Here is a 57,671-nt window from a genome sequence, read left to right as displayed (position 1 = left end):
AGACTTAACCATTGTGGGTTTAGGCGGAGGAAAATTTGAGTACAATATGAATGGATTACCCTTTGGTGTAAGTATGACAAATCCGTATTGGGGTTCAAGAACAGAGCTAATGGAAGTTATAGGATTGGCAATACAAAAGAAAATTCATATTGAAATTGAGAAATACAATCTGGATCAGGCACTCGAAGTATACGATAAATTGAGACAGGGAAAAATAAAAGGCCGTGCAGTTTTAATTCCTTAAACCTAAAATAAAAATAAAACAGTTGTAAAGGAAAAACCTGAATGTGAAAAAATAGATTAATTTCTATTTTTCACATTCAGGTTTTTTTAATTCAATTAATCTTGTTTTTTAATTGTTTTTACTATTTTTTTTCCCTTCAATATTTGGTAAAAAAGTAGTCAGAATTCCTATCAAAGGTAAAAAAGCACAAACCTTAAATACATATTCGATACTTGTTGTATCAGCCAGTTTTCCTAATACTGCTGAACCTAGTCCGCCCATACCAAATGCTAATCCGAAGAAAAGTCCCGCTATTAAGCCCACTTTTCCGGGAACAAGTTCAGTTGCATACACTAAAATCGCAGAAAAAGCAGATGATATAATTAAACCAATGAGTACCGATAAAATTCCTGTCCAGAAAAGTGACGCATAAGGCAATAATAAAGTAAAAGGAGCAACGCCTAAAATAGAAATCCAAATGATATATTTTCTTCCAAAACGATCTCCCAAAGCTCCGCCAAATAATGTTCCGGCAGCAACTGCACCAAGAAAAGCAAATAGATAAATTTGAGATTCCTGCACAGAAACGTGAAATTTCTCTATCAGATAAAAGGTATAATAACTAGTCATGCTTGCCATATAAAAGTATTTCGAAAATATCAGGACCAGCAAAATGCCCAATGAAAAAATCACTTTTTTTCTTGAAAGCGAATGATGAATTTCCTCCGTAACAATAGATTTGTTTTTTGCTTTTAAAGCTAAATGTTCCTGATACCATTTTGCAATTCCTGAAAGAATTACAATTCCTAAAACTGCTGCAATACAAAACCAGATAATATTAAATTGACCGTAAGGAACTACAATAATCGCTGCTAGCAAAGGACCAATCGCGCTTCCTGCGTTGCCGCCTAACTGAAAAATAGACTGAGCTAAACCTTTTTTTCCGCCCGAAGCCATATGTGCTACCCTTGAAGCTTCGGGATGAAATATCGATGAACCAATACCTATTAAACTAACGGCAAGTAAGATATTCGTAAAACTGGAAGCCACGGCAACCGCAGCCAAACCTGCCATTGTAAAAACCATTGCAATTGCTAACGAATATGGGCGGGGTTTTCTATCCGTATAAAATCCAATAAAAGGCTGAAGAATCGATGCTGTAAGCTGGTACGTTAACGTAATCAAACCAATTTCTGTAAAAGTTAAATGAAATTTATCTTTTATAATAGGATATACCGCAGGAACCACAGCTTGCAACAAGTCATTTATAAAATGCGTAAAGCTGATGGTGAATAAAATTGAAAAAACAGTTTGCTGGGCTAAATGTTTAGCATCAATTGTGGAGTTTGTTAAACTTGAACTTGTCTTCATAATTTAAATCAGATCATCTGATGAGTTTTAGTAAAAATTAGTAATTAATATGACCTATTATTTTAGCTACAGTATTCCAGGCTTTTTTAGAATCTTTTGCAATTATACTTTCTAAAAGTTGTTCGTGGATTACATACGTATTTTGAAATACATGAGTATCAGGATAAAGTTCCAGAAATCCTTTTTTGAGGTGTATCGCAACAGATTGATATAAATCAGCCAGAATTTCATTTTTAGAAGCTTGGGCAATCGCAATATGAAATTGAACATCAGCCTCAATACATTCTTCCAGTAAACCATCGTTTGCTGCTTTTAGTCGGTTGGCTAAATGCTGTTTCATCGCTATTATGTCGTCTTCAGTTCTGTTAAGAGCCGCTTTTTCAGCAATTTTGAGTTCTAATAATTGTCGGACTTCATCAATATCCTGAACTTTTGCCCGCATTAATTTGTCATTCATAGGTTCACGCGTACTGTTGATTTCCTGTACAAATGTTCCAAGACCTTGTTTAATTTTGAGTAATCCGGAATTTGACAACAATTTCATTGCTTCCCTGATCGAAGATCGGCCTACGCCAAAACTCGTCATCAGTTCCGTTTCAATAGGCAATTTCTCATTGATTTTATAATAGCCCTCAGCTATTTGCTCCTGTATTTTTGAAGCAACTTCTTCGGCCAGCGATTTTTTTTGTATAATTGTTTTCATTTGTCATATCATCTGATGATTGCAAAAATAGAAAAATATTTAAATAGAAAGTATGTTTTTAACCGTAAAGTTTACCAGATATTCGCAATGCACAACAATAGAGATCTTTATGGGCTTAGCGATTTCTGAGATTTTATTCGCTCCTCTAATGAATCAATATTAAAATCGTATAACTTTTCTCATAAATTATATAACGCGATTTTAATTTTAATTGATCATTTTTGCTTTGTTCTAAAATTAGAATGAATACAAATCGTAACTATTTTTAATACATAAATCCCAAATCTATGAGAAATATTAATCAAATTGCTATTGTTTCGAGTGTCTTAATAACATTATTTAGCTGCTCGAGTGACGATAAAGTCGAAGTAAATCTAGGTACAACTACAAATCCTGTCGAAGGAACTGCGCCAAACACAGCTTATAAGCCTGCTTTTCAGGGACAAACCAGAATCAACGGAGTTCAAACCAATACACCTTATGAAGGAGTAGTTCTGGCAACAACATTAACAAGTCCATGGGGAATAAAAAGTCTTCCTGATGGCAGATTGTTAATCACAGAAAAAACAGGAACAATGCGTATTGCTACCACAGCGGGAGTTTTAAGCGCGCCAATTACCGGAATTCCAGCTGTAAATTCTGCTAGTCAGGGTGGTTTATTAGGTTTGACTATTGATCCTGATTTTGCGACAAACCGTATGATTTACTGGGTTTTTGCCGAAGCTACAACAGGCGGAAATAATACCGCTGTAGCGAAAGGAAAACTTTCGGCTGACGAAAAAACGATAGAAGGAGCAACAGTAATTTACAGGGCAAAACCTGCAAATCCTAGCACGCTTCACTATGGCGGACGTATACTTTTTGATAAATCAGGTTTCCTTGTTGTTAGTACCGGAGAACGTTCAGTACTTGAAACAAGACCATTAGCACAATCTGTTTCATCGGCTTTGGGTAAAGTCGTGAGAATTACAAAAGACGGTCAGCCTGCAACCGGAAACCCTACATTTACCGGAACTGGAGCTTTGCCTGAGTTATATACTATTGGACACAGAAATCCGCAAGGTTTAGCACTTAATCCTGTTACAAATGAAATCTGGTTGTCTGAGCACGGACCACGTGGAGGTGACGAAATCAACCGTTTAAAAGCAGGTTCAAATTACGGATGGCCAACAATAACTTACGGAATTGAATATAGCGGAGAAAAAATTGGTGCAGGAATTCAGCAACAAGAAGGTTTAGAGCAACCAGTGTACTATTGGGATCCCGTAGTTTCACCAAGTGGTATGACTTTTTACACAGGAAATCGTGTTCCGGAATGGCAAAACAATCTTTTCATTGGTTCATTAAGTGCGACGCACATTATTCGTCTTGCGATTAAAGATAATAAAGTAATTGGTGAAGAAAGACTTCTTGCTTCAGAAGGTCAACGTTTTAGAGATGTTACTCAAGGAACTGACGGAGCTCTATATGCCGTTACAGATGGCGGAAGACTTTATAAAATTGACAAAAAATAAGATAGTATTCTTAGACATATATTGGTAACACAATAAAATTAATGGCGCTATCTGGCGCCATTTTTTGTTATACATTATACGGTTTACTATATTTGAATAGGTATTAAACCAAAAAGTATTGAAGAATAAAATAACAACATACTCGCTCGCACATCATAAAAGTTTGTTTACTGATGCTGATAATAATAAAGATTATTTTTATATTCAGGTACAAGATCATCCGTATATCAGTGAACCTTATCGCGCAGAAAGTTATGCGATAGAGTTTCTCAGAAAGGGAAGTATTGTAATGCAGACTAAACTGAAAAGAGTTGTTGTTCATGCTCCGGCTATCCTAACTTTAGGACCTTCGGTAATTAGAAGTTTTATAAAAGACAGTGACGAAATTTTAATTGATATTATCTTTTTCAAACCACAATTTTTTCTTCATAATCAGGCAAATGTATTTTTTCTGTCACAATATCAATTTTTCGATAATAGCGAAATGCATGTTTTTAATTTGGAGAAAACCAACAAAGAAAAGTTCCAGAAAATTTTCTCCTTAATCAAACAATCGATTGATAATGAATCGAATCATCAGCCATCAATTCTTCGTAGTTATTTGTACATTTTGATTTATGAGCTTGATTCCATTAAACAGACAATTGATGACGAGATTGTACAAAATCCAATCTTTGAAAAGTTCAAACAAACCCTTTTTAAAGATTTTATAAGCCAAAGATCTGTTCAATATTATGCTGATGCTTTGAATGTTACGCGCAAATATTTATCAGAAGTAATTAAAAATAATAGTGGTAAAACAGCCAGCAACTGGATCGAAGATATTGTTGTTCTTGAAGCTAAAGTATTACTTCAAAATAAAGAACTTACAATAAGCCAAATCAGCGACATATTAAATTTCCCAAATCAATCCATTTTTGGAAGATTCTTTAAAAATTCACAGGGAATTTCTCCTTTGGAATATCGGAGAAGTATTTAACCGCAAGATGTTATTTTAAAAGCTTTGATATTAAAACATCTAAATATTTATTTAATAATTGACCACAGGAAATGTCATTAAATTAATATTCTTCAAAATATATTTTTCAGGCAAAGTTTGTTTTTGAATTGCCTGCAGCTTTAGCTGGAGTTTATATAAAATCAATCTGAATGGCTTTAGCCAAAAATGTAAGATTTGGCTATAGCCAATCTTATTGTACATATTAAACACCTCCAGCTGAAGCTGGAGGCTAGTTAAAGCTTAACTTAATGATATTGGCCTGCGTGACATTTTTTTCAACCAACATTTAATTCCTAACGGAATATTGTGTTGTATTTTATCCAATATTTCACGGTTCAAATTATATCTCGCAGAGATTTTACATATTGATAGTTTTTACCTTGTATTTTATCCAATATTTAACGGCTTAAATTATATCTCGTAGAGATTCCATATTGGTAGAAAAAAAAGAGCGTAATAAAATTTGTCCCGTAGGGACTACACATAATTTTATTAAGAATTTCGTTAATGTATTTTATCGCAAAGTTTGTAATTAAGTTAAGAAAAAAGGATAAAAATATTAAAGATTTTAGATGTGCGAAACAGCATAAAATCGACAATCATACTATATCATGACAATCACGATTTGAAAACTTACTATTTGTGCCGTTAGGCACTAAATATTGGTAATTAATATGAAATGGAATAAATATAGCGTGCCGTAGGTACGCAATAGTTATCATTTGTTGCGTACCTACGGCACGCCAACATACTTCTAATCTATATTAACTACCAATATTTAGTGCCTAACGGCACATTTCAACTCTTGGTTTACATTACTCACAACTATCAAACAAAGCTTAAACTAATGACATTGGGAGAGATCGCAAGCGCAACTTTACAAAGATTGGTTATTTTCTTTGCGGAATTCCTGGTGTGATCTGTCCTATGTCGAGATGACAAAAAGTAATGATAAGTGTAATACTATTTTGATTTATTCAAAGTGAAACGTCTTGCTTGTGCGATTCAAAAAGCTATGTCTCTATATGTTTAAAAATACGTCCCAATTAATTTAACCGCCTTTTTGAACAAAACACAAGACATTTCGCTCTTTCCTAATACCGTAATTCACTGCAACTTTGCGTTTGAGATAATTTACAATTCATCATTCACAATTAAAATTAAAGCATATGTCTAAAATCGCAAAGTTTGTAGTTATAATTAATGATAATGTCATTTGGATGGAAGAAAAAGCCCTTCAGTTTTATGCTGATTTATTCGTTAATTCAAAAGAAACGGGGGAGAAGTACGCGAGAGAGAACCTTTCCAGCCAGCAATTATTCAAAATACAGAATGACTTTTCGGTCGAAATGCTGATGGCATACGATGGCGAAAATCCGTTATCGTTCATGAAATTAAATTCGTCCCGACTTTCCAATCAAAATCTCGATGCCAATAAACCCATTGGTATAAATCACATCGTTTACTTCAATCGAGAAGATATTGCGGTACTTTTTAAACGTGCCGAAGAAGTCGCTTTACAGCGTAAACACGATTTTATCTGGGCTAAAGCTTTTGAAATTGATATTACTTTGACAGAAGAGTTAAAGTCATTAGGCTATGAAGAATTCTATTATGAAAATGATGTGAATCAGGACACCAATGAAAAACAGCTTTACTTTAAAAAATCAGTCTAGTTTTATCTGGATAACCTCATCATTTGCAATCGCGTAAACAATATCATTTTGTTGCGGTTTCAAAACGTGTTTTCCTGTAAATTCTCCAAAAGCAGCCAGGATCATTTGATTTTCTTTCCTGAAAAAACAAGGTAATTTTAAAGATTGCGCACCAAAACCACGCAGCATAATTCCGGGATGAATATGTCCTGAAAAATTATAATAACCTTCCTGAATTGTAGGATGATGTGTTAATAAAAAGTCATCAATTTCAAGAGATTCCACCACATCAATATCAAGATCGATGTAATGCTTTTTGTCAATAATGTCGTGATTTCCTGCAACAAGCACAATTTTATTGGTACAGCAATCTACCCATTGTTCAAATAAATCCCATTCGGTATTTTTAGAACTATGAAATAAATCCCCCAGGAAAATTATTTTTTCGGGTTTAAAATTTTCAACAACTTCAGTCAAACGTTTAAAGTTTTCTGAAACCACATTATTCGGAATCGCGACGCCGTGTTTTCTAAAATGGGAAACTTTCCCCAAATGCACATCAGAAATGAGCAGTAAATTTCGGGTTTCCCAAAATAAAGCACCACTTGGATGCAAAATAAAAGTTTGATTTTGTATGGTAATAGTCATATATTTTTACTTCATGTACGAAGCTGTCATTTTTTTAATTCGTTCAGCTAAACTCTCGCTCGACAATTTTTCGCGCAATCTGTCCGTGATAACCGGAAAACTAAAAGGCGTCGGTTTAAGACATTTCTTCCAGACAATTTCCTGTTTCTCAATTCGTTCCAAAGCCATAATCAAACGACCTTCTTCAAGCTGATGCTCAAAGGTTTCGCGATATGCCTGTTGAAATAATAAATTATCCGGTTCATAATCCCTGAATACCTCAAACAATAATTGAGATCCGCTCTGCAAATGTTTTGTCTTTATCATTTTACCAGGAAAACCAGTAAAAACCAAACCTGCAATTACGGCAATATCCCTGAATTTACGTCTTGCCATTTCGGTAGCATTCAGACTATTTTGCAAATCGTGATGGACATATTCTGTAGAGAAAAGATTATTATCTAAAACATTTTGCATATCAATTTCCTGATCTGATAATAATTCGAATCCGTAATCGTTATAGGCGAGCGAAAAACTAATAGGCAATAATAGACTGATTCTGTACGCCAGTAAACTAGCCAATGCTTCATGAACAAACCTGCCTTCAAAAGGATAAAAAAGTGCATGATAACCTTCTCTGGTTTTAAAAGTTTCAATCAAAAACTGATCGTCGCCCGGTACAATAGATTCCTTGCGTTGTCTGGTAAACAATGGTTTTAAAGCTTTTAATTCCGGCGATAAATCATCAGTATTCGCACGATACAATTCATGACGCAGCAATTCACTCATTTGTGCCGAAAGCGCCATTCGTCCGCCCATCCAGCTCACTACTTTTGATTTCTTTTTTGGATCGGCTTTTCGTACCAAAACCTGCATATTTCTAATCCGAAACAATTCCAGTTGTTTACCTGCAAAAATAAAAGTATCACCCGGTTTTAATTTCGAAACAAACCATTCCTCGATAGTCCCGATATAACCGCCACTCATAAATTTTACATTCACAACCGCATCACCCACAATAGTCCCAATTTGCATGCGGTGATGCATGGCAATTAATCTGCTGTTGATTTTAAAGCGTCCATCTTCTTCAATTTCTACTTTTTTATATTCGTCGTAAGCCTGTAAACTTTGGCTTCCGTTAGTGATAAAATTCAGGATCCAGTTCCAGTTTTCCTCCGTCATTGCCTGATAACAAAACGTTCCTTTAACTTCCTTAAAAATTTCATCAGGAATAAATCCGTCAGAAACCGCCAAAGTATTTAAGTACTGGACCAAAACGTCCCAACTGTTCAAATACGGAACCCGATCTTCGATTACATTTTCTTCAACCGCTTTTTTCAATGCCGAAGCTTCAATTAATTCGATAGCGTGCGTCGCCAGAAAATAAATCACACTTTCTTTCCCCGGTTGGTGTCCGCTTCGTCCTGCTCTTTGCAAAAAGCGCGCAACGCCTTTAGGTCCGCCAACCTGAATAATGGTTTCTACAGGCGCAAAATCAACACCTAAATCCAGACTCGAAGTACAAACCACGACCTTTAATTCCTCGTCTCTAATTGCCTGTTCAACCCAAAGTCGCGTTTCTCTGTTAATGCTTCCGTGATGCATGGCCATTTCTCCCGCAAACTCAGGATATTTTTCGAGCAATCGCTGAAACCAGATTTCGCAAGCCGACCGAACATTGGTAAAAATCAAAGTCGTTTTACTGGCTTTTACAATTTTAGCCACCTCATCAATAAGATGCAAACCCATATGTCCGCGCCACGGGTAGGTTTCCATTTTATCCGGAATAATCGAAATTACTTTTATCTTTTTATGAATCTGAGCCTTAATTAAAACCGAATTATTATAAGCTTCAGAATCAACACCCAATAAAACTTCCTGTGCTTGCTGAAGATTTCCAATTGTTGCAGAGATTCCCCAAATACGCATTTTAGGAGCAATCGCTTTTAATCTCGACAAGCCAAGTTCTGTTTGTACGCCTCGTTTTGTACCTAATAATTCGTGCCATTCGTCAATTACAATTGCAGTACAATTGGCAAATATTTTATCGTATCCTTTTGTCGCGAGAAGCAATTGTAAACTTTCCGGAGTGGTGACTAATAAATCGGGCATTTTTCCTTTTTGCTTGGCTCTTTCACTTGCCGATGTATCTCCGGAACGAATCCCAACCGTCATTTTAGTTCCTAAATCATTGACAACTCTTTCAGCAGCTTGTTTAATTTCTACAGAAAGTGAACGCAAAGGCGTAATCCAGATAGCTTTAAGTCCGGGAGTATGTTTGGTTTTATAATTAGGATTGTCTTTGATGTAGTTCAAAACAATAGGCAACCAGAGCGCATAGGTTTTTCCGCTTCCCGTAGGAGCATTTAGTAACCCATTTTTACCCTGCAAAAAAGCAGTCCAGGTCTGGGTCTGAAACGGAAATGGTTTCCATCCCTGATGTTGAAACCATTCATTTGCTACCGCAAAAAGTTGCTCTCTGTTCATTGTTTTTGCTATTATTTTTTTACCATTAAGATATCGTAATTTCTATAAATATTACGCTCCTCCGGAGCTTTAAAACAAGAGATAAAAATCCGCGCTCATCCGTGTTTTCGCTTTAGCGAATCCGCGTCACCCGTGTGCCATTTAACCACAATCTTGTCATTTCGACAAAAGAGAAATCTCCGTAAGTAACTCTTTCCTCTAAATGACAAAAAAATAAAAAAATCTGCTTTTAATCCGTGTTTTCGCTTTAGCGAATCCGCGTCATCCGCGTGCCATTTACGCACAATCCCAATCCTATAAAATCATATCTTTCAAATCATCAATAGAATTTGCTTCATCAATTTTTTTATCATGTCTCCATCTTAAAATCCTCGGAAACCGGGTCGCGATTCCGCTTTTATGTCTTTTTGAAAGTGCAATACCTTCAAAACCAATTTCAAAAACGAGTTGTGGCGTTACGCTTCGAACGGGACCAAATCTTTCCAGTGTATTTTTCTTAATCCAATCGTCTACCATTCTGAATTCTGCATCGGTTAAACCGGAATATGCTTTGGCAAAAGTCACCAGTTCACGTTCGTTATTTTCGTTATTCTGCCATAAGGCAAAAGTATAATCGGTAAATAAATTTGAGCGTCTTCCGTGTCCGCGCATGGCGTAGGTGAGGACCGCATCAATTACCAGAGGTTCAATTTTCCATTTCCACCAATCTCCTTTTTTTCTTCCTACCAGATAAGGAGAATCTTTTCGTTTGATCATCAAACCTTCACTCTTCATTTCGCGGGAACGCAATCTTTCCTCCGTCAATTCTTCCCAGGTTGAAAATTTCACCCTTTCGGAAAGTTGCAGCGGAATATCATGGTGTTTAATATCTTCAAACAATTGTTCTAATAATCTACGTCTTTCTTCAAAAGGAAGATTACGGATATCAGTGCCTTTCCATTCTAAAAGATCGTATGCTTTTATAATTACAGGAGATTTTTTAAGGATTGCAGCCGAAACTGTTTTTCGTCCAATTCTGGTTTGGAGATCATTAAAAGTCCCTATTTCATTGTCTATATACGGCAGAATTTCACCGTCAATGACAGTTCCGTCCGGGATGATGCCAATGAACGAAGCAAATTCAGGATATTTATCGGTAACTAATTCTTCACCGCGGCTCCATATAAAAATTTCATTATCACGGATTATTGTTTGCGAGCGAATTCCGTCCCATTTATGTTCAGCGCTCCATTCTTCGGCATTTCCCAGATTTGATGGTTCGCCTTCGATAGGGTAGGCGAGATAAAACGGAAATGGCTTAGATAAATAATCACTGTTTTTTTCGTCCAGAATTAATTCCTGAAATGTGATTGTATTCGGATTCCAATCGCCCATTAATTTATGTGCTAAAGCATCTTCATCAATATTTTCGGCTTTAGAAAGGGCACGCGTCATTAATTTTTGGCTTACGCCGATTCTGAAACTTCCGGTGATTAATTTGGTAAAAACAAAACGTTCGTAATAATTTAAAGCCAGCCAGTTCTCCTGCAGATATTCTTTTTTCTCGAAATCTGTTTTCTTTTTCAAGGCAATAATTTCCTGAAGATATTCGGTTAAACTTTTATCAGAATGTTCTTCAGTAGTTGGAATCACTAATGCAATTGTCTCGGCAAGATCGCCTACAATATGATAACTTTCCTCAAATAACCATAGCGGAATATTTGCCAGTTCATTTGCCCATAATCGTAACAATGTAGTATTAACAGGTCTTGGCGGTCTACGATGCGAAAGTATGGCAATCGTCCAGACTTTATCTTCATTACTGGCGTTGATGAAATAATTGGTCAAAGCATCTACTTTTACCGACGTTTTATTAGAACTGTCAAGCGCTTTTATAAGTTCGGCAAAGTTTTTCATCTGTTTGTTTTTTAATTTAGAAGAAAGATGCAAGAAAAGAAGAAAGAGGCAAGATTTGTAGGTATTTTTTATCCTGGATTTATTACGGTCTTTTTACTTTGTATTTCTTTTCTTATAGATATTTTCTAGAGTCTATCGCTTTTGTAATTCTATCTTGCATCTTTCCTCTTGCATCTTCCTCATGCATCTTTCTTCTTGCATCTTTCTTCTATTCTCTTTCCTCTACACTATTAACTCTATTTTCTTCCTCATCAACATCTTTCTTGCTGTCCATTTCCCCGGATTCTCCTTCATATTGAGTGTTAGCAGTACGTGCATCATAACCCAATTCCTGAAGGTACTTTGAAAATATATCCGAATATCCGTGGGTGCATATTACTTTTTCGGCACCGGTTGCTTTAATGCTTTCCAGTAAACCCGTCCAGTCGCAATGGTCGCTTAAAACAAAACCTCTGTCAACAGCGCGACGACGTCTCGCACCTCTAAAAGTCATCCAGCCACTTGCTGAACCTGTGACAAACGGAGTCATTTTACGAATCCATGTACTACCGTGTGCACTTGGCGGTGCAAGAACAATGCTTCCCAGTAAATCTTCTTTTTTAGTTTCAGATGTTACTCTTGTTGTGGGCGGAAAATCGACTATTGGCCGTAAAACTTCGGTCATATTTTCGATTGCTCCATGCGTGTATATTTTTCCGATATCGGTATCAAGATATTTCAATATACGCTGGGCTTTTCCTAATGAATATCCAAATAAAACAGATGTCTTACCTTCAGCGCGATTTTCTGCCCACCAATTGTTGATATCGGTCATAACTTCGGCTTGAGGAGTCCATTTAAAAGCAGGTAATCCAAAAGTGCATTCCGTTATAAAAGCGTCACATTTTACCACTTCGTATGGAGTTGAAATGCCGTCATCTTCGGTTTTATAATCTCCGGTAAAAACCCAGACTTCGCCTTTGTATTCTACTCTTATTTGAGCAGAACCAATGACATGACCGGCGGGATGAAGCGAAAATTTAACTCCGTTTATTGTGAAAGTTTCATTCCAGTCTACACCGGAAACATTGATATCACCAAGACGGTGTTTTATGATAGGCACATTGTTGTGATGGGTAATGTAATTTTTATGCCCCCAGCGCGCGTGATCTGAGTGTCCGTGCGTAATTATGGCATTTGTAACCGGACGCCACGGATCAAGATATACATCAGCCTGCTGGCAATATATTCCTTTATCATTAAAGGCTAATAATGGAGTTCTCATAACTTTAGAGTTACGCTATTTGAGCAATTCTGGCACTTTTATATAAGGGATGTGCGTTCATGAAATGAGAAACTTCAGTATTCATTTTCTCAAATGATTGTCCGTAAAAATACAATCCCGTAGTCGAATTGCCTTTCCAGTATCTTTCTGTTAATTGAGATGTATTGGTTCTTTTTGAAATCTCGGACTGAACAAAACCAAAATTATATTCTTCCTCTTTTTCTAAAGGATTCTGACCGTCAAGATAAATGGCAATTCCTTCGTTTTTACCAAACGGAATTTCCTGATGTGTTTTTTCGATAATTATTTTGGAACCTTTTGGAGCACCGCAATTTTCAAGAAAACTCATAATATCCTGCAGCATATTTTTAGTGATTTTTTCGTCATAAAGTTTGACGTGAATATCACAAAAAATAATTTCACCCGGTTCTTCTTTTAAAACTCCACCACCTGAAATTTCACCATAATTTTTCTCCATTAATAATTCGCTTAAAGGCAACAGATAAAGATTTCTTTTGTCTACAGGTAAAACTTTATCATTAATCTGAATGACAATATCATATTGATTATATTCAGTTTCGTCGCTTTCGAATAATTTTGAGATCAATTGTAGTAACATAACAATAAGTTTTTGAGATGGATATTCGTTTTTTCAAAGTTACTTATTGAATAAAGTTTGTTATTTACAGTATTTCACGTAAATGTTATATTATTACCTATTTCTATGCATGACTTATTATGACGCAATCTTAAACTATAAGATATTATCTAAAGTTGAAACTAGCTCATTAAAATTATTTGGCTTACTAAAAATCTGAACTTGTTCAAGATCTTTGGTTAGATTTTTAAGCGTTTCATGAGAATGCGAGGAATAAATAACAACCTGAATTTTGCTTAATTCGGGAACGGCACGCAATTGTTGTATGAATTCAGCGCCACTTAAATAGGGCATTTGCATATCAAGAAATATAAAGTCAGGCAACACTGCTGCAACCTTTAAATTGTTTAGTGCTTCTAGAGAATTATTGGAAATTGTGGTGATGATATTTTTGTTCAAGGAGTGAATCGCAGCAACAAAAAGTTCGCAATCGTCGTCGTCGTCATCCACTAATAAAATTACTGTATTTTTCATTCCATGAAATTATTCTAAATTATCGACATGAGTTTATATAATTTTGGCGAGATGTTATATAATATAAATGTGCAGTTTTATATCTATCCTGTGTTTAAAATAAAAATAAACCATAAAATAAAACCTCCAAAGTCTTATGATTTCTGGAGGCTTAATTTTTTATAATAAATAGTGGTTTATGATTAACCGTGAGCGGCTACAGAAACATCAGCCCATTCTTCCCACGTAGCTAATTTTTGTTCATAGGTTTGTTTAGCAAATGGTAGAGCCACTTTTCCTAAAAACAGGCGTAGAGGAGGAGTATCGGCTTCAATAAGTTTAATAATTGCGGGAACTGTAGCACTTATTTTTCCGAAACTGTCCGGATCATGTCCTTCTTCTATTGCTTTTTTGAGTCCGTCATAAGCATCGATGCTTTCGCTGTTGAATCCGTTCCCCCAAATGTCAGTAACATATCCGTTTGGTTCTACCAAAGTAACATTGATCCCAAATTGTTTTACTTCCTGAGCAAGAGTTTCGGTAAGACCTTCTATAGCAAATTTTGAAGCATTGTAAAGACCTAAATTTGGTAAAGTTGTAATTCCTAAAACAGAAGAAACCTGTATAATGTGACCGCTTTTTTGGCTTCTCATTATAGGTAAAACAGCTTGTGTCAACCAAAGAGTTCCAAAGAAATTAGTTTCAAATTGTGCCCTTGCTTCTGTTTCGCTTGCTTCTTCAACAGCTCCGTTTAAGGCATAACCTGCATTATTAATCAGGATATCTATTGTTCCAAAGTTTTGTTTTACTTTTTCGATTACTGCAAACGAATCTTCGCGTTTGTTTACGTCTAAAGTTAAAGGCAAAATAGCGTCTCCGTATTGTGCTTTTAAGTCGGCTAGGGTATCAATATTTCGTGCTGTTGCAGCTACCTTGTATCCTTTTGCTAAAAATGCTTCTGTCCAGGCTCTTCCAAATCCTTTTGATGCTCCGGTAATTAAAATTGTTTTTGACATGATGTTTGTTATTAATTGTGAATTGTTAATTATGAATTATGAATTTTTGATATTGTAATTGTAGTATATATTGATATTGTAATTGATATTGTAATTTTTATGACCGAAAGGTCATTTTTATGATAAAAAAAATTAGAGTGTGTTTTCCTCTATTATTTTTTTTAGGGTTTTAGTTATCACTTTCATTTTATCATTACTATTTGACATTCTTGAAATGAGGTGACCGCCTTCCATCATGGCAAACATAACTACTGCAAACTCTTCGGCATTCCATTCTGCTTTAAACTCTCCGTTGGCAATTCCTTTGTTAACACTACTAGCCAATAATTGCTGATTAGCGTTACAGCCTTTGTTTATTTTTTCTTTAACAACAGGATTAGTATCATCAGCCTCTGTCCCAAAATTCAATAGCGGACAGCCACCTGTTAGGGGAGGATTTACGGCATTGCTAAAAAAATCGATATAAGTAAAAAGTTCTTCTTTTGCAGTTTTACTTTTACTGATAGCAGCTACAAGTTTATCCCCTAATATTTTCATATTATGATCTACAGCGGCACAAGCCAGAACATCTTTATTTTCAAAATGAACATACATACTGCCCTTTGACAATTTGGTCGCCTCCATAATATCACTCATAGCCGTTGCTGCAATACCTTTTGTATTAAAAATAGGTGCTGCTTTTTCTATAATGAATTGTCTCGTTTCTTCTCCCTTTGTCATGATAGTTTTCATTTACGGGTACAAATATATGACCGATTGGTCATATATGCAAATTTTTATTATTTTTTGTGATAAGTTTCACAATTGAATCAGCTTTAAAGATTGCCACATAGACAAAAAGGCACAAAATTTTTTATATTACAGGATATACCGAAACTTCCGGATTAACCTATTCTTCAGAGTTATAATCGACAATTTTGTCATTTCGACCAAGAGTGAAATCACGCTAAAAACTCGACAAAGATTACCTAAATTAAAATGAATATTAATCAGCGAAAGCTATTCGAATCAGAATAATTAAAATAATCTGCCACATCAGCTTACATCTTTTTTTAAATATGTGTAAAACAAAAAACAGCAATTTATAGTCAAATATTTTTATTTATGTATTTAACTACGTAGTTTTGTGTAATAAATTTTATGATATGAAACCACAAATTATTCCTATAGAGAATAAATTCTCAAATGAGATAGTAGACTTAATTCTAAACATCCAGCAAAAAGAATTTAATGTTGCTATAACAATCGAAGACCAACCGGATTTACTCAACATACAAAACTTTTATTATAATGGAGGAGGTCATTTTTGGGGAGCTTTTGTAAATGATGAATTGGTTGGAACAATTGCTTTGGTCAAATTTTCAGATAATCAGGCTGCAATCAGGAAAATGTTTGTAAAAAAAGAATTCCGCGGAAAAGAGTTTTCTATTGCTCAGCAATTATTAGATACTTTAATAGATTATTGTCAAATAAACGGAATTGATGATTTATATTTGGGAACCATAACAGTATTAGAAGCTGCTTTGCGTTTTTATGAAAGAAATGATTTCGTACGAATTGAAAAAGAGTCGCTTCCAGACACCTTTCCTGTTATGAGTGCCGACAATGTATTTTGTCATTTAAAACTAAAAAAGTAACGATGAATATAATTGATGAATCGGGGATTTTAGCCATTTCAACACGATTGCAGCGTCTTAGTGAGCAATTACGAAAAGACGGCGCTTTATTGTATAAATCATACGGAATTGATTTTGAACCCAAATGGTTTCCTGTAATTTACACCTTGCATCATAAAGAAGTTCTCAGCGTTGTTGAAATTGCAAACGAAATTGGTTACACACATCCTTCAACCATTAGTTTATTAAAAGAACTAGAAAAACAAAAACTAATTCGTTCAAAAAAAGACAAATTAGATGAACGTAAAAGACTTTTATCACTCACTCCACAAGGGCAGGAATTAATCCTGAAAATGAAACCCGTTTGGGATATAATGTCCAGCGTTCTAAAAGAAATTGCCGACAATCAAAACAATTTACTTCAGGCAATCAACGAAGCCGAAAACAAAATAAAACATCAGAGTTTTTTGCAAAGAGCTTTACAATTGAAAAGCCTGGAATAGGTTCAAAGGTTCAGAGAGACAAAGGTTCAAAGGTTTTTTTAAGTTGCTAAGGCACTAAGATTCTGAGTCTCTAAGTTTTCTTGTTATTAACCTGATCGAAGTCAAAGGATTTTTCTTAGAATTTGGAATTTTACTTTTTGAAATTTAAAATTTCCCTGAACAAAGCCGAAGGTCTTTTAGTTGGAATTTGGAATTTTAAAAAATTGGAATTTATCTCCCCAATCCAGATTTATTTACTTTTTTGGTTTCATATTAGAATTTGAAACAAACGGAACGACTGATTATTAGATTTATAATTCTCGTAAACTTAATTTTAGACAACAATTTTTTCGGGATATCGGTAAAAATGATTTTTTCAAAAAATATAATCTAATTTTTTAATTTATGAAAAAGGCTTTTCTAATAATTGTACTTTGCGTTAATTCAATTTTTTTCTCCTGCAAGAAAGATAAAAAGCAGGATCAATCTCCTCCAGAGACAGCTCAATCTGCTTCCTCAGATTCACTTACCGATGATGGCTGGCCACGCGAAACGGCAAATAATGGCACCAAATTAGTTTATTATCAGCCTCAGGTTGATGATTGGAAAAATTATAAAGAAATTACGGCAAGACTAGCCTTTTCGCTGACGCCAAAAGACGGTACACAAGTTCTGGGAGTAGCCTCTTTAAAAGCGGAGACATTAGTAGACAAAGATAATCGAAATGTATTTTTAAAAAACATTCAGGTAACCGATGTGCGATTTCCTGCCCTCGATGAAAAAAAAGTTCCCGAAATGGAAAAGCTTTTTAAGGAAGCATTGCCTAAAGGAGGTGATCCTATTTCGGTAGATCGTATTCTCGCAGATTTAAACCAAACCAAAAATCCCGCTAAAGGAATTGCCGGTAAAAATGATCCGCCTGCTATTTTTTACAGTACAAATCCGGCAGTTTTGCTCATTGTGCAGGGAGAACCCGTTTTAGTACCCGTAGAAAAAACAGATATTCAATATGTAGTCAATACCAACTGGGATTTGTTTTTTGATAAAACCACAAAAGATTACTATTTGCTGGCAGATAATATCTGGGTTACGTCAAAAACACTCGACGGAAAATGGGTAAAAACCACTAAACTGCCATCCAGTTTGAGTAATCTTCCATCAGGTGAAAATTTTGATGATGTCAAAAAAGTGATTCCGCCACCATCAGGAGGCACAGCTCCGCAAGTTTTCTACAGCAACAAACCCGCTGAGTTAATTGCGATAAACGGAAACCCGAAATTCATTAAAATAAAAGGAACTAAACTTTTATATATTGACAATACTGAAAATGACATTTTTGCAAGCGAAGGCGATGGTCAATATTATGTATTGTTATCTGGGCGATGGTTTAAATCTTCAGCATTGACCGGACCGTGGACATATTCAGGAAACAACCTTCCGGCTGATTTTGCCAAAATTCCAAAAGATTCGCCAAGAGCAAATGTATTAGCCTCCGTACCGGGAACTCAGGAAGCCAGAGATGCTGTCATGCTGGCTCAGGTTCCTACAACAGCCATTATAAATAAAGCTGATGCCGAGGCAAAAGCCAAAGTTACCTACGACGGAACACCACAGTTTAAACCTATCGAAGGAACCAAAATGCAATATGCAAGCAACACTCAGGATAAGGTCATAAAAGTAGGCGATTTGTATTATTTGTGTTTTCAGGCAGTTTGGTTTATGTCAACAAGCCCTAACGGACCATGGAAAACAGCTGATTCTGTTCCTAAAGAAATCTATACAATTCCGGCGAGTTCTCCCGTATACAATGTAACCTACGTCACGCAAACAACAACAGATACAACCGTATCAAGCAGTACAACAGCCGGTTATTTTGGTGCCTTTATTATTGGTGCTACTGTGGGCGCTATATTAACTTACGGTACAGGATTTTATTATCCGCCATATGTATATTATGGAGGTTTATATCCCATTTATCGACCTTGGCCGTATACCTACGGAGGCGGAGCAGTTTATAATCCATGGACAGGTGGCTGGGCAGCCGGAAGAAGTGTTTACGGACCTTACGGTGCTGCCGGAACATCAGCATGGTATAATCCCGCAACAGGAAGATACGGCCGTTCTGCAAGCGTACAAGGATGGTACGGAGGTCGTACAGCAGCAAGTTCGTATAATCCATGGACAGGAAATTACGCCAGAACTAATCAGGGACATAATGCATATGCACAATGGGGACACTCCGCAGCTACAAATGGCCGTCAGTGGGTACAATCCGGGCATGTTACTACAAGACGCGGTACAGCAGTGGGTTACCAAACTTCCGGAGGTAAAGAAGGGGTAATTACGCATCGCAGAGGAGGAGGGACAACCATTCATACCAACAATAATTTATATGCCGGACACGACGGACATGTGTATAAAAAAGATGCTGCCGGAAATTGGAGCCACTATAACAATGGCAACGGAGGATGGACACAAGCCGGTAAACTCGGTTCGACAAAAAAATCAGGTTCAGCCATTGAGCGCAATAAACCCAACCAGACACTTGGCGGAGCAACTCGTGCCGGCGAAGGAATCAAACGGGACAATTTGCCTAAACCGGATCAGAATCTTGGAGGTGCAACCCGTTTAGGTGATGGAATTGAGCGTGATAATTTCCCAAAAGCCAATAAAACTCTTGGACAACGAGACAAACCATTGGGAGAAGCAGGTCGCTCTGACATTACGAACGATCTCGACCGTTCCGCATTCTCAAGGGATCGAGGAGAATCACAAACCCGCGATTTTCAAAATATCCAAAGAGAAGGAAACCGTTTGGGAGGTGGAAATTTTAGAGGCGGAGGCGGATTTAGAGGAAGAAGATAAAGCATAAAAGGCATAACAATAAAGATCAGGAACGATATTTAATAGCATTCTTTCCTGATTTTTTATTGACATAAAACGAAAATTATCTTTTAAATAACTCATTGAAAAATTTCTAAGTTGGAATTTAATTTTTATCAGGAGCAATTTCCTGCTATCTGCTTGTATCTTTTCCTTGCTAAAGGAGCAAGAAAAAGGATACCGCTTCTATCAGGGCTAGGCACTCATTTTCATAAGAAATAAATAATATATAAAAAACTTTGTCAAGTGATTTGTGCGTCCTTCGACTCCGTGCAGGAAAAAAAATGAAGATAGAAAATCGGGCTAAACTTGCGTCTCCGCTACTCAGCAAGCAACAAAACCTTCGCGCCTCCGTGCCATTGCGCGATAAAAAAAAATACACACATTCAAAAACCATTTTAAGACTTGCAAGAAACCTGCGCTAACACGTTCGATCCGTAAAATCTGTGGGTCATTTTTCACATATTTAAAAATCATAAAACTCTAATTTTTAAATAAAAGTTAAAATATTTGCAAATAAAGACCGAACGGTCTAAATTCGCTCCATCAAATAAGAAAGCGATGAGTAAAGCAGAAAGAACCAGACAATTTATTATTGAAGCATCGGCTCCTATAATCAACAAAAAAGGGATGGCGGGAACTTCACTGAGCGATATTATGGAAGCTACAAAACTGGCAAAAGGCGGTATTTACGGAAACTTCGAGAACAAGGATGAGATTTGCAAAGAGTCATTTCTTTACTTAAGATCTCAATTATCTGATAAATTAAACAAAGCAGTTGCTGACGGAAATTCGGCTAAAGCCAAGCTGTTTAATTTATTAAATGTTTACGCCAATGATACTAATACCGCAGATGGTTGTCCGATTTTGAACTTTGGAGCAGAAGCTGATGATACAAATCCTGTTATGAAAGAACAGGTTAAAAAAGCCATTCTTTCAGCTCAGGGCAGATTTTTTACTATAGCAGAAGAAGGAATTATAAGTAAAGAATTATCTGCGTCATTAAATCCGGAACATTTTAGCATAAAAGTTTTTGCCATGATTGAAGGTGCAATTTTATGTAGAAAAATTTTAGGAAATGATGATCAAATGAAAATTGTTTTGGACAGTATCAAAACAGAATTTGAAAGCTATTTTTTATAGTTTTTTTTTGAAATATTTTAGACCGATCGGTCTTTTTTTAATACAAATTAATTTAAAAATGAGAAATTTACCAGAAAACCATAAGGGCTTCAGTACCTTATTAGCCTTTTCCCTTATTCCGTTATCCGGATTTGCCACAGATATTTATTTGCCTTCTCTTCCGGCAATGGCAAAGGATCTTCATGTTTCAGCAGGAGCCATTCAGCTTTCGCTTGTATTCTTTATGTTTAGTTTAGGGGTAAGCCAAATTTTTATAGGCAGTATATTAGATAGTTTTGGGCGTTTTAAAATTAGTATTGCATCACTTGCCGTATTTTCTGTCACCAGTTTTGTTATTGCGTTTGTTTCTGATATTAACATGATTTATGCCATGCGAATTATTCAGGGAATTGCCATTGCTTTTATCGTAATAGCGAAACGCGCTTATTTTGTTGACTTGTTTTCCGGCGCCAAATTAAAAAGTTACATCAGCTCATTTTCTATCATTTGGGCTTGTGCACCTATTATGGCACCATTTTTAGGTGGTTATTTGCAAAGTGCTTTTGGCTGGCGTTCTAACTTTTACTTCCTTGGCGGATTGTCTTTTGTTTTGCTGATTTTAGAACTTTTATATAGTGGAGAATCTTTAAAATATTTTCATCCCTTTAAATTAAAATCTATTGCGAAGACCTATTCAGGAATGCTAAAAACGGGCGATTTTACATTAGGGGTATTAATTCTTGGTATTTGTTTTGGCCTTGTTGTAGTCTACAGTCTCGCAAGTCCTTTTATTGTAGAACGCGTATTTGGATATTCGGCAATTACTACGGGATATAGTTCTTTATTATCTGGTTTAGCAGTCATGATGGGAGGTATCATTGCAAAATCCCTTATCCATAAACATATTGCAAAAAAAGTGACTATTGCGGTTTCTGTTCAGGTTATTTTGGCTCTATTAATGATTTCTACAGCAGCTTTACAAAGTAACATTTACACTCTTATTGGTTTTACAATGGGAATTAATATTTGCGGTGGCTTTATTTTTAATAATATTTTTGGCTATTGTTTAAGTCGTTTTTCTAAAAATGCAGGAATAGCAAGCGGTCTTACCGGTGGTGGAACTTATATGGTAAGTTCTATATTCAGTTACGGATTTGTCAATTTATATGCAGTCAAAAGCCAGTTATTACTAGGATTTGCTAATATATCTTTGATATTTATTGTTGTTATTGTTTTTATGATTTTCAATAGATACAGAGTTCTTAGTCTTGCAAAAAATCCGGTGAAATAATAAAATTGAAAAACATGAATATAAAAAAAGGGATTTAAAATATAAAAGTATTTTAAATCCCTTTTTATTGTTTCTTAATGACTTAGTATATTTGAAAGCCTTATTTTTTTATTCCTTTTTTCTTTTTTCCAAGCCAGATCAATAATCCGGTAATGGGTAATGTTGCCGCAAAAAGAGCCACCAAAAAAGCGATTATTTTAGTCGTTAAACCATAAATACTTCCGGTATGAATAGGGTAATTCAACCGTTTTATTTTATCTCCGGTTGAAAATGATTCGTAAGGTCTTGCTTCAATTTCTTCGGTGGTATATTTGTCAAAATAAGCTGCGCTGGATTGATTTGGAATCGATTTTTCGGTGTTTTCTTTTAATACTAAAATACTATTGATCGTATCAATTGGCATTCTAATTTGAATGTTTCCCGTGTACGGAAAAATACTGTCGGCTTTATTGTAAATACTTTGATAAAAGGCAGTATTATTGAGTTTAGGATCTGTTTTTGTTGGGTTTTCAACTTTTGCAGAAGGTTTTTTTGTCGTTCCGTCAGCAAGAAAATAAACACCATCCTGAAACCAGGTAAAGGCAAATGACAATCCGGTTAGAGAAATAACCAATAAAATTAAAAAGCTGTAGAAACCAAAAGTCGAATGAAAATCCCAATTGACTCTTTTAAACGAAGCATTCCATTTTACTGTTAATCGTTGTTTCAGGTTTTTTATTTTCTTTGGCCACCATAAAATGATTCCTGAGATAAGCATAAAAGCGAAGATTAAACAGGACGTTCCCATAATAATTTCGCCAGTTTCTCCTAATAACAATTGCCTGTGTATGGATAATACAACAACAAAAAATCGGCTTTCTTGCGGAGTTGTCGCCAAAACTTTTCCTGTATAAGGATCAATTGAAAAAAACTGCGCTTTTTTATCTGAATCCTTTCCTAAAATCTGCATAGTTCGCGAAGGATCATTAAAGGTATAAATACGCGTAATCTTTTTTATTGCGTATTGTTTCTGCAGTATATCCGTGCAATAATCAATTGTTTTTTTTGTTGTTCCAATTGTTGTAACCTTGTAATATTCAGGATTTATGGCATTGTCAATTTCTTTTTCAAAAACTAAAATACTTCCCGTTAATGCAGCTATAAATACAATTAAACCCGAACCAAGTCCAAGCCATAGATGCAGGAAACCAATATTTTTTTTAAATCCTTTCTTCATATAGGTGTTTTTTCTAATCTATTATTAAAAGAGATAACTATTTGATTTGTTAATAGTATAATAGAGTTGCATTTATTTCTAAAATTCTGCCACAAATTTATGCTTATTTAGACTAAATCTGCTAAAACTTAAAAAATAAAATAAATCTTTTTAAAGTTTTAATCTACGAGCTGATACCCATGTTATAAGATAGAATTTGCAGATTATTCAAGAAGAATTTAGCGGTACAATTGATTCGACGATTGTTCAATACGGTTGAAGATTACAATTTGCAGGTCATTAATTTATAGAAAATTGATTGATTTACTGTTCTTTAAATCACTTCATAATAATTATTATTCAGAATTATTATAAATAATACTTGTTAAACAACTATTAATTTCTACTTTTGCACTGTTTTTATTAATTCTAAATAAGAACTTGTACTAACCAAAAACTTAAATTCAATGAAATATCTTTACTTAAGAACGTCAAAGTTTTTATTTATTCTGAGCTTTTTATTTTCAGTCTTATCTTCCTTCGGACAACAAAATCATGGAAAAATAAAGGGACAAATCACCACTTCTGATGGTAAACCGGCATCGGATGTAAACATTATACTTAAAAATTCAAAATACGGAACAACCACTGATGAAGATGGTAATTTTGAAATTAACCGGGTAAGAGAAAACGTTTATACCCTGCAAATTTCTCTGGCTGGTTATGAAACTTCAGAAAAAGAAGTTACGGTTGAAGATAATAAAACAGCAATTGTAAATGTTCAATTAAAGGTTTCAAACAAGGAATTACAAGAGGTTGTCATTAATAATAAAAAAAGTTTACTTTCTAAGAAAACGCAATATGTTGCGAGAATGCCTCTTAAAAATATCGAAAATCCACAGGTTTATAACGTAATTCATAAGGAACTTATTCAGGAACAAATCGTAATTGATGTTGCCGGAGCGGTAAGAAATGCGCCGGGAGTTGTACCACTTACTTTTCCTTCAGGCGGATTTGCTGTTATTTTCAGAGGTTTTACAGTGGGGATTAATTCACGTAACGGTATGGAAACGCTTTCCGGAAGATCAAGTGTGGGCATTGCCAATGTGGAGCGTATCGAAGTATTAAAAGGTCCGTCCGGAACTTTATTCGGATCTTCTGCTTCATCTTTTGGAGGTGTTGTGAATCTGGTTACTAAAAAGCCTTTTGAAGCAAGTGCAACAGAGATTTCTTATACCGGAGGAAGTTTTGGGGTTAACAGGCTTACTGTTGATGTGAACACTCCTTTGACTAAAGATAAAAAGGTACTTTTCAGGCTAAATGTAGCTGTTAATAACGAAAAAAGTTTTTTAGATTATGGATTTAATAAAACTATTTCGTTTACACCAAGTATTACTTTTAAAGCTAGTGAAAAACTTACTTTTAATATTGATGCTGAGTTATATAAGGTTAATAATACGAGAGTAATATATCCAGCTGTAACAGCTGCATCAGGACTTACAAATCCAGGGGATATAAAATTAGCGTATAAAAAATCATTGGTTCATGATGATGCTGATGCTAAATCTTCTTCATCAAAAGCATTCGTTCAGGGTGAATATCTACTATCTGAACACTGGAAATCAACTACTTTATTCTCTTACGTAAATGAAGATGTGGATTATAGTTATCAGGTTTTACCAACATGGACTTCGCCAACTACGGCTACAATGCGTGCAACACTTTTTGGTCCTATTTCAAGTAATTATACCAATATTCAGGAAAATATTAACGGCGAGTTTACCACCGGAATTTTAAAACATAAAATTTTATTTGGTGCCAATTACAGGTATTATACAGATACATTTTCATCAACGCCAACTCCTGCAGCTCCATTTAGAACTATTGATGTTGCAACGAATTTTAATCCGGTTAGAAAAAACGAAATTGACAAAGTATTGCTGGCGCCTGTTATCAGAGCGGGAAGAGATGAATATACTTTTAGCGGTTATGGATCGTATGTTTTAGGCGTTGCCGACAGATTTTTTGCTATGGCTAGTTTACGTTTGGATAATTTTGACCGAAAAGAAAGCGGAACAGTGCCGGGTTATAGTCAGAATTCATTATCACCAAAATTAGGAATCGTATACCAGATTGTTAAGGATCAGGTTTCTATTTTTGGAAATTACATGAACGGATTTCAGAATTTAGCTCCGGTTACTCAACCTGGTGGTGAACAGCTGATATTGGATCCGCTTTATGCAAATCAATTTGAAGGCGGTGTAAAAGCTGAATTATTTAATAAAAAATTAAGCGCTACCGTTAGCTATTATAAAATAACGAATGATAATGCTGTAATCAGACAAGCAGATTTAGTGTACGAACAGGATGGAAAACAGGTTAGTAAAGGTGTAGAATTTGAATTTCTTGCCCATCCTTTTGCCGGTTTAGATATTACAGCAGGATATGCATATAATGATAATCGTATTGTAAAAACAAGTGAAGCTAACAAAGCAATTGAAGGCAATAAAGCGCAAGATGCACCAGAGGATGTGGTAAACTTTTGGGCTTCATATAAATTTCAAAATGTATTAAAAGGTCTTGGTATTGGTGTTGGGGCTAATTATGTAGACAAGACGTACATGGCTACTACAAATACTTTTTATATTCCGTCGTATACTGTTTATAATCAATCATTATTTTATGAACAATCTAACTGGAGAATAGGGTTGAAGATAAACAATTTGTCTAATAAACATTATTGGAGTTCATGGGGAGCGCCTCAGGCTCCGGCAAATTTCTTAGTTAATTTAACTTTAAGATTCTAGTGTTTAGTTTACAGTCTCAGTTTTCAGTCTCGGTCACAGTCTCAGTCTCAGTTTTCAGTCTCAGTCTCGGTTAAAATGAAATTTTTGTATTGAAAACGTTGAATTCATATAATAAAGATGTTTTTTTGTTTTTTTATTGGAGGTTTCTGGCATTTTTTGTCAGGAACCTTTTTTTTATAAATTTATAATCATTTTTTTTACACCTCACATAATCGCTATATTGTCATTTCGACGAAGGAGAAATCACACGTAGAAAGAACACACTGTTGGCGAATTTCTTTATGTGATTTCTCCTTCGTCGAAATGACAAAAAATGAGAAAAAGTTGATCATAAAGTAAAAGTTTTCAGTCTAGGTATTCAGTAAACGCTGAGACTGTAAACTAAATACTGCGACTGAAAACTGCGACTGAAAACTGAAAACTGAAAACTAAAAACTAAAAACTAAAAAAAACCTAAGCGTAACTCTCCAATTCAAGAGATTCCTTAAGCAAAGGATAATTTACTTTTCCGTTTGGTGTAAGTGGCACATCTTCAATGTGCATCACTTTTAAAGAATTTGCATGAAGATTCAGTTTTGCTTTCAGGACTTTTAGAATTAACTCTTTGTTCAGACTCTCATCTGTGTACATCACGGCTAAATGATTATCATTTATTCCTAAACAAATAAAAGTTTGTCCGCCAAGAGCATCTTTCAAAAGCAGTTCGGTTTCATCGAGATTGAGTCGGACGCCAAATAGTTTTACAATACGTTTTATTCGGCCTACAATATAATAGTAACCTTCATCATCTATTCGGGCTTTGTCGCCAGTATGGAGTTTTTCTTCCTGATCATAAAACTGAAGATCGGCTCTGATATTCGCATAACCGCCAAATACATTCGGACCTCTATAAATGAGTTCATCGGTTTCATTGTCGATTTCAAAATGTCCGTTTTTGACAGGTAAACCAATTGATGTTCCTTTTTTCAACAGATCTTTTGGCGGCAAATACGCCATTCTTCCGCAAGCTTCGGTTTGACCGTATTGCGCAAAGAATTGTTTGCCGAATTTCTCGCTGAAATCTGCAATGGCTTCGATTAATTTATGGTTTAACATTCCGCCTGTGTGCGTAAGATATCGTAATGAAGGATGATCTTTTTTGAAAAATCCAATACTGTATAACATCTCATAAAAATAAGGAACGCCGCCTAAAGTTGAATATCCGTATTTTTTAAAATCTGCCCAAAACTCTTTCTGAAAAGCATCTTTATCCGTACAAACAATTTGGCTTGCTTTGATGCAATTTGTTGTAAAAATAGATAAGCCGTACACAAAATTAACAGGCACATTTAGCGGTACAACATCATCTGATCGAATGGGCATATATTCCATAATTGACTTCGCATTCTGTACCAGGTTTTCATCAGAAAGTCTGACGAATTTTGGCGAACCCGTAGTTCCGGAAGTGCTTAATAAAAGCTTGGTTTTGGCATGTATCGGATAAATTAAATTGACATTTCGTTTAAACAATACTATCGTTTCCGATGCATTTACTGCAACATAGCCTTCAATTTCAGTTCTTGACGGATCATAGATATAATAAGGTGTATATTTTTGTTCTAAATTTTCCTTGAAATCCTCTAATAATCCCATTCCTAATAAAGCAATTGTAAACCTGCTTTGATAAAAATTCAGGAATGTTTCGATTGCCGGTAACTGATTGTCATTGTAGATAAAAACTACAGAACGCAGGTTTTCAATTTCCAGTGACTGATGCATTTCTGCAATAGATTTAGAAAGTCCTGTTGAGGAATCTGTAAAGGTCAGTTTTTCATTTTTTCTGATTAAATCGTATAATTCCATAGGTTAAGGTTTGGTTTAATCTGTTAATTGTAATTGCTGAAAATATTTAACACATAGAAAAATAGATTTTATTCTAAAAAGAAAGGGATTTAAAAGGAAATAATTTCTTCCGTGTAAGCGACTATTTTAAAAAGCTATGATTTCTATGTGTTAATGATAATTACATCTAACGGGTTATTTTAATTAATTTCGAATCCGTATTTTTTTAGGATATCTTTTATTTTTGTTACGCTTCCCATTTCCAGAATATCTTCCATTTCTATGGAGATATTATAGGTGCTTTCCAGTTCTTCAACCAAAACTAAATGACTCATGGAATCCCATTCTGCAATAGCCTGATATTCTAATTCGTCGTTTACTGCCTCAACAGGAATTTCAAAAGCTCTTGCAAATACTCCGTGTAATTGTTCTATTGTACTCATTTTTCTATTATTTAAATTAATATTATTTTTTAGTCAGTTTTAAAACTGAATGTGTTATGCTATTTTGAATATACCAATATATCGCTCCTCTGGAGCTTTGACAAAAATGGCATTAGGTTTGGCTATAAATATAATGCTCCGCTGGAGCTTTTATGAAATGTAAAGTTCCAGCGGAACGAAATATGTATAGAAAAACAACCAGTATTTGTTTCATTTAACCCCAGCGGGGTGACATCATTTGGATTAATTTTCCACACAGATTTTAAAAAGATTTAAGCAGATTGTTGTATTGAATCAAATCTGCTAAATCGGCTAAATCTGCGTTAAATATTTTCTAATCTACGTTTCTGTGTGTTAATTTTTTCACGCAGATTTTAAAAGGATTTAGCAGATATCTGCAGATTATTATATCGAATTAAATCTGCTATAACCTGCGTGAAATATTTTTAAATGGATGTTTCTGTATGCGAATTTTTTCACGCAGATTTTAAACTGATTTAAGCAGATTTTTTATCAGTTTAAATTTGCAAAATCTGCGTGAAACAAAAATTATTTTTAATCCTTTCTATCAAACCTTAGTATGTTTCCATTTTCCTTTACGGAAGACAATGATACAGGCAACTGCCAATACAATTTCTGAAAGAAGAATCGCGGTAAAAACACCATTTGATCCAAATTCTAAAGAAATTCCTAAAGCATAAGCGAGGGGAATCTGAACGATATAAAACATTAAGATATAAAGCCATGTTACCACTTTGACTTCGCCGGCTGCGTTGAGCGCTCTTGAAATCACCATTGTATATCCCAAAAGAATATATGCCATTGATATAAAGTGAATGTATCTTGTACTGAACGATATCACTTCTGGAATATCAGTAAAAATTTCGACAACGGGGACGGCAAGAAAAATCCAACAAATTCCTATAATTACCAGAAATCCCATGTTTAACATTCCTGCTCTCCAAACTGATTTTTCGGCTCTTTCTGGTTGCTTTGCACCAAGATTTTGTCCGGTCAATATTCCCGCTGCGTTTCCAAGTCCCCAGGCTGGCATTGTTGCAATCGAGGTTACTCTTTGAGCCAAAATATATCCTGCCAATGCATTGGGGCCAAAATGAGACATAATTTTGATCATAAATACCCAACTTGAAGCGGGAATAATAAATTGAACCGTTCCGCCAAAAGCCAGTTTTACGACTCTTTTAAGAATTGCCCAATTGAGTAGTAATTGTGCCTTTCCAATTTTCATTACATTTTTACCTCGCACTAAATAATACCCCTGATAAAGGACGCCAATAACTCTCGCTATTAAGGTGGCTAATCCCACGCCAAGTAAACCGTAAGCGGGAATGGGACCCCAGCCATAAATAAATACGGGACACAAAATAATGTTGATTGCATTTGAAAGCCAAAGGATTCTCATTGCGGTTGAAGCATCACCTGCACCACGAAATATTCCGTTGATTACGATGCGCAAAATCAGGAATCCGCTGGAGGCAAACATCACAATTCCGTACGTGGTCCCTTCCTGGACCATTGCTGTCGAAAGTCCCATTGCGCTCATAATATCAGTGGTCCAAATTGCGCATACAACACTTATAATCGCCGCAATTGGCGTTGTGATATAAATAACCTGCATGGCGGTTTGTCCGGCTGCTTTAAATTTTTTCTCACCAATTCTTCTTGAAATCATTGCTGATGCGGCAATTCCGAGTCCTATAGAAACCGAATAACAAAAGGTGATAAAAGTTGTCGTTGCTCCGGCAATAGAAATGGCATTTGTCCCTAATCTGCTGACAAAAAACAAGTTAGAACAAACAAATAAAGATTCCATTAGAAGTTCAGCAACCATAGGAACCGACAATAAAATAATGGTTTTATCGATGCTTCCGGATGTGAAATTACTTTCGGTTCCGGCAAGCGAACGCCTTAAAAGACTAAATAAAGAGCGTGTTTTTAAAATGGCTTCTTTCATTAGTTTTCTTTTACGGTTAATACTTCTTCATGAATCAATTGATGCAAAGGATTTGGAATAAAACCACTTTTTTTCATGTGTGGAAATCCAACTGTTTCTTCATAACCATTATATAAACGTCGGCTATTGAAGATGAGACGTTTAAATTCAGGAATAAACAAGTTGTATTTGTCAAACAAATCCTGTAATTCAGGATGTTCCTGCTGAAATTCTACAACAATTTCGTAAACGCAATTCCAGAATGATGCTTCAGAATAATCTGCCGTTGTAATTAATACGTCGCTCAGATATCTGAAAAAAGCATCAAAAACGGCGATAAGAATCGTCAATGGAGCATTTTCAGGATTGGGCGAAGTATTAAACATATTATCAATAAACTCCTGCGGAAGTTTTTTCTTTCCTTCTTCGTTAATTAAAATATCTCCCACAAAATCCTGCAAAGCAATTCGGGTTGGGATATAATCCTTTAGAATCAAAATCACATTTTGCCCGTGCGGATCAATGCATAAAGAATGCTGGTAATAAATTTGAAGCACCGGTTTTAAATATGCGGTCATATACGCTTTTAACCATTGTTCTGTAGAAAGTCCTGATTTTTCGATCAATTCTTCAACAAGGCTTTTGCCATGATCGTCGACATAAAGTAATGCCGCCATTGTCATTAGATTTTCGCCGTGTTTTAGAAATTTAATGGGACTTTCGCGCCACATTGCGCCTAAATATTCATTGTATTGATAAGGAGAATTTTCAATTTTGCTATAACTTGGATGTGTGTACGAAACCGAAACCATTTCGCCCAAAAGCACAACGCCCATATTTTGCAAATGTTGATCTTTTTTCAGAATGTCCTTTATATACTCGGTTAAACGTGGTGCAATCGATAATTGTTTTGGACACAAACCTCTAATATGGCTTGTATTTAAAATAGACATCGATGTTTTTACATAATGTTTATTGGGTTTACTCTGATTGAAAAAAGTACGAATACTTTGTTGCGGACTATAAATATCTTCTGTTAATTCTAACGGAATCAAATTTTTTGACGCAATATCATGGGCAAACTGCATGACAAGTTTATTTTGCCATTGCCATAAATGCACGGGAATAAAAATGTAATCATCCGGATTTACTTTAGACTGACTTAGCTTATTTTTTAGTTCCGATAATTTTTCAGTACCAATTTCATTTTCATAAAAAGTCTGCTCATTCATGTCACTTTGTAAACGTAAAGTAGCTCTGTTTTTATGAGCGGCAACCCAAACCAACCGTGTTTTTTGACCGGATTCCGGTGTGAAATTTTCATAATCTTCTGAGTCAAAACCTATTCGTCCCTTATTTACAATGACCCATGGATGACCGTCAAGACTGTGTTCTATGGTTTGAAAATCAGCATCGGCCAATTTTGAAGCAGACAAGCGGCGTTTTGAATGAATAAAAGCATCGGCATATAAAGTATGAAGCAATTCCTCAACATAATGTGCTAGCGTAAAAGAGTTGATTCCAAATGTTTCCTGAAGTTCAATAAAGAAATTAGGAACATCAATACGATCTGATTTTACTTCATTTTCAATTTTATAAATGCTTTCTTTTACAATATGCCAATAGTTGAGAAATCTCGGGTAAGCCGAAAAACTATAATAAATATTCTCCTTGTCAGTGTCCAGGATAAAGTGGGTAAGTCCATCTTCGTCTTTGCTGATTATTTGTGGTTTCGCCACATCTTCGCGCATCAATTCGGCAATACTTTTGGCAAGTAAATTTCGATTTACCTGATCCCAAGTGACCGCGTTGAGATGTTGTGCATCTTTGAATATGTTTTCTGGGGTTATCATTCTAGTTGTTTTTTTCTAATTATTTAATTGTGTGTTTAATCCGTTAAGGCATAATTTTAACACATAGAGACATAGGTTTTGTATTCTCAAAAAAGGCGTTTCACTTATTTGTAATACACAAAGCTTGCTTTATGAAAGAAATATATTTCTCTTTTTTGTCCTTTTTTACGACTAAAATCTATGTTCCGATAACTATCGGAACTATGTGTTAAATAAAATCTTCATTAATACACAGATTACTCGTTTATTAATTCCAGAACATTATTTGCAGACAATTCTGAATTTGCTTTTTGTACACCAAATTGCTGAAATGCAATTCGTTTTTCGACCTTATACACTTCACGATTGGCAAGTTGGTTAATGATGCAGGAATTTCTGTAAGCACCCATTCCTAAATCCGGAGTCGAAAGTCCATGTGTATGTAATTCAGCATTTTGAACAAAAATATCCGTTCCGTTTTTGTCGATGGTATAATTGCGATTCACATTAAATAATCCATTTTCCAGACGATTGATTTTGCTTTCAATTCCGGATAAAATTGCCGGTTCTTTGTATTTATAACCTGTTGCCAGAATCACATAATCACTTTGATCTTCAAAAGGCTGATCCAGTTCTGTATGAATGAAATCGAGATTATAAGTTCCGTCAGCTTCTTCATTGACCGAAGTCAGGCGCATATTCGAACGTAATTCTACATTTAGCGGCGTATCTTCTAAACTCATTTCGTACAAACTATCAAAGATTTCGTTGATTAATTCCTGATCAATTCCTTTGTAAAGTCCGTGTTGTCTGGCTAAAAGATGCTTTCTTTTTTCTTCGGATAAACTATGAAAATGATCTACATATTCCGGCGAAGTCAATTCCAGCGTTAGCTTTGATTTATTATCAAGCGGAAAAAAGTGAGACGAACGCGTAAACCATTTTAGCTGTAGTCCGTTTTGAGTAGCAGGTAATAGATCACGGAAAACTTCGGCAGCACTTTGTCCGGAACCAATTACAGTTACAGCTGCATTTTTAGGAATACGAGATTTGAAATTCAGGTATTTTGAAGCGTGAATTAAATTAGGTAATTCCGGATCTATAAAATCAGGAATATGCGGTGAAGTTCCTGTTCCTAAAACAATTTTACTGGCATAATAAGTTGATGTTATACAAGTCTGAGTATTGATAACCATTACTTTATAAACATTGTCAACATGATCTATAGAAACCACTTTGTGTGAAAACTTGCAATTAGGCAATTGTGAAGCCACCCACTTGCAATATGCATTGTATTCACGCCTGTAGATAAAGAAGTTTTCGCGGATATAAAATGTATATAAACGTCCGCTTTGTTTGATATAATTTAGAAAACTGTACTTATTTGTAGGATCTGCCATTGTGACTAAATCTCCTAAAAATGGCACCTGAAGCGTGGCATTATCCAACATTAAACCCGGATGCCAGTCAAAGTTTTCTGACTGGTCAAAAAATAATGCTGATACATCTTCCACGGGTTCAATAAGTGCGGCTAGCCCCAGATTGAATGGTCCAATCCCAATCCCGATTACTGAATATATTTTTTCTGTACTCATTTTTCTTTTTTTATGAATTAAACCTGAGGTGCTGCAACTGTATTGTTTTGAAAATCTTTGGCAGCAGGAAATTTTGCCCAATACCATTCTCTGTAACAAAAATTAAGATTGGCTTTTTTGTGTGGCATTTCGATTACCTTCTCGATTTTGAAACCTACGTGCGCTTTATTCATCATCGAAGCAATAGAATCTACAGCGCCTTCGCCCACCATTTTGCCTACTTTTGATTCACCTAAAACAAAATCCATCATAGATTGTGTTGACGGTGAACCGTATTTTAGTTTTGGATCAATGGGCGCAATAAATTGATGCGTTCCATAATCAGATGGTAAAACATCATAATAGTCGCCAACAATATCACGGCTTGCCCAATACACTTCAATATTAAAAGTAGGAACGCCATTTGCTTCTCCTATAAAACTATGCGAATGATCTCCCGGAATTAACATTCTGTAATAGGCTTCGAGTTCACGAATGGGCCAGTTCATCTGCCATATTTTTAAGGCGTGTTCACGATGAAACCACTCATGGAGCATTTCTAAATCCTTATCAATATCTACCGGACGCAAAGTAATTGTGACATTTTCTTTCTCAAAAAAGCGACTGAAAACAGTAGTATTTTCTTTTGGATTAATCAGTTTTTTAGAGAAAAAGTGTTTGTTTAGTGGATTCGGAAAAGTCTTGTAAACCGCGGGATTTGTTCTTGGCGCGCTTGCTTCGTCCATATTGTTTAAACTTGTCAATAAGTTTCCTTTTACGACTAATTTGACACTATTTGTAAAGTGCGCCACTAAACCGGTTGTGTCTAAATCTTCTTCTTTTTTTAAGGCTTCATAAATTAAATTAAGAAGTACGGTTTCGTCTGCCAGTTTGTTTTTGCCCAAACTATTGACAACTCCAAACAAGTGATTTACCAAAAGGTAATATCCCCAAAAGTCAATAATTCGGTTTTCTGCAATAAACGATCTGCTTTCTTTTCCGAAATCGGGAATCAATTTTTCCAGTTCTTCGACTTTTCCCTGACGGAAAAAATAACCCTGATTGTCTCTAAAATAGAGTTTTGAAGGAAAAAGATTGTCATCAAATTCCACAAGCATATTCTGCTGATGAAATTCGGAACCAAATCCGTATTTATTAAAAATTCCAACAAGAGGCGTTATCGTAATATTCAGATATTGTTTGAACCATGAAAGCGCAGTTTCATTTACAGGTGCATTTTGTCTTTTTGCAGCTTCATTAATCAGATGAAGCATTCTTGGCGATTCACCCAAAATTCCATCCTGACAAAGCGAAGCAACCATCGATACATTTTTCTTAGCATTAGAACCGTGAAATGGGTTTTGACGCACACTTGTACTAAAACCGTCAATAATTTTATCATTATAAGTTACGGCAATAAAAGCGGGATCAGTAATAAGCTGAATTTGAGGATACTCTTTTTGGATTCCTTTTCCCCAGTCGGTTTTCATTAATTGAGCGGCATCATAACCACGATTTAATTCATGCAGATAATTGACGCGGAATGAATTAGTAATTTTTACATGCAAAGAGAATTTGTACATCCATTCACTTTCGGCATTATAAACCGTTCTCACAGATGACGTTGCAGTATAGGAAGGTCCAAATTGACCAAGACTAAAAAGGAGCTGTTTGGATTGCATTTCTTTAACTTCCGCTTGTTCCAGTAAATAATTGGCTTCCCACGGATGCACTGGAACTACTTTGTAACTGGAATAAAAAACCAGTAATTCTTTCGCATTTTCATCTGCATAATTAGAAATTTCGTTCCTCAGATAATCTGTTATCAGATATTCTTCGGCACTTTTTTCGATGACATTTTCAGGATGAACAAGGAAAAAATGCAAAGGGAATTTTCCGGAAGTTTCAGGAGAATATTGAAGCAATTCTTCTTTAGTAAAACCTTCACGGCTTTTTGGTAAAGGATGAACGCTGTGTCCTAAAATCAAAGATTGTTCAGACTGTATAAAATTTTGCTCCGGATTATTGGCTGTCTGATCGCTGTTTTTATAATGTTCCAGATACAAAGCCAGATTATCAATGCTGTTTTCCATACGTTTTTGCGTAGGAACTGCGTCTAAATCAGGATAATCTGTTTTCGCAAATTCGCTTACAAGTTGCGTAAATTCCATAGGATTAATTTCCCTGAATTCGTCTGTAGCGTTATTTCTTGACACAACCGGAAAGCCGAAAGAATGAACGCCGCTTTCTGAAAAGTAAGTCAAAGGCACAAAAACTTCCTGACCAATTGTTGTAAAATCAAACCTTAAAAAGGAACTGTGATCAATTGTCTGCATGAAATCTGCAAGATTTGGATCGTATTTGGGAATACCTTCATAGCGGCTCCAATTACTAAATTCCCTGCAATAACAATTGAGCAGGGATTTAAAATTTACCTGTTCTGCCAGTTGGCGAAAATTAGTTAAGTCTGTGGTATTCATCTCCGTTTTGTTTTATGAGGTTAAGTATTTTTTTAATGTCGTTTAGGGTTGTAATCGGATTGAAAATCGTGAATTTCAAGTAGAATTCTCCGTTTACTTTTGTGCTTGCAACGAGAACTTCTCCGCTAAAAAAGAGTTTTTCCTTGATGTATTGATTCACTTCGCAAGAGTTGGATTCGGATGGACCGTCAAGATATCTGAATACCAAAACGCCCATATCTGAGTGGCATAAAAGTTCAAAGTTTTCATCAGAGTCTATATATTCGGCTGTTTTTTGAGTAGTTTCTATGATTGTATCTGTAAACTGTCCCAGTTTTTCTTTGCCCATATAACGAAGTGTAAACCAAAGTTTCAGCGCATCAAAACGGCGTGTACTTTGTATAATTGATTTGTTGATTTGTGCCGGAAGTGCGTCGTAATTTTGTTCTTTCGGATTCAAATAATCAGCATGATGCTTGATAATATTTAAGTGAAGTTTGTTTTTTACGATAAATGCGCTGCTGCTTATTGGTTGGAAAAATGATTTATGATAATCGATCGTTACCGAATCCGCAAGTTCTATTCCGTTTAAAAGATTTCTGTATTTATTGGATAAAAGCAATCCGCAACCGTAAGCGGCATCAACGTGAAGCCATAAATTATGGCGTCCGGCGATAGCTGCAATTGCTTTTAACGGATCCACGTTCCCAAAATCAGTAGTTCCCGCAGTTGCCGTAATCGCGATTGGAATATTTCCTTTTTCTATTTCCTGAGCAATTGCTTTTTCCAGTTTTTCAGGATCCATTCGGTATCTCTGATCCACGCCAACATGTATAATTGCCTGTTCTCCAAGACCCAGAATCCAGGCGTTTTTATGATTGCTGAAATGGGCTTTATCAGAAACAAAAACCCTGAATTTAGACGCGTCAGGCGGAAGTCCGTTAAGCTTGATATTCCATTTTTGAAATTCTAAAGCATAATAATCCCTTGCCAAAAGCAATCCCATAAGGTTACTTTGCGAACCTCCCGCAGTAAAAACACCATCGCCCTTTGTGTAACCAATTTGCTCGCTTGTCCAGTCAATAAGTTTGCGTTCCATAAAAGTGCCGCCCGCACTTTGATCGTAGGTATCTTGAGATGAATTTATAGCACTTATCAAAACTTCGGCAGCCAGAGCTGGGATTACAACCGGGCAATTTAAGTGCGCGATATATTCCGGAAGATGATAAGCCGTGGCGTGTTTGACATAAATATCGTCGACTTCGTTCAGCAGACTTTCATAATCGGGCAGGGGCGATTCAAAATCTATAGCGTCCACTTTTGTTTTCATTTCGTCCGGTCTGATTCCGCTAAAAGGTTTGCGATTGTTTTGCAGGAAATTCGAAACGCGTTCTTGTGCCAGTTTTACGGCTTGAGCATATTCAGCACCGGAATTTTGGTGGAAAATGTCTTTGTACAAATCCTGGTTTTCGAGAAGTCCCTTGTTGGCGACTTCTTCATTGATTAGTGTGGTATTCATAAAGTATTATTTAGGGTTTTGTTACTATTTATTCGAGGTAAATCACTTTTTTAGATAAGGGAGTTCTTTTCTTTTTAGAGGATTTTAAGTCTTTTGGATAATAGCCGAGATAGAGTAGTCCCAGTGATTTTTCGTTTTCTGCGAGGTCAAATTGTGCGACATAATCAATTGCGACGCTTTTAGTACTCCAGTAACTTCCCATTTTATTTGCCGTACAAGTCAGTGCGATATTTTGCACTGCAGATGCAACTGCTGCAATTTCTTCCCATTCCGGCAAATTAATTTTGGTGTTTCGAATCCTGATTACTCCAATCATACAGGCAGAGTTTAAGGGATAGTTTCTTAGGTAATCCAATTTCTCTTTTTGGGCTTCAGCCGATAATTCGCTATAGAAATCTTTGTAATAATGCGCCATATATTCTCCATATTCCTTCAGGTATTTTCCTCTAAAAAGAATAAATCTCCATGGTTCTGTCATTTTGTGATTTGGAGCCCATGTGGCATTGATCAAAATCTCTTCAAGCAGTTTTTCAGGCAATTCTTTCTTGATAAACTCATTTGCATAGACACTTCTTCTTTTACGAATATTCGTGGATATTTTTTTTAGTTTATCAGAAGAATCTGAAGTATTGATTTTACTGGGTTTGTTCTTGATATTCATAAATTTTTTAAATTTTTCTAAGAAAATTCTTTTTATTTAGATGAAATAAAAATATATTTGTAAGTAATTATTATTTAGAACAAATAAAAATAGTGCAGAACAAATGTATAAATTAATCTGAAGAAAAAAAATAAATCTTAAAAAAAATATACGAATGTCCGTACATATTGATTTTGAATCAGTGTGTATTTTATTTGTATTATATTGATTATTATGTGTTTGTATTTTTTATCCCCGATCTTTTAATAACTATAAAACGAATTGAAAAAATGAAATCACAATCAATTATTGCAGAGGAAATAGCTGCTGAATCTAGTTTAAATTTTGAAATTCCTACAAAGCCATTAATCGTAGCAATAACGCCTCAGGAGAGGAATATTTTGTCGAATGTTGGCAACCTTTTAGTAAAGGCATTTGGCAATTATGAAAATCCCGATTATATCGCTGCGCTGCACCTTCACGCTTTTCAATTACTACCGGAACGCATTAGCAGAATTTTGAGTCAGTTTGGTTCCGATTTTTCTGCAAATCAATATGGTGCTATTGTTTTTCAGGGACTTTTAGAGGTCGATCAGGACGATTTAGGTCCAACTCCCCCAAACTGGCAAGGTGCAGATTATGATAAACTGAATAAATACGGGTTTATTTGTTCGCTGCTTCATGGCGCAGTTCCTTCAAAACCTGTTCAGTATTATGCCCAGAGAAAGGGTGGAGGTTTATTACATGCGGTAATTCCAGATGAAAAAATGGCTGCAACGCAAACCGGATCCGGATCAAAAACGGATTTATATGTGCATACCGAAGATGCTTTTTTACTGAATCAGGCTGACTTTTTGAGTTTTTTATATTTGAGAAATGAGGAAAGAGTTCCGTCAACTTTATACTCGATTCGTTCTCATGGAGAGGTAAATGAAAATATGGAGAAATTATTTGATCCTATTTATCAATGTCCAAAGGATGCAAATTACGATGATAATCAAATGAATCCGGGACCTACGGCTTCTGTTTTATATGGAAACCGCCAACTTCCTTTTATTCGTTTTGATGCTGCGGAACAAATCTTCAACGAAAATGCGGGACAAACTCCTGAAGCACTTTATAATTTAACCGAATTCTGGAATGAAGCCAAGGAACTTATAAACAGTGAATATGTGCCTGATTCCGGTGATGTTATTTTTGTGAACAATCATTTATGCGCACATGGCCGTAGTGCTTTTGTTGCCGGACAACGTGAGGAAAATGGCAAAATAGTAAAATGCGAACGCCGACAAATGTTAAGAATGATGAGTAAAACGAGTTTAATTCATATGAGATCTGTCACTCAGACTAATAATCCTTATTTTGTTATGGAGGAGCATTTAGGGAATATTTTTGATCTTGATTAATTTTAAAAAAAACGATGTTTCTGTGTTGAAATAATTTTTCACGCAATCCTGATAGTTATTGGGAGGCAGATTAAGCAAATTTTTTATATCAGTTCTTTATCAAAGTATGTTTTAGCTTTAATAGAAAAAACTCCAAAACAGTAACACTTTGGAGTTTTTTATTGGATTTAAAATGAATTTAAAATTTTAAGATTTAATATTCTGAATTGCCCATTTGAGCAGGCTGTTCTTTTCTTTGACTAATCCCATTTTTTCGATTATATTTCCACGATGGCCTTCAACGGTTCTTTCGGATAAAAACAGTAATTGGGCTATTTGTTTGCTTGTTTTTTGTTGGGCAATAAGTTCAATAATCTTTCTTTCGGATAAAGTTAAATTAGCTAATTTATCATTGCTGTCTATTGAATCTGATATTAAGTCATCTTCAAGATGGGCGCTCACAAAGCGATTGCCTTTTTGCACTTCCTGTAAACAGATTTCGAGTTCTGTCTGGGCATGCTCTTTTAAGATATATCCATAAATTCCGTATTCGCTTGCTTTTCTGTAAATCGTTATTTCTTTGTGCATTGTCAATAAAACAACTTTTGTTTTGAGTTTGCTTTCCTGTATTTTTCTGGCAATATCCAAACCGTCCAATCCCGGCATATTAATGTCTAAAATAGCAACATCAGGTGTATGAAGTATTATTAAATTTAATGCCGAAATTCCGTTTGAGCAAGTATCTGTGACCTTATGTCCGTATGATTCTATAAAACTTTTTGTACCCTGAAGCGTAAAAGGATGATCGTCTGCGATTAATATTCTCATTTGGATTTTTTTATTTCGATAGTAATACTAGTTCCGTTTTTATCAGATACAATTTTAGATTCTCCATTTATTGCCCTTGCGCGCTCTATAATATTATGAAGACCAAATGCGCTGTTTCCGGATAATTTTTCAGCAACATTAAATCCTGTTCCGTTATCTTTAATTTCGATATTTAACAATTCGCTGTTTTCTATAATGGTAATTTTTGCCGCAACAGCATTGGCATGTTTTATAATATTAGACAATGTTTCCTGAATAATACGATATAGTTGCAATTCATCTGAAGTTTGTAAGGAGTTATGGTATTCAATTTCAGCTGTTACCATGAAATTATTGATTGATTGTGCTCTTTCTACTAATTGCTCAATACTGGCTTTCAGTCCTATTTTATCAAACATTATAGGATGTAGATTTCGGCTAATAATCCTGATATCGTTTATAATCGTGTCAATTTTTTTATCGGTTACCTCAGATTTTTCTTCAAATGAATTTTTCAGGCTCAATAGTTCGTGGCTTACGCTATCATGCAAATCACTTGCAATTCGTTTTCGTTCTTCCTCTGTTTTTTCAAGTAATTGTTTTGTATAGAGTTGTGTATTTTGTTTTTCCTGTTTAAGGATTTTTTGTTTTCTAATTAAACTAAATGCAATAGATAATAATAAGAAACCAATCAGTCCAAAAATCAATAATGCAATTGTGGTGTTTTTATTCAGGATCGTTTTTTTCTGTAACGCTATTTGCTGCTCTTTTACTTTAGTCTGGTATTTTTTATCAAGCTGTGCCACAATATTAGCCATTTCTTTAGTGCCTAAACTATCGGTTGCTTCATACATACTGTCTTTATAAAGCATGGAACTTTGATAATCTTTTCTGTTGATTGCATCATTATAAAGAAGAGCATAAAGATCTCTTACTCTGGTAAAATTTTCATTGGCTTTTAGTTCCTTAATGGATTTCAGGATCGCTTTTGGATCTTTGATTCCTTTATTTTGCTTCGATTCTAATGACGCTACAGCGACTCTGTATTCCTGATCTATAACAGTAGAATTCAGGAACAATACATCGGGTTTTAGGTCTTCGATCACTACTTTGGCTTCAGCCAGTTTATCCTCATCTAATTTCAGGGTAGAATAATAAGTGTTAATCGAAATTTTAATGGACGGGTCATTTATTTTGCTTTTTTTGAATGCCAAGTAAACTGAATCTATTAATGGGTTTCTCTTTTTGTAATCCATGCTTCGATCATACAAATTAATTTTATTAAATAAGCAGATAAAAATACCGCCCAGATTTTTTTGTCTGTCGATAGAATAGGTTTTGATCGCCTTATTCAAAAAAAATTCTGTTTTATCGTATTCTTTTGATGCTTGATACACTTCGGCTAAACCCATATAAACACCTGCTGTTGCTACTATGTTGTTTGTTTTTTTAAAGTATTCTAATGATTTTAGTTCCTGTTTCAGTGCTTCATTTAAATTACCCAATAGATGATTACACCAGGCAAGAGTGCGGTAACTATCTGCTTTTGTATAACAGGTTTTGTAATCAACTGCTTCAATTTCGGCATTTTTTGTATAGTACTCAATTGCTTTTTTCAGGTTTCCTTTATCAGTATAATAATCTCCCAAATACATGTTTACAAAAAGCATATTGTTTGCTGGAACCCGGTCTTTATATTTTTCTGAAAATGCTGTAATTGTTTGAAAAAGGCGTTTATCAAAAGAGGCATAACCAGCTGTATTCCAAGCTGCAGCTTCGAGTGTTTTGGCAGCAATAATGTATTCTTTCTGCTCGATTTTTTTATTGTAGTATTTATATAACACTTTTTGATAATTGGCATTTACAAAATGACCGTCCTCTTTTATCCAGTCAAAAGTAGCATCTATTTTTTCAGGCGCCGGTCTTTTATAAATGATATTACTTTCTTTTTTTTCGCTGCAGGCAAAAAAAGCTGATAAAGTAAGCATTATAATAAGCAGGAAAATTCCTTTTTTGGATGCAGTCATTGTGTTGATTTTTAGCAAAAGTATCTTTTTAATTTGATAAAATGAATGTGAAACGAAATTCAGGGGTTAACCCTTATACTGAAATATTTTTTATAGATACATCTTTGTTGCTCATCCAAAAACAATAATTTTATGATACGAAAATTACTCGACAAGCCTAATCAAATTTTTAAAAAGAAAGATCATTGGATAAAAATATTCAGTCTTTTTTTATTTTTAATTGTAGGCTTTACCACAGTGCAGGCACAATATACGGCAATACCTGATACTGCTTTTGAACAGAGTTTAATTAATTTAGGTATTGATTCCGGCGCACTTGACGGACAAGTATTAACGGCTGATATTGCTAGTCTTACAATTTTAAACATACAAGGCGGAAGTATTAAAAACTTAACAGGAATTAAAGAATTTGTAAGTCTTCAGGAACTGAATTTGAATTATCAGCAACTTTCTTCTCTGGATCTTTCTGGAATGACGACTTTGCTTAATGTACAACTTTATGCTAATGATCTTAAGAATATTAATTTAAGTGGATTGTCTAATCTGCAATCACTTAGTTGTGGATCTAATGAGTTAACAACTTTAGATTTAACAGGTTTAACGAATCTTACCTATCTTGGTTGCGGACAAAATTCATTGACATCACTGAATTTGACGGGATTGACTAAACTTGAAACCTTACAGTGTAATGAAAATATAATAAAGAGTTTAGATGTAAGTGGTTTGATTAATTTGATTACTTTAAATTTTGGATATAATCAATTGACGAGTGTCGATTTATCCGGATTAACAAAGTTAAACGAAGTAGGAGCTTACCAAAATAAATTAAGTGAGTTAAAATTAAACGGCTTAACAAGTTTGGTTAATTTATACTGTAACAATAATAATTTAACCGTACTGGATGTAAGTAATAAACCTCATTTACAATATTTTTACAGTAATGATAATCCTGAGTTGACTTGTATTACTGTTGATGATGTTGCAAATGCAAATACTCAGGTTAATATTGAAAACTGGTCAAAGGATTCTGCGGCAAATTTTTCATTAGCCTGCGGACCTAAAGCAACGGCAACTCAAACATTTTGCAATGGTGCAAGAGTAGCTGATTTAGTAGCAACAGGTGATGCTATTAAATGGTATGCTGATGCAACTGGCGGAACTGCATTGGTTGCAGCTGCAGTTTTGACATCAGGAAATTATTATGCTTCGCAAATGGTTAATGGTAATGAAAGCGACAGAACCTCAGTGAATGTGGTCCTGAAAACAACACCATTGCCTTCAAGAAATATGGGCGTTAACGGTACTTTATGCAGACCGTCTACTTATGCAACTTTGGCATCAAAATTTAATAATCCGGGTACGATAAAAATTTATGCTACAGAAACCAGTACAACTCCTATTGATGGTTCGCTGGAAATTACTCCGGTTAATACTGTTTTAACGCTTTATATTACACAAACATTAAATGGTTGTGAAAGCGCAAGATTAATGGATACCCAAACTGTTGTAAATGCAAATTTTGAACCTACTGCGGCAGATCAAACATTTTGCAAGAGAAATTCTCCAACTGTTGCTAATTTGGCAGCAACCGCAAATGGTGGTGGGAGTACTATTAAATGGTATCTTTCAGAAGCAAGTGTTACTCCGTTAGTGAGTACAAGAGCATTGCAAACACGTGATTATTATGTAACTCAAACTGCTTATCCTTGTGGAGAAAGTACCAAAAAGAAAATTCATGTAACTGTAAATGATGTAGAAGATATTTCTATTTATACTTGTTCAGGCTATACGTGGCCAGTAAACGGGGTAACATATACTCAATCATCTTATGATAGTTTTGATGATGGTTGTACGGTTCACAACTTAAATTTGACTATAGTTTCGGTTGATGTTCCTGTAATACGTTCACAATTTAGACTTACAGGTGCTACAATTGCTGATATTTCTAATCAGGGACAAGTAATACAATGGTATCAGGATGCTACCGGCGGAAATCCTCTTGCAAGTAATACACCTCTTGAAAGCAAAACATATTATGCTGCTCAAATTCAGCATTTCTCTGATACCAATACGCAATGTGAAAGTGAAAGAATTGCTGTTGAGATAACTATAGGTGCTATACCGGCAGGTTTTACTTTTATTCCGGATGAAAGATTTGAACAGCGACTAATTAATTTAGGGTATGATGATGTTATTGATAATAAGGTTCTTACCGCAAATATCGATGCTGTTACCAGTTTAAATCTATCGGCAGCTTCCATTAGGGATTTAACCGGAATTAAAGCTTTTAAAAATTTAATTTCTCTGGATTTAATATACAATTCAGTTAAGGATTTAGATCTAAGCGGACTACCATCTTTAGAAAGTATTCGTGCTTATGGTAATTATTCAAGTACTGTAAATTTAAAAGGATTGACTAATTTGACAGAAATTAATTTTGGTAACTCAAATTTACAAACTTTGGATCTGACAGGATTAACATCTTTGGAAAAATTGGAAATTAGCGGACCTATTACTAATTTAGATTTAACAGATCAGTTTAGTTTAACCGATTTAAATTGTAGATATACGAATATTACGGGTTTAAATTTAAAAAACAAACCCTATTTATTGAATATGAATGCTACTCAAATAGCAACACTAACATGTATTATTGTTGATGATGTTGCAGTTGCAACAGCAAATGCCAACTGGTCAAAAGATGTTGAAGCAAATTATTCAGCCGGAACCTCAAATGCTATTGCAGTTTCTGTTTGTGACAGTTATACTTGGGCGGTAAATAATGTAGAATATAATAAGACAGGAAAATATTTAGTGACAAACGGTTGTCTTACCGAAGAATTGAATCTGACTATTGTTCCCTTAGATGCATCAATTGAATACAGTAATGGTATTTTATCTGCTAAAGCTTCTAATGTAACGTATCAATGGTATGATTGTACAAATAATCAAGCAATTCAAGGAGCCGTAAATCAAACTTTTATACCTTCAACATCAGGAACTTACAACGTTGCAATTGTTTCTGGAAATTGTTCTGCAATTTCAAATTGTATTGCAATTACCACTTTAGCAAGACCGGATTTTGATACAACTTCAAGGCTAAATGTATATCCAAATCCTTCTCATGATGTATTTAATATCCAAACGGAAAGCAATGCAAAGATTGAAGTTTATGATAATTTAGGTAAAGAAATCAAAAACGAAAAAATTACTCAGGGAATTTCAAAACTTGATATGAGTAGATATCCTACGGGAATATATTTACTTAAAATAACGAACGAGAATGATCAGGTGAAAACAGTAAAAATCATCAAACAGTAATTTTAGTTTTTTAATTCAGTTATTTTATTTAGTATGGTTAGAAAGCCGGTGAAACTTCACCGGCTTTCTTGTGATTATTTTCTAATGTTTATGCCAATTATATAACACTAGATTTCTATTTTTGTAAATCAACTTTTTGCGGTAAGTGTTATATTTACTAAGTTACTTCTAATTATTTTATATTCATGACTTTAGATAATTGGCCAAAAAACATTCAGAAATATCTTTTTCTTCTTAAAGATGATTTTTTTCAAATTCCGTATTTATTTAATTCTCCTGAGATTATGATAGATAGTTTATTGAAAATTCCTGTCATGAATCATTTGCCTTCAAAGCAAGTGATTAAATTAAAAACATCTCTTTGTAAAGCAAAATTATGTTATAGGGAAATCGATGATGGTTTCTGGCTTTTGGCTATTTATATGACTATTAAGGAAAATATAGTGACGAGATCTTTTTATGATCGTAATAAGGCAAGCGATTATTATTTGCTGACTTTTTCGGTATTTGAATATAAAGTTCATGTAAAAGAGGAGGAGGAAATAAGCATTTTAAGTACCTGCTGGACTTTTAGTAAACCGGAAACAGAGATTTCGAGTTATTTTTATAAAGGTGCAAATGGCGGTTTTTTTAGTTTTGCGATTACAAAGGAGTGGGCAAGTAAAAACTTTAGTTCTAAAAAATTCAAAAATAGCCGTGCGATTAAAAAGTTCTTAAATGGTGAACGAGGATCTTATACCTGGATGGACATTGCACCAAAAGCACATGAAATGGGAGCGGAGTTGTCTGAATATTTAGAACAGGCAAACAGTCCGGAAGCTGATAAACCAGCTTTGAAAAAAAAATCGATGAAACTTATTATGGAGTTTTTTGATAATGCTTTTGATGATAGCCGTATAACAGACAATATTTCGTTGAGTAATTTAGACTATCATAATGTGGCTAAAGCCGAAAAGATCATCTTACAAAATTTACATCTTCCGTTTATTGGTATTGAAACTATTGCGCAGGAAGTACATACATCTCCAACTAAATTAAAATCAAATTTCAAGATTGTTTTTGGTTTTTCGATGCTGCAATATCATAAGGAAAAAAACATGTTATTGGCAATGCAATTACTTCAAAATTCTAATATTCACGTTCAGAATATTGCTCTTTTAACGGGTTATGATTCGGCTGGCAGATTTGCGGCAAGTTTTAAAAAACGATTTGGTCAACTGCCTTCTGAGGTGCGTTTTTGATTCGGTCGAAAAAGTTTTTTCCAAAAGCATTCTTAATTTTTTCCAAAAAAACGTTAAAATATGTCTTTTACGTTTTTGAATTAATTTATTGATTTTTAATGTTTTATAAAAAAAGTGAAATCGATAAAAATAATTCTTTTCTTTCAAAAAAAACAATTTTATTCCTGTTTTTAAAAATGTCGTAATTGACTATTCACAGGTTTAATTTTGATCTACATTTGACGATCCAAAAAAAATACAGGGCAATATAGAAATAATAAAATGCTGTGATAGTGGTGCTTATCGGCTTTTTGTTCTATAATAAATTATTTTACAACTGTCTTTTTTGTTTTTGATATTCAGCCTAAAAATAACTTTTTCGTTTATTTCGTTTTTATGTTTTCAACCTGTAAGGTCAATAATTTTATAAGATATATAGTTGTATTGCTATGTGTATATTCTTTATGTCAATTTCTGAAAAAAATTAGTCTTACAATTCTGCAACTGTTGAATAATTCAAAACGTTACTTCAATCCTTCAAAAAATAATTTCATTGTTTTCGAATTCCAGACATTTCTTTTTCTTCAGGTTTTTTACAATGAAATACAATCTATAATTAGAGAATTTGCCATTCCAAATATCTCCAGTCAAACGCATTTTGAAATTATTTCAATAAAAAATCAACTATTAAAACCAACCTTCGGCATTTTACGTATGTAGCGGAGTTGGTTGATATAAAAGTCTTGTTAATTAGTTTAAAACATACTGATTACGGGCATTTAAGCTTGATTTTAACAATACAATATTTTGGAGATTGATGATCTTCATTGCTTTTTTTTCATAGGAATTTAATTATTTATTATATGGTGAACTTTACTTTTTTAAAAATTTTATTGGCGAATAAAAAAAGGGGTCTTAACCGACTTCAGATTGATTGCAACTTCAAAATGCAATTGGGTTTTTTATTTATTTTCTTGTTTATGGGTTATAGCTCTGTAGCTCAAAACAAAATCAACACTGAAAATAATCAATTCTTCAAAGTGATTTCATTTGGTGAAAAAATTGATTTTGGAAGTATCGATTCATCAATAAGCTGGACAATTTCTAATTCTAAAAATAATAGCAGTACAGCTTTACTAGGGAATGAAATCAACGATTATGTATTTGAAGAAACCGGTGAATATGAAATTCATTTTCAGGAAAATAGAATTCATAATGAGGAAGAATGCAATCACCCCATGTTTGAAGAAAGATTTCGTATAAAAGTAGAAGGTGTTAAATTATCTTTTGATTTTTCTAAAATTCAGTTTTCTGAAAAGCTTACAAAAGGAAGAAATTATTCAGATTTAATAATTACAGTTCCTGCAAAAATAACTACCAAAGACAACTCCGTTACAAAATTACCTGCACCTGGAATGTCTGTTGCCGGAATAGGCGTTTTACTGACTGCTCAGCCAGTAGAAAAAGAGATTATAATAAGTAACAAAATTCAATTATTGAAATATAAAGTATCAGGAATGATCAATGAGGAAACTTATGTAATGTTTGATTTTTATGATTTTAATAATCAGGTACAAACCTATAATCTTCCTCAGATAATAAAATAATTGTATTATATATGATAAAAAATTACGCTACCTTAAATCAAATACTGAACATGAAAAAAGCAATTTGCTTGTTTTTTTTATTGTTCATTTTTAGCCAAATATCAAATGCTCAGTGTGCTTCGCCTATTGTAGGATGTTCTACTACTGATTTATCGAATTTTGGTTTTGCTTCAAATAATAATGCTGCAACAATCGAGTATGATAATTTTGTTTCTAGCTGGCATACCACAGTAGTTAGAATTTCAGATGGTTCTTTTCAGGTGTGGGGGGAAAAAATTGCAAGTGATGGAGTTGCAAATTTATTTGTGCCAAAAACCATAGATGCTGCAAATTTCCCTGGTTTAACAGGTACTCCGATAAAAGCCGGATTAGGAAGTACTTCTCAAAATAATCTTCAGGGTATTGTTTTGGCTACAGACGGTCTTTACGCCTGGTCGACTGAAGGTATTATTCTCGATGGAACTATTACATCAAGTGCAGCTTTTCAAAAACTAACAATTGGTGGTAATTCAACTGGTTTACCAGCAGGAATTACTCCGGGAGATGTTAAAATGATGTTTACTACCTCTAAAACTTTAGCCATCACAACTTGTAGTGGTGAAGTGTGGGTAATTTCGCAAACACCTACTGTGAGGGGTAATGGAACAACAGCAAATGGAGGGACAAGTAATGCTACTACCTGGTACAGAGTTACTACTTCTGCTGCCGGAAATCCTTTTTTAACCGATGTTGTTGCCTGTAGAGGAAATGTTGACGGTCTTATGGCATTAAAATCAGACGGGACTGTTTATGTGTGGGGAACAAGTGTATTATTAGGAAATAATACAGCAATTGCCACTCAGACAAGAGCTACACAGATGACAATACCTGCAGGGAAAACTGTAAAAATGATAGGTTCTACAGGAACAAGTGGATCAAAATCATATTATATTTTAGCTACAGACGGTAATCTGTACGGCGTAGGAGAAAATACAAATAAAGAGCTGGGAGATTGGACTACTACCGATAGAACAGGATGGGTTCAGCCTCGTTATTCTGCTACTGCCACAGATGTGATGAATAATATTAAATGGTTTAGTTCGCAAGAACATGATAGCCAATATGGTGCTATTAATGTAATCAATAATAACAAAAAGCTTTATGCTTTTGGTAATAATAATAATTCATTATTAGGGAGAGTTGGCACTCCAAGCGATCCCGGTACGCCTGGCGGAATACTTAGTACTGATGATATTATTGCTGTTGAAACAGGAGGTCACACTTCAATGATTGTTAAAAGTTGTGAAACTAAATTTGGTTATGTTGGTCATAGAACCAATGGTAGTATGGGTAATGGTGCCACAAATACTGCCGTTGAAGCAAATTATACTTTTGCTACAGCTGCGGTACAAATTTGTGGTGCAGAATCTACTCCTGCTATTCAGCCTATTTCTACGGGAGGCGGACCGGATTCAAAATATTGCGTAGGTGATCCAGTTTTGTTAAACCCAACTCCAACCGGAGGTACGCTAAGTGTATTAAGTGGTCCGGGTACCTTAACCGGAAGCACGTTGAATTTTACTGCTGCAGGAACAGTTGTAGTTCAATATTCAGTAGCTACCACTTGTGGAACATCAGTAACATCCAGAAGTTTTGATGCTGCGTTGTGTCCTATAGATCTTGAAATTACAAAAACAGTTGATAACGTAAATGCAAGTGTTGGAACTAATAGCACTTTCACCATTACAGCAAAAAATAACGGACCCTATAAAGCTACCGGAGTTACAGTAAATGATGTACTTCCGGCAGGTTATACTTTTGTGAGTGCTACGCCTTCTGCTGGAACATGGACAGCACCAAACTGGGCTGTTGGTACACTTACAAACGGAACAAGTGTAACTTTGTCAATTGTTGCAACTGTAAATCCTTCGGGACCCTATGCTAATACAGCAACTGTAAGCGGAAATGATCCGGACACTAATTCGGCAAATAATACAGCAACTGCAACACCTGTCGTTCAATCAAATCTTTCGGTTACTAAAACAGCAAGTACAGGCACGCATGATGTAGGTACTAATGTTACTTTTACTATTACGGCTTCAAACGCGGGACCAAGTAATGCAACTGGAGTTAAAGTAAGCGATGCACTTCCTGCAGGTTATACTTTTGTGAGTGCCACACCTTCAACAGGAACGTGGTTAGCGCCGGACTGGACTATTGGCAATTTAGGAAACGGAGCAACTGCAACGCTTAGCATTGTAGCCAAAGTAAACGCAACAGGTTCTTATGCAAATACAGCTAGTATTACAGGAACACAAAATGATCCAACTCCGGGAAATAATTCCGGATCCGTTACACCAACAATAAATCATGCACCAGTTGCTACAGCAGACAGTTATACAGTAGCTGAAGGCGGAACATTAAATACTGCAGCACCTGGAGTTTTAGCGAATGACACTGATATTGATGGTGACGCAATAACGGCTATTTTAGTTACAGGTCCAGCAAACGGGACGCTAACTCTGAATGCGAATGGATCTTTTATTTACACACACAACGGAAGTGAAACTTTAAGCGATAGTTTTACTTATAAAGTAAATGACGGAAGACTTGACGGAAATACAGTAACGGTTACTATTACAGTTACTCCTGTAAATGACAATCCTGTTGCCAACAACGATACAGCCACAATAAACGAAGACACGGCAGTAACAATCAACGTTACTACAAATGACACGGATGTTGACGGAACTATTGATGTTGCCACGGTAGATTTGGATCCTGCAACACCAGGCATCCAAAACACTTTCACCGTAACCGGACAGGGAACGTATACGGTAAACAATTTAGGCGTAGTGACTTTTACACCCGTCTTGAATTATAACGGAACGGCAACCCCAGTCAATTATACGGTAAACGATAATAACGGAGCGGTTTCGAATATTGCGACAATTTCAATTACAGTTACGGCTGTAAACGACAATCCGGTTGCCAATAACGACACGGTAACAACCAACGAAGACACGGCAGTAACAATCAACGTTACTACAAATGACACGGATGTTGACGGAACCATTGATGTTGCCACAGTAGATTTAGATCCTGCAACACCAGGCATCCAAAACACTTTCACCGTAACAGGTCAGGGAACGTACACGGTAAACAACTTAGGCGTGGTAACTTTTACACCGGTCTTGAATTACAACGGAACGGCAACTCCAGTTAATTATACGGTAAACGACAATAACGGAGCGGTATCAAATATTGCAACGATTTCGGTAACGGTAACTTCAGTTAATGATAATCCGGTTGCCAATAACGACACGGTAACAACAAACGAAGACACGGCAGTAACGATCAACATTACTACAAATGACACGGATGTTGACGGAACCATAGATGTTGCAACGGTAGATTTGGATCCTGCAACACCAGGCATCCAAAACACTTTCACGGTAACCGGTCAGGGAACTTACACGGTAAACAATTTAGGCGTAGTGACTTTTACACCCGTCTTGAATTACAACGGAACAGCCACTCCAGTTAATTATACGGTAAACGACAATAACGGAGCGGTATCAAATATTGCAACGATTTCAATTACAATTACGGCTGTAAACGATAATCCGGTTGCCAATAACGACACGGTAACAACAAACGAAGACACGGTAGTAACGATCAACATTACTACAAATGACACGGATGTTGACGGAACCATTGATGTGGCAACGGTAGATTTGGATCCTGCAACACCAGGCATCCAAAACACTTTCAGGGTAACCGGTCAGGGAACGTACACGGTAAATAATTTAGGCGTAGTGACTTTTACACCGGTCTTGAATTATAACGGAACGGCAACTCCAGTTAATTATACGGTAAACGATAATAACGGAGCAGTTTCTAATATTGCGACGATTTCAATTACAGTTACGGCTGTAAACGATAATCCTATTGCCAACAACGATACAGCCACTACAAACGAAGACACGGCAGTAACGATCAACGTTACTACAAATGACACGGACGTTGATGGAACAATCGATGTTGCCACGGTAGATTTAGATCCTGCAACACCAGGGATCCAAAACACTTTCACGGTAACCGGACAGGGAACGTACACGGTAAATAATTTAGGCGTAGTGACTTTTACACCGGTCTTGAATTACAACGGAACAGCCACTCCAGTCAATTATACGGTAAACGACAATAACGGAGCGGTATCAAATATTGCGACGATTTCAATTACAGTTACGGCTGTAAACGATAATCCTGTTGCCAATAACGATACAGCCACAACAAACGAAGACACGGCAGTAACGATCAACATTACTACAAATGACACGGATGTTGACGGAACTATTGATGTTGCCACGGTAGATTTGGATCCTGCAACACCAGGCATCCAAAACACTTTCACTGTAACCGGTCAGGGAACGTACACGGTAAATAATTTAGGCGTAGTGACTTTTACACCGGTCTTGAATTATAACGGAACGGCAACTCCAATCAATTATACGGTAAACGATAATAACGGAGCGGTATCAAATATTGCAACGATTTCAATTACAATTACGGCTGTAAATGATAATCCTGTTGCCAACAACGATACAGCGACTACAAACGAAGACACGGCAGTAACGATCAACATTACTACAAATGACACGGACGTTGATGGAACAATTGATGTTGCCACGGTAGATTTAGATCCTGCAACACCAGGCATCCAAAACACTTTCACGGTAATAGGACAGGGGACTTACACGGTAAACAATTTAGGCGTGGTGACTTTTACACCAGTCTTAAATTATAACGGAACAGCTACTCCAATCAATTATACGGTAAATGATAATAACGGAGCAGTTTCGAATATTGCGACGATTTCAATTACAGTTACGGCTGTAAACGATAATCCTGTTGCCAATAATGATACAGCGACTACAAACGAAGACACGGCAGTAACGATCAACGTTACTACAAATGACACGGATGTTGACGGAACAATTGATGTTGCCACGGTAGATTTAGATCCTGCAACACCAGGCATCCAAAACACTTTCACGGTAACCGGACAGGGAACGTACACGGTAAATAATTTAGGCGTAGTGACTTTTACACCGGTCTTGAATTACAACGGAACAGCCACTCCAATCAATTATACGGTAAACGATAATAACGGAGCGGTTTCGAATATTGCAACGATTTCAATTACAATTACGGCTGTAAACGATAATCCGGTTGCCAATAACGACACGGTAACAACCAACGAAGACACGGCAGTAACGATCAACGTTACTACAAATGACACGGACGTTGACGGAACAATTGATGTTGCCACAGTAGATTTGGATCCTGCAACACCTGGCATCCAAAACACTTTCACTGTAACCGGACAGGGAACGTATACGGTTAACAATTTAGGCGTGGTGACTTTTACACCGGTCCTGAATTATAACGGAACAGCAACTCCAGTTAATTATACAATAAACGACAATAACGGAGCGGTTTCCAATATTGCGACGATTTCAATTACAGTTACGGCTGTAAACGATAATCCTGTTGCCAATAACGATACAGCCACTACAAACGAAGACACGGCAGTAACGATTAACGTTACTACAAATGACACGGACGTTGACGGAACCATTGATGTGGCAACGGTAGATTTGGATCCTGCAACACCTGGCATCCAAAACACTTTCACTGTAACCGGACAGGGAACGTATACGGTAAATAATTTAGGCGTAGTGACTTTTACACCGGTCTTGAATTACAACGGAACGGCAACCCCAATCAATTATACGGTAAACGATAATAACGGAGCAGTTTCGAATATTGCAACGATTTCGGTAACGGTAACTTCAGTTAATGATAATCCGGTTGCCAATAACGACACGGTAACAACAAACGAAGACACGGCAGTAACGATCAACATTACTACAAATGATACGGATGTTGACGGAACAATTGATGTTGCCACAGTAGATTTGGATCCTGCAACACCAGGCATCCAAACCACTTTCACGGTAACAGGGCAGGGAACGTACACGGTAAATAATTTAGGCGTAGTGACTTTTACACCGGTCTTGAATTACAACGGAACGGCAACCCCAATCAATTATACGGTAAACGATAATAACGGAGCAGTTTCGAATATTGCAACAATTTCAATTACAATTACGGCTGTAAATGATAATCCTGTTGCAGTTGATGACGTTTATACAGTTGCCGAAGACGGAACAGTAACATTAACACCTTTGGCATTAGATTCAGATGTTGACGGCGATACTTTGAGTATTACTTCAATCAACGGAACAGTTTTAACAGGCGGAATCCAAACCATAAATGTTAGCAACGGAACAGTAAATATTTCAGCGACGGGAGTAATCACTTTTACTCCGGCATTGAACTTTAATTCGGCTACGCCAATAAGTATTTCTTACGTAATCAGTGATGGAAACGGCGGAACAGCTACGGCAAACGAACTAATTACAGTTACGGCTGTAAATGATAATCCGGTTGCAGTTGATGATGTTTATACGGTTGCAGAAGATAATACAATTACTTTGACACCTTTAGTATTGGATTCAGATGTTGATGGCGATACTTTGAGTATTACTTCAATCAACGGAACAGTTTTAACAGGTGGAATTCAAACCATAAATGTTAGCAACGGAACAGTTAATATCTCGGCGACTGGAGTAATTACTTTCACTCCGGCATTGAACTTTAATTCGGCTACGCCAATAAGCATTTCGTATGTAATCAGTGATGGAAACGGCGGAACAGCTACGGCAAACGAACTAATTACAGTTACTTCTATAAACGATAATCCGGTTGCAGTTGATGATGTTTATACAGTTGCAGAAGACGGAACAGTAACATTAACACCTTTGGCATTAGATTCAGATGTTGATGGCGATACTTTGAGCATCACTTCAATCAACGGAACAGTTTTAACAGGCGGAATCCAAACCATAAATGTTACCAACGGAACCGTTAATATTTCAGCTACTGGAGTAATTACTTTCACTCCGGCATTGAATTTTAATTCGGCTACGCCAATCAGTATTCCTTATGTAATCAGCGATGGAAACGGCGGAACTGCTGCGGCAAATCAAGTTATCACGGTAACATCTGTGAACGATAACCCGGTTGCAGTTGATGATGTTTATACAGTTGCCGAAGACGGAACAGTAACATTAACACCTTTGGCATTGGATTCAGATGTTGATGGCGATACTTTGAGTATTACTTCAATCAACGGAACAGTTTTAACAGGCGGAATCCAAACCATAAATGTTAGCAACGGAACAGTAAATATTTCAGCGACTGGCGTAATTACTTTCACTCCGGCATTGAACTTTAATTCGGTTACACCAATCAGTATTCCTTATGTAATCAGCGATGGAAACGGCGGAACAGCTACGGCAAATGAACTAATTACAGTTACGGCTGTAAATGATAATCCGGTTGCAGTTGATGACGTTTATACAGTTGCAGAAGATAATACAATAACTTTGACACCTTTAGCATTGGATTCAGATGTTGACGGCGATACTTTGAGCATCACTTCAATCAACGGAACAGTTTTAACAGGTGGAATTCAAACGATAAATGTTAGCAACGGAACAGTTAATATCTCGGCAACGGGCGTAATTACTTTCACTCCGGCATTGAACTTTAATTCGGCTACGCCAATAAGTATTCCTTATGTAATCAGTGATGGAAACGGCGGAACAGCTATGGCAAACGAACTAATTACAGTTACGTCTGTAAACGATAATCCGGTTGCAGTTGATGACGCTTATACCGTTGCAGAAGACGGAACAATAACATTAACACCTTTGGCATTGGATTCAGATGTTGACGGCGATACTTTGAGTATTACTTCAATCAACGGAACAGTTTTAACAGGCGGAATCCAAACCATAAATGTTACTAATGGAACAGTAAATATTTCGGCGACTGGCGTAATCACTTTCACTCCGGCATTGAATTTTAATTCGGCTACGCCAATCAGTATTCCTTATGTTATCAGTGATGGAAACGGTGGAACAGCTGCGGCAAACGAACTAATTACAGTTACGGCTGTAAACGATAACCCGGTTGCAGTTGATGATGTTTATACAGTTGCAGAAGACGGAACAATAACATTAACACCTTTGGCATTGGATTCAGATGTTGACGGCGATACTTTGAGCATCACTTCAATCAACGGAACAGTTTTAACAGGTGGAATTCAAACGATAAATGTTAGCAACGGAACCGTTAATATCTCGGCAACGGGCGTAATTACTTTCACACCTGCATTGAACTTTAATTCGGCTACGCCAATCAGTATTCCTTATGTGATCAGTGATGGAAACGGAGGAACAGCTACGGCAAATCAAATTATTACGGTAACATCGGTTAACGATAATCCGGTTGCAGTTGATGATGTTTATACAGTTGCAGAAGACGGAACAGTAACATTGACACCTTTAGTATTGGATTCAGATGTTGACGGCGATACTTTGAGCATCACTTCAATCAACGGAACAGTTTTAACAGGTGGAATCCAAACCATAAATGTTACTAATGGAACCGTAAATATTTCGGCGACTGGCGTAATTACTTTCAGTCCGGCATTGAACTTTAATTCGGCTACGCCAATAAGCATTCCTTATGTTATCAGTGATGGAAACGGCGGAACTGCTACGGCAAATCAAATTATTACGGTAACATCGGTTAACGATAATCCGGTTGCAGTTGATGATGTTTATACAGTTGCAGAAGACGGAACAGTAACATTGACACCTTTAGTATTGGATTCAGATGTTG

36 protein-coding genes (1 of these 36 running past the window's edge) are annotated in these 57,671 nt (G+C 35.6%); 15 read left to right on the top strand and 21 right to left on the bottom strand.

What is annotated here, in order from left to right; translation table 11 throughout:
* Positions 1-244, top strand: the 3' end of a protein-coding gene (locus ACHRVX_RS18740) for an NAD(P)-dependent alcohol dehydrogenase (protein ID WP_395334958.1). The gene continues 782 nt to the left of window position 1, outside the view; the window shows 244 of its 1,026 coding nt (coding positions 783-1,026); the start codon falls outside the window, past its left edge; it ends in the stop codon at positions 242-244.
* A gap of 108 nt (positions 245-352) precedes the next feature.
* On the opposite strand, the gene ACHRVX_RS18735 is transcribed toward ACHRVX_RS18740, so the two are convergent.
* Together ACHRVX_RS18735 and ACHRVX_RS18730 are read right to left on the bottom strand one after the other, a co-directional pair.
* Complete coding sequence (locus ACHRVX_RS18735; RefSeq protein ID WP_395334955.1) at positions 353-1,594, bottom strand: MFS transporter; 1,242 nt, start codon at positions 1,592-1,594, stop codon at positions 353-355.
* A 37-nt stretch (positions 1,595-1,631) separates the two neighbouring features.
* Complete coding sequence (locus ACHRVX_RS18730; protein WP_395334953.1) at positions 1,632-2,297, bottom strand: FadR/GntR family transcriptional regulator; 666 nt, start codon at positions 2,295-2,297, stop codon at positions 1,632-1,634.
* Between the two features lie 287 nt (positions 2,298-2,584).
* Between ACHRVX_RS18730 and ACHRVX_RS18725 the strand changes: the two genes are divergently transcribed.
* The 3 genes from ACHRVX_RS18725 to ACHRVX_RS18715 all read left to right on the top strand — a co-directional run bounded on the left by ACHRVX_RS18725 (position 2,585) and on the right by ACHRVX_RS18715 (position 6,487).
* Positions 2,585-3,811: a PQQ-dependent sugar dehydrogenase gene (locus tag ACHRVX_RS18725; RefSeq protein WP_395334951.1), complete on the top strand. Its 1,227-nt coding sequence runs from the start codon at positions 2,585-2,587 to the stop codon at positions 3,809-3,811.
* Between the two features lie 118 nt (positions 3,812-3,929).
* Positions 3,930-4,790, top strand: a complete 861-nt coding sequence (locus ACHRVX_RS18720) for a helix-turn-helix domain-containing protein (protein WP_395334949.1) — start codon at positions 3,930-3,932, stop codon at positions 4,788-4,790.
* Positions 4,791-5,980: 1,190 nt separating this feature from the next.
* Positions 5,981-6,487 (top strand): hypothetical protein, encoded by a 507-nt coding sequence (locus tag ACHRVX_RS18715; protein WP_395334947.1) that lies wholly within the window; start codon positions 5,981-5,983, stop codon positions 6,485-6,487.
* On the opposite strand, the gene pdeM is transcribed toward ACHRVX_RS18715, so the two are convergent.
* From pdeM to ACHRVX_RS18675, 8 genes are all read right to left on the bottom strand, one after another.
* Positions 6,479-7,114, bottom strand: a complete 636-nt coding sequence (gene pdeM, locus ACHRVX_RS18710; RefSeq protein WP_395334945.1) for a ligase-associated DNA damage response endonuclease PdeM — start codon at positions 7,112-7,114, stop codon at positions 6,479-6,481. The genes ACHRVX_RS18715 and pdeM overlap by 9 nt on opposite strands.
* A gap of 6 nt (positions 7,115-7,120) precedes the next feature.
* Positions 7,121-9,580 (bottom strand): ligase-associated DNA damage response DEXH box helicase, encoded by a 2,460-nt coding sequence (locus ACHRVX_RS18705; protein WP_395334943.1) that lies wholly within the window; start codon positions 9,578-9,580, stop codon positions 7,121-7,123.
* 294 nt (positions 9,581-9,874) lie between these two features.
* Positions 9,875-11,476: an ATP-dependent DNA ligase gene (locus tag ACHRVX_RS18700; protein ID WP_395334941.1), complete on the bottom strand. Its 1,602-nt coding sequence runs from the start codon at positions 11,474-11,476 to the stop codon at positions 9,875-9,877.
* Positions 11,477-11,684: 208 nt separating this feature from the next.
* Positions 11,685-12,740 carry a ligase-associated DNA damage response exonuclease gene (locus ACHRVX_RS18695; protein ID WP_395334939.1) on the bottom strand — a complete coding sequence of 352 codons (1,056 nt, stop codon included), beginning with the start codon at positions 12,738-12,740 and terminating at the stop codon, positions 11,685-11,687.
* A gap of 10 nt (positions 12,741-12,750) precedes the next feature.
* Positions 12,751-13,359 (bottom strand): hypothetical protein, encoded by a 609-nt coding sequence (locus ACHRVX_RS18690; RefSeq protein ID WP_395334936.1) that lies wholly within the window; start codon positions 13,357-13,359, stop codon positions 12,751-12,753.
* Positions 13,360-13,494: 135 nt separating this feature from the next.
* Positions 13,495-13,872, bottom strand: coding sequence for a response regulator (locus ACHRVX_RS18685; protein ID WP_395334933.1), 378 nt, complete (start codon positions 13,870-13,872; stop codon positions 13,495-13,497).
* Between the two features lie 182 nt (positions 13,873-14,054).
* Complete coding sequence (locus ACHRVX_RS18680; protein WP_395334931.1) at positions 14,055-14,867, bottom strand: SDR family NAD(P)-dependent oxidoreductase; 813 nt, start codon at positions 14,865-14,867, stop codon at positions 14,055-14,057.
* Positions 14,868-14,999: 132 nt separating this feature from the next.
* Positions 15,000-15,587 (bottom strand): TetR/AcrR family transcriptional regulator, encoded by a 588-nt coding sequence (locus ACHRVX_RS18675; protein ID WP_395334928.1) that lies wholly within the window; start codon positions 15,585-15,587, stop codon positions 15,000-15,002.
* 425 nt (positions 15,588-16,012) lie between these two features.
* On the opposite strand from ACHRVX_RS18675, the gene ACHRVX_RS18670 reads away from it, so the two are divergent.
* From ACHRVX_RS18670 to ACHRVX_RS18650, 5 genes are all read left to right on the top strand, one after another.
* Positions 16,013-16,504 (top strand): GNAT family N-acetyltransferase, encoded by a 492-nt coding sequence (locus ACHRVX_RS18670; RefSeq protein WP_395334926.1) that lies wholly within the window; start codon positions 16,013-16,015, stop codon positions 16,502-16,504.
* A gap of 2 nt (positions 16,505-16,506) precedes the next feature.
* A complete protein-coding gene (locus tag ACHRVX_RS18665; protein ID WP_395334924.1) occupies positions 16,507-16,986 on the top strand; it encodes a MarR family winged helix-turn-helix transcriptional regulator in 480 nt (159 codons plus the stop codon).
* A gap of 384 nt (positions 16,987-17,370) precedes the next feature.
* Positions 17,371-19,830, top strand: a complete 2,460-nt coding sequence (locus ACHRVX_RS18660) for a hypothetical protein (RefSeq protein ID WP_395334922.1) — start codon at positions 17,371-17,373, stop codon at positions 19,828-19,830.
* A 579-nt stretch (positions 19,831-20,409) separates the two neighbouring features.
* A complete protein-coding gene (locus ACHRVX_RS18655) occupies positions 20,410-20,991 on the top strand; it encodes a TetR/AcrR family transcriptional regulator (protein ID WP_395334920.1) in 582 nt (193 codons plus the stop codon).
* 58 nt (positions 20,992-21,049) lie between these two features.
* Positions 21,050-22,261, top strand: coding sequence for an MFS transporter (locus ACHRVX_RS18650; protein WP_395334918.1), 1,212 nt, complete (start codon positions 21,050-21,052; stop codon positions 22,259-22,261).
* 100 nt (positions 22,262-22,361) lie between these two features.
* Here the strand turns inward: ACHRVX_RS18650 and ACHRVX_RS18645 are convergent, their stop codons facing one another.
* Positions 22,362-23,477, bottom strand: coding sequence for a PepSY-associated TM helix domain-containing protein (locus tag ACHRVX_RS18645; RefSeq protein ID WP_395334916.1), 1,116 nt, complete (start codon positions 23,475-23,477; stop codon positions 22,362-22,364).
* 446 nt (positions 23,478-23,923) lie between these two features.
* Between ACHRVX_RS18645 and ACHRVX_RS18640 the strand changes: the two genes are divergently transcribed.
* Positions 23,924-26,263 carry a TonB-dependent siderophore receptor gene (locus tag ACHRVX_RS18640; protein ID WP_395334914.1) on the top strand — a complete coding sequence of 780 codons (2,340 nt, stop codon included), beginning with the start codon at positions 23,924-23,926 and terminating at the stop codon, positions 26,261-26,263.
* A gap of 453 nt (positions 26,264-26,716) precedes the next feature.
* On the opposite strand, the gene ACHRVX_RS18635 is transcribed toward ACHRVX_RS18640, so the two are convergent.
* The 8 genes from ACHRVX_RS18635 to ACHRVX_RS18600 all read right to left on the bottom strand — a co-directional run bounded on the left by ACHRVX_RS18635 (position 26,717) and on the right by ACHRVX_RS18600 (position 38,526).
* Entirely contained in the window at positions 26,717-28,105 is a 1,389-nt protein-coding gene (locus ACHRVX_RS18635; RefSeq protein WP_395334912.1) for an AMP-binding protein, read from the bottom strand.
* A 179-nt stretch (positions 28,106-28,284) separates the two neighbouring features.
* Positions 28,285-28,527, bottom strand: a complete 243-nt coding sequence (locus ACHRVX_RS18630) for an acyl carrier protein (protein WP_089351709.1) — start codon at positions 28,525-28,527, stop codon at positions 28,285-28,287.
* A gap of 568 nt (positions 28,528-29,095) precedes the next feature.
* Positions 29,096-30,502, bottom strand: coding sequence for an MATE family efflux transporter (locus ACHRVX_RS18625; protein WP_395334909.1), 1,407 nt, complete (start codon positions 30,500-30,502; stop codon positions 29,096-29,098).
* Positions 30,502-32,334, bottom strand: a complete 1,833-nt coding sequence (locus tag ACHRVX_RS18620) for an IucA/IucC family protein (protein ID WP_395334907.1) — start codon at positions 32,332-32,334, stop codon at positions 30,502-30,504. Before ACHRVX_RS18620 ends, ACHRVX_RS18625 begins: the two co-directional genes overlap by 1 nt.
* Before the next feature lie 236 nt (positions 32,335-32,570).
* On the bottom strand, positions 32,571-33,908 hold the full coding sequence (locus ACHRVX_RS18615; protein WP_395334905.1) for a lysine N(6)-hydroxylase/L-ornithine N(5)-oxygenase family protein: 1,338 nt from the start codon (positions 33,906-33,908) through the stop codon (positions 32,571-32,573).
* A 17-nt stretch (positions 33,909-33,925) separates the two neighbouring features.
* Positions 33,926-36,367, bottom strand: a complete 2,442-nt coding sequence (locus ACHRVX_RS18610; RefSeq protein ID WP_395334903.1) for a GNAT family N-acetyltransferase — start codon at positions 36,365-36,367, stop codon at positions 33,926-33,928.
* Positions 36,345-37,865: a pyridoxal phosphate-dependent decarboxylase family protein gene (locus ACHRVX_RS18605; RefSeq protein WP_395334901.1), complete on the bottom strand. Its 1,521-nt coding sequence runs from the start codon at positions 37,863-37,865 to the stop codon at positions 36,345-36,347. Before ACHRVX_RS18605 ends, ACHRVX_RS18610 begins: the two co-directional genes overlap by 23 nt.
* 28 nt (positions 37,866-37,893) lie before the next feature.
* The gene (locus ACHRVX_RS18600; RefSeq protein WP_395334899.1) at positions 37,894-38,526 is read right to left on the bottom strand and encodes a nitroreductase; all 633 of its coding nucleotides are present in this window, start codon (positions 38,524-38,526) and stop codon (positions 37,894-37,896) included.
* Positions 38,527-38,795: 269 nt separating this feature from the next.
* On the opposite strand from ACHRVX_RS18600, the gene ACHRVX_RS18595 reads away from it, so the two are divergent.
* Complete coding sequence (locus ACHRVX_RS18595; protein WP_395334897.1) at positions 38,796-39,911, top strand: taurine catabolism dioxygenase TauD; 1,116 nt, start codon at positions 38,796-38,798, stop codon at positions 39,909-39,911.
* A 186-nt stretch (positions 39,912-40,097) separates the two neighbouring features.
* On the opposite strand, the gene ACHRVX_RS18590 is transcribed toward ACHRVX_RS18595, so the two are convergent.
* On the bottom strand, positions 40,098-40,718 hold the full coding sequence (locus ACHRVX_RS18590; RefSeq protein WP_395334895.1) for a response regulator: 621 nt from the start codon (positions 40,716-40,718) through the stop codon (positions 40,098-40,100).
* A complete protein-coding gene (locus ACHRVX_RS18585) occupies positions 40,715-42,724 on the bottom strand; it encodes a sensor histidine kinase (protein ID WP_395334893.1) in 2,010 nt (669 codons plus the stop codon). Before ACHRVX_RS18585 ends, ACHRVX_RS18590 begins: the two co-directional genes overlap by 4 nt.
* A 132-nt stretch (positions 42,725-42,856) precedes the next feature.
* Between ACHRVX_RS18585 and ACHRVX_RS18580 the strand changes: the two genes are divergently transcribed.
* The 4 genes from ACHRVX_RS18580 to ACHRVX_RS18565 form a co-directional block, all read left to right on the top strand.
* Positions 42,857-46,045 carry a T9SS type A sorting domain-containing protein gene (locus ACHRVX_RS18580; RefSeq protein ID WP_395334891.1) on the top strand — a complete coding sequence of 1,063 codons (3,189 nt, stop codon included), beginning with the start codon at positions 42,857-42,859 and terminating at the stop codon, positions 46,043-46,045.
* Between the two features lie 185 nt (positions 46,046-46,230).
* The gene (locus ACHRVX_RS18575) at positions 46,231-47,286 is read left to right on the top strand and encodes a helix-turn-helix transcriptional regulator (RefSeq protein ID WP_395334889.1); all 1,056 of its coding nucleotides are present in this window, start codon (positions 46,231-46,233) and stop codon (positions 47,284-47,286) included.
* 842 nt (positions 47,287-48,128) lie between these two features.
* Positions 48,129-48,872 (top strand): hypothetical protein, encoded by a 744-nt coding sequence (locus ACHRVX_RS18570; protein ID WP_395334887.1) that lies wholly within the window; start codon positions 48,129-48,131, stop codon positions 48,870-48,872.
* A gap of 50 nt (positions 48,873-48,922) precedes the next feature.
* On the top strand, positions 48,923-57,671 hold an 8,749-nt coding region (locus tag ACHRVX_RS18565; RefSeq protein ID WP_395334885.1), incomplete at its 3' end, for an Ig-like domain-containing protein.

It is taken from the genome of Flavobacterium sp. FlaQc-47, assembly GCF_044006475.1.
In the GTDB taxonomy this organism is placed as follows: Bacteria; Bacteroidota; Bacteroidia; order Flavobacteriales; family Flavobacteriaceae; genus Flavobacterium.
Note: the sequence above shows the minus strand (reverse complement) of the source record. Positions and strands in the feature narration are given on the sequence as shown.

Coding starts and splice junctions, on each gene's coding strand:
- ACHRVX_RS18735 (WP_395334955.1), bottom strand. CDS start 1,594: ATGAAGACAAGTTCAAGTTTAACAAACTCCACAATTGATGCTAAACAT.
- ACHRVX_RS18730 (WP_395334953.1), bottom strand. CDS start 2,297: ATGAAAACAATTATACAAAAAAAATCGCTGGCCGAAGAAGTTGCTTCA.
- ACHRVX_RS18725 (WP_395334951.1), top strand. CDS start 2,585: ATGAGAAATATTAATCAAATTGCTATTGTTTCGAGTGTCTTAATAACA.
- ACHRVX_RS18715 (WP_395334947.1), top strand. CDS start 5,981: ATGTCTAAAATCGCAAAGTTTGTAGTTATAATTAATGATAATGTCATT.
- pdeM (WP_395334945.1), bottom strand. CDS start 7,114: ATGACTATTACCATACAAAATCAAACTTTTATTTTGCATCCAAGTGGT.
- ACHRVX_RS18705 (WP_395334943.1), bottom strand. CDS start 9,580: ATGAACAGAGAGCAACTTTTTGCGGTAGCAAATGAATGGTTTCAACAT.
- ACHRVX_RS18700 (WP_395334941.1), bottom strand. CDS start 11,476: ATGAAAAACTTTGCCGAACTTATAAAAGCGCTTGACAGTTCTAATAAA.
- ACHRVX_RS18695 (WP_395334939.1), bottom strand. CDS start 12,740: ATGAGAACTCCATTATTAGCCTTTAATGATAAAGGAATATATTGCCAG.
- ACHRVX_RS18690 (WP_395334936.1), bottom strand. CDS start 13,359: ATGTTACTACAATTGATCTCAAAATTATTCGAAAGCGACGAAACTGAA.
- ACHRVX_RS18685 (WP_395334933.1), bottom strand. CDS start 13,872: ATGAAAAATACAGTAATTTTATTAGTGGATGACGACGACGACGATTGC.
- ACHRVX_RS18680 (WP_395334931.1), bottom strand. CDS start 14,867: ATGTCAAAAACAATTTTAATTACCGGAGCATCAAAAGGATTTGGAAGA.
- ACHRVX_RS18675 (WP_395334928.1), bottom strand. CDS start 15,587: ATGACAAAGGGAGAAGAAACGAGACAATTCATTATAGAAAAAGCAGCA.
- ACHRVX_RS18670 (WP_395334926.1), top strand. CDS start 16,013: ATGAAACCACAAATTATTCCTATAGAGAATAAATTCTCAAATGAGATA.
- ACHRVX_RS18665 (WP_395334924.1), top strand. CDS start 16,507: ATGAATATAATTGATGAATCGGGGATTTTAGCCATTTCAACACGATTG.
- ACHRVX_RS18660 (WP_395334922.1), top strand. CDS start 17,371: ATGAAAAAGGCTTTTCTAATAATTGTACTTTGCGTTAATTCAATTTTT.
- ACHRVX_RS18655 (WP_395334920.1), top strand. CDS start 20,410: ATGAGTAAAGCAGAAAGAACCAGACAATTTATTATTGAAGCATCGGCT.
- ACHRVX_RS18650 (WP_395334918.1), top strand. CDS start 21,050: ATGAGAAATTTACCAGAAAACCATAAGGGCTTCAGTACCTTATTAGCC.
- ACHRVX_RS18645 (WP_395334916.1), bottom strand. CDS start 23,477: ATGAAGAAAGGATTTAAAAAAAATATTGGTTTCCTGCATCTATGGCTT.
- ACHRVX_RS18640 (WP_395334914.1), top strand. CDS start 23,924: ATGAAATATCTTTACTTAAGAACGTCAAAGTTTTTATTTATTCTGAGC.
- ACHRVX_RS18635 (WP_395334912.1), bottom strand. CDS start 28,105: ATGGAATTATACGATTTAATCAGAAAAAATGAAAAACTGACCTTTACA.
- ACHRVX_RS18630 (WP_089351709.1), bottom strand. CDS start 28,527: ATGAGTACAATAGAACAATTACACGGAGTATTTGCAAGAGCTTTTGAA.
- ACHRVX_RS18625 (WP_395334909.1), bottom strand. CDS start 30,502: ATGAAAGAAGCCATTTTAAAAACACGCTCTTTATTTAGTCTTTTAAGG.
- ACHRVX_RS18620 (WP_395334907.1), bottom strand. CDS start 32,334: ATGATAACCCCAGAAAACATATTCAAAGATGCACAACATCTCAACGCG.
- ACHRVX_RS18615 (WP_395334905.1), bottom strand. CDS start 33,908: ATGAGTACAGAAAAAATATATTCAGTAATCGGGATTGGGATTGGACCA.
- ACHRVX_RS18610 (WP_395334903.1), bottom strand. CDS start 36,367: ATGAATACCACAGACTTAACTAATTTTCGCCAACTGGCAGAACAGGTA.
- ACHRVX_RS18605 (WP_395334901.1), bottom strand. CDS start 37,865: ATGAATACCACACTAATCAATGAAGAAGTCGCCAACAAGGGACTTCTC.
- ACHRVX_RS18600 (WP_395334899.1), bottom strand. CDS start 38,526: ATGAATATCAAGAACAAACCCAGTAAAATCAATACTTCAGATTCTTCT.
- ACHRVX_RS18595 (WP_395334897.1), top strand. CDS start 38,796: ATGAAATCACAATCAATTATTGCAGAGGAAATAGCTGCTGAATCTAGT.
- ACHRVX_RS18590 (WP_395334895.1), bottom strand. CDS start 40,718: ATGAGAATATTAATCGCAGACGATCATCCTTTTACGCTTCAGGGTACA.
- ACHRVX_RS18585 (WP_395334893.1), bottom strand. CDS start 42,724: ATGACTGCATCCAAAAAAGGAATTTTCCTGCTTATTATAATGCTTACT.
- ACHRVX_RS18580 (WP_395334891.1), top strand. CDS start 42,857: ATGATACGAAAATTACTCGACAAGCCTAATCAAATTTTTAAAAAGAAA.
- ACHRVX_RS18575 (WP_395334889.1), top strand. CDS start 46,231: ATGACTTTAGATAATTGGCCAAAAAACATTCAGAAATATCTTTTTCTT.
- ACHRVX_RS18570 (WP_395334887.1), top strand. CDS start 48,129: ATGGTGAACTTTACTTTTTTAAAAATTTTATTGGCGAATAAAAAAAGG.